The organism is Vogesella amnigena (genome assembly GCF_042648905.1).
GTDB lineage: Bacteria > Pseudomonadota > Gammaproteobacteria > Burkholderiales > Chromobacteriaceae > Vogesella > Vogesella amnigena.
In genome coordinates, this window is record NZ_JBHRYH010000002.1 from 111,958 (window position 1) to 168,788 (window position 56,831).

A 56,831-nucleotide genomic window follows, 5' to 3' on the forward strand; every position below is an offset into this window, starting at 1 on the left:
CAGAACCTGAAGTACGACCGCCATGTGCTGGCCAATCACGGCATCACCCTGCGTGGCGTGGCCGACGACACCCTGCTGGCGTCCTACGTGATCGAGAGCCACCTGCGCCACAATATGGATGACCTGGCCAGCCGCCACCTGGGCGAAACCACGGTCAGCTACGAGGAAATCTGCGGCAAGGGGGCGAAGCAGATCGGCTTCGACGAAGTGGCGGTGGACGTGGCGGCCAACTATGCGGCGGAAGATGCCGACATCACCCTGCGCCTGAACCAGTATTTCGCGCCGCTGCTGACCGGGCGGCTGCTGAGCGTGTACCGCGACATCGAGCTGCCGGTGGCCGAGGTGCTGTTCAAGATGGAGCGCAACGGCGTGCTGATCGACCGCGACATCCTGGCGGCGCAGAGCCACCAGCTGGGCAGCGAGATGCTGCGCCTGGAGCAGGAGACTTACGCACTGGCCGGCCAGCCGTTCAACCTCAATTCGCCCAAGCAGCTGCAGGAAATCCTGTTCGGCAAGCTGGGTATCCCCACCAAGGGGGTAAAGAAGACGCCCAGCGGCGGTTTCTCCACCGATGAAGAGGTGCTGGAAAAACTGGCGCTGGATTACCCGCTGCCCAAGCTGATCCTGCAGTACCGCAGCCTGGCCAAGCTCAAGTCCACCTATACCGACAAGCTGCCGACGCTGATCAACCCGCAAACCGGCCGCGTGCACACCAACTATGCGCAGGCGGTGGCGATTACCGGGCGCCTGGCCAGCAACGATCCCAACCTGCAGAACATCCCGGTGCGCACCGCCGAAGGCCGCCGTGTGCGTGAGGCCTTCGTGGCCACGCCAGGCTATGTAATCGTCAGCGCCGACTATTCGCAGATCGAGCTGCGCATCATGGCGCACCTGTCTGGTGACGAAGGCATGCTGGCGGCGTTTGCCAGTGGCGAGGACATCCACAAGGCTACCGCCGCCGAGGTGTTTGGCGTGCCGCTGGCCGAGGTCAGCGGCGAGCAGCGCCGCGCTGCCAAGGCCATCAACTTCGGCCTGATCTACGGCATGGGCAAGTACGGCCTCGCCTCGCAATTGGGCATCAGCAATGATGCCGCGCAGCAGTATATCGACAGCTACTTCCGCAAGTATCCGGGCGTGGCCGACTACATGCAGCGCACCCGCGTTGCTGCCGCCGAGCAGGGCTACGTGGAAACGGTATTCGGTCGCCGCCTGTACCTGCCGGAGATCCGTGCGGCCAACCAGGCGCGCCGTGCCGGCGCCGAGCGCGCGGCAATCAACGCGCCGATGCAGGGCACCGCCGCCGACCTGATCAAGCTGGCGATGCTGGCGGTGCAGGGCTGGCTGGAAGCAGAGCAGCTGCAGAGCAAGCTGATCATGCAGGTACACGATGAACTGGTGCTGGAAGTGGCCGAGGCCGAGCTGGCGCAGGTACGCGAGCGATTGCCACAGCTGATGGCCGGCGCAGCGGCGCTGAAGGTACCGCTGCTGGCCGAGGTTGGAGTGGGGCCGAGCTGGGAGGCCGCGCATTGAGCGCGGGCTGATTGCATCCGGAAATACCATGCGGCCAACCTTTGCGGGTTGGCCGCATGTTTTTTGGGGCCGCTGCTAGCTGTCGCCGAGAGCCAGGCAGACGCGGTTGCGGCCTTCGTGCTTGGCCTGGTACAGCGCCTTGTCGGCCTGGCGGATCAGGTCGCCCAGCGCCATCTGCTGGCCATCCAGGCTGCACACACCGATGCTGACGGTAATGTCTATCTGCTGCTCCTGATGCAGCACGCTGCTGCCGCTGACCGCCTTGCAGATGCGCTGTGCCGCGGCCACGGCTTCCTCGTGACCGGCGCCCGGCAGCAGGGCGGCAAACTCCTCGCCGCCCATGCGGCAGATCAGGTCGCTACCGCGCAGGCCATCCACCAGCAGGCGGGCAAACAGCTGCAGCACGGTATCGCCGGCTTCGTGGCCGAAACGGTCGTTGATGGATTTGAAATGATCCAGATCCAGCATCAGCAGGCTTAGCGGACGGCCACTCTGGCGCGCTTCCTGGAACGCCTTGCCGGCCAGCTCCATGAAGTGGCGGCGGTTGGTCAGCCCGGTCAGCGCATCCTGGGTGGCCAGCTGGAACAGCTGGCTGGCGCGGCGCTCCTGCTGGATGGCGATGGCCATCAGGTGCGAGGTGCGCCGGATGATGTTCAGCTCGTCGTCCTGCGGGCTGCGCGGTTCGGAAAAATAGGTGGCAAAGGTGCCCAGCACGCGGCCATCGTGCGCCAGGATCGGGTGCGACCAGCAGGCGCGCAGCGGAAATTGCTGTAGCAGCCCGGTATACGCCGCCCACAGCGGGTCATGCAGCACATCGCTGACGATTACCGCCTCGCCACGTGTCGCACAGGTGCCGCAAGAGCCGACGCCCTCGCCGATGGCAATGCCGTCGATGCTGGCCTTGTACTCTTCCGGCAGGCCCGGCCCGGCGGCTACCTGCAGGTGCTCGCCATCCGGCTGCAGCAGCATGATGGAGTTCATCGCGCCCGGCAGGTGGCTGTCCATCATGCGGCAGGTCCAGTCCATCACCTCCGGTAGCGGCCGGTCGTTGGCCAGCATTTCCAGCAGCCGGTTTTCATCGGCCTGCCACAGGCGGTTGGCGTGCTGGTGGGTGATGTCGCGTTCGATGCACAGCAGGCTTTGCAGCATGCCGCTGTCGTCGTATTCCGGCAGCAGCCTGGCTTCGAATACCAGGTGCTGCTCCGGCAGGTTGGCTTCGGTTTCGAAGGTGTAGGGCTGGCCGCTGTGCAGCACTTGCTGCCGGGCATGGCGCATGGCATCCACCATGCTGCCTGGCAGGCCACGGTCATCGATGCCGAGGCCGACGTGATACAGCGGTGGCAGCGAGGAGTAGCGTGCCAGTGCACTGTTGACGAACAGGCAGACCAGGTCGGCATCGTAGCGGCTGATGATGTCCGGCGAGTTTTCCACCAGGGTACGGAATGCCTGCCTGTCCTCACGCACGCTCAGTAGCAGGCCGTCCGACAGCGGAGTCAGCAGCCAGTCCAGCAGCGTGCCATGGTGGAAATGTTGCCAGGCCCATGCCTGCGGCGACGGTTGCTGCAGCTGCTGTAGCACGGCGCCGGGCAGTAATTGCGCTGGCAGTGTCTGACCGCAGGCAAGCGGCGGGCATTGCAGCAGCAGTTCGAAACGCTGGGTCACGAAGCGGACCCGCAATGCTGGGTCCAGCAGCAGGTAGCCGCCAGGCAGGGCACTGAGGATGGTATGCAGGCTGGGATCCGGCACGATCCGCTCCATGGTTGCGGGTAGTCGGGAATGAACTTGCCCGGTGGAAATGATGAACAGTGTGATTGTAGCGGTAATGGCCCCGAAAACAGCAGCGGAATCTGGCTTGGCGGCATGTTTGCCAATCGCCAAGGGGCGCTTGAGCGGGTATGCTCGACGGGATTATCGATAGGAGCGGTCTGTGGAGTATTTCCCCATCTTTCTGCGGCTGCAGGATGAGCCCTGCCTGCTGGTGGGCGGTGGCGAGGTGGCCTTGCGCAAGGCGCGGCTGCTGCGCAGTGCCGGAGCCAGGCTGACTGTGGTGGCACCGCAGCTGGCGCCCGAGCTGGCGGCCATGGCGGCCAGTGGCGAGATCCGGCATCTGCCGCGTGAGGTGGCAGCAGAGGACGTTCGTGGCTACCGGCTGGTGGTGGCTGCCACCGACCAGCGCGAGGTGAACCGCCTGGTGTCGCAGGCGGCGCAGGCACAGGGTATTCCGGCCAATGTGGTGGACGATCCCGAGCTGTCCAGCTACATCACCCCCGCGATTGTCGACCGCTCGCCGCTGGTGATCGCGGTATCCACCGGTGGCGGTGTGCCGGTACTGGCGCGGCTGGTACGCGCCCGGCTGGAAAGCATGATCCCGGCCGGTTTCGGCAACCTGGCACGTTTCGCCAGCCGCTTCCGCGACCGGGTAAAGGCGCGTTTCGGCAATGTGGAGCAGCGGCGCGCGTTCTGGGAGTCGGTGCTGGAAGGCCCGCTGGCCGAGCGGGTGATGAATGGCGACGAAGTCTCTGCCGAGGCCGAGATGCTAGCCAGGTTGGCCGCAAGCGATACGCCGCCTTCCGGCGCGGTCTACCTGGTGGGAGCCGGCCCCGGCAACCCGGATCTGCTGACCTTCCGCGCCTTGCGGTTGATGCAGCAGGCCGACGTGGTGTTGTACGACAATCTGGTGGCCGAGCCGCTGCTGGAGCTGGTGCGCCGCGATGCCGAGCGCATTTTCGTGGGCAAGCAGCGTGCCAATCACACCCTGGCGCAGGAAGACATCAACAGCCTGATGGTGCGCCTGGCGGGCGAGGGCAAGCGCGTGCTGCGGCTGAAAGGCGGCGACCCGTTTACCTTCGGTCGTGGCGGCGAGGAAATCGAGGCGCTGGCGGCGCAGGGTATTCCGTTCGAGGTGGTGCCGGGCATCACCTCGGCCAGCGGCGCGGCGGCCTATGCCGGCATTCCGCTGACCCATCGCGACCACGCGCAGTCGGTGGTGTTTGTCACAGGTCACAAGCAGGACGGCAGCATTGCCCTAGACTGGCCGGCGCTTACCCGCCCGCAGCAGACCGTGGTGGTGTACATGGGACTGACCATGGCAGCGGAACTCTGTACCGAGTTCATCCGTCATGGCAAGGCCGCCGCCACGCCGGCGGCGGTGATCGAACGTGCCACCACCAGCAGCCAGCGTACCGCGATTGGTACACTGGAAACCTTGCCTGGCTTGATCCAGGCGCATAGTATCAGTTCGCCCGCGCTGATTATCGTGGGCGATGTGGTGGCGCTGTCGTCGCGGCTGGGCTGGTACCGCCGTGCCGAACCGGCGCCGGGAGCGGCGGATTGAGCATCCGTCAGGCCGTGATGCGGCCAACACAGCCGGCCAAGCCGGAAGTAGACGAGACATGGTTGGTGTATTGATTATTTCGCACGGCAATCTGGGACACAGCCTGGCCGACTGCGCACGCCACGTACTGGGGCGGGTGCCGGACAATCTGGCGGTGATGGCCGTGGAAAAACACGAAGACCCGGAAGACAAGTTCCGCGAAGCCGGTGCACTGGTCGCCTCCCTGCAGCAGGGAGACGGCGTGCTGCTGCTCACCGATATGGTGGGGGGCACACCGGCGAATATCACCTGGCGGCTGGTAGAGGCCGGCAAGGTGGAAGCGGTGGCCGGCATCAACCTGCCGATGCTGGTGCGCGCGCTGTGCTACAGCAGCCAGGCACTGGAAGTGGTGGTCAGCAAGGCCATCACTGGCGGGCTGGAAGGGGTCTACTACATGCTGCCAGAGGGGAAAGATGCAGAAACTAGAGATTGAGATCATCAACAAGCTGGGCCTGCATGCACGGGCATCCAGCAAATTCACCCAGACCGCCAGCCGCTTTCGTGCCGAGGTGTGGATCGCGCGCAATGGCCGCCGTGTCAATGGCAAAAGCATCATGGGAGTGATGATGCTGGCTGCCGCCAAGGGCGCGCTGGTGGAGCTGGAAACCAATGGCGAGGACGAAGAGGCCGCCATGGCTGCGCTGGTGGAGCTGATCAACAACCGCTTCGACGAGGCGGAGTGAGCCGGCGGGCTGCCAGCGACAGATAACAACAAAGGGCGGGGGAGCGAACAATGAGCATCATCTTGCACGGCGTGCCCATCGGTGGCGGCATCGCCATCGGCCGGGCGCACTTGTTGACCCAGAGCATGGATGACGTGGTGCATCTGGCGCTGGACGACGACGAGATTCCCGCCGAGCAAGCCCGCTTCGACATTGCCGTACGCGACACCCGCAAGCAGCTGGAAATGCTGTGGGGCACCATCCCCGAGAATGCCCCGGCCGAGCTGGGGGCGTTCCTGTCGCTGCACATCATGCTGTTGTCCGACCCCACCATTTCGCGCGAGCCCCGCGAGCTGGTGGAAAGCCAGCGCTGCAACGCCGAATGGGCGCTGAAACTGCAGTGCGACACCCTGGTGGCGCAATTCGACGCCATCGAGGAAGACTATCTGCGCGAACGCAAGCACGATGTGCTGCAGGTGATCGAACGCATCTTCAAGAACCTGGGCGGCCACAGCACCGAGCTGCAGATCGCCGAGGATCTGGACGAAGACACCATCCTGGTGGCGCACGACCTGTCGCCAGCGGACATGGTGTACTTCAAGGAGGCCAATGTGGCCGCCTTCGTTACCGATGTCGGCGGCGCCACCAGCCACACGGCCATCCTGGGCCGCAGCCTGGACTTGCCGTCGGTGATTGCGCTGCACCACGCGCGCGAGCTGGTGCGCGAAGAGGAAATGATCATCGTCGATGGCCAGCAGGGTGTGCTGATCATCGACCCGCCGGTTACCGTGCTGGCCGAGTATCGCCGCCGCCAGCGCAACTGGGTGGAAGCGCGGCGCAAGCTGTCCAGTATCCGCAAGACCGATGCCATCACCCGTGATGGCACCCCCATCGAGCTGCTGGCCAATATCGAGCTGCCGCAGGATGCGGCCAACGTGCTGGACTCCGGCGCGGTGGGTGTGGGCCTGTTCCGTAGTGAATTCCTGTTCCTGGGGCGCGACAGCCTGCCGTCCGAGGACGAGCAGTACAGCGCCTACCGCGCAGTGGCCGAGGCCATGCGCGGTGCGCCGGTAACGGTGCGCACCATGGATCTGGGCGCCGACAAGAACCCGCGCTGGCTGGGGCACGGCAGTGCCGAGAACCCGGCGCTGGGCCTGACCGGCATCCGCCTGTGCCTGGCCGAGCCGCTGATGTTCCGCGGCCAGTTGCGTGCGCTGCTGCGCGCCAGCTGCCACGGCAAGATCCGCATCCTGTTCCCGATGATCAACAGCCTGTCGGAACTCAAGCAGGCGCTGGCGCAGCTGGAATATGCCAAGAGCGAGCTGCGCGAGGAGGGGCTGGCGTTCGAGCAGGAAGTCGAAGTCGGCGCCATGATCGAGATTCCGTCCGCCGCGCTGGTGGTGGGCAGCCTGCTCAAGCACGTGGATTTCCTGTCCATCGGCACCAACGACCTGATCCAGTACACGCTGGCCATCGACCGTAACGACGATTCGGTGAGCCATCTGTATGACCCGGTACATCCGGCGGTGCTCAAGCTGATCTCGCACACCATCAAGACTGCCACCAAGGCCGGCAAGCCGGTATCGGTGTGCGGCGAGATGGCGGGCGACGCGCGCCTCACCCGCCTGCTGCTGGGCATGGGCCTGCGGCGCTTTTCCATGCATCCGGCCAACCTGCTGCAAGTAAAGCAGAATGTGCTGGATGCCCACCTCGATGAAGTCGGACCGCACGCTGCCCGTATCCTGCGCAGTGAAGACCCTGATAAAATCGCCGATCTTCTGCAACAACTTAATGCTGGGCCGGGCGCCTGACCCGGCTTTTTTCTTTCATGCTCAAGGACGCCATCGATTTGTCCGCCGTACGGCGCGTGCTGGTTATCAAGCTGCGTCATCACGGCGATGTACTGCTGAGCTCGCCCGTGCTGTCGGTATTGAAAAATCATGCCCCGCACGCCGAGATCGACGCGCTGGTGTATCACGACACCCGCGAGATGTTGTCCGGCCATCCGCAACTGAGCGAGCTGTTCACCATCGATCGGCAGTGGAAAAAGCTGGGCCCGCTGGGGCAGCTGCGCGCCGAATGGCAGCTGTTGTCGCGGCTGCGTGCCCGCCAGTATGACCTGGTGGTGCACCTGACCAACCACAACCGTGGTGCCTGGCTGGTGCGGCTGCTGCAGCCGCGCTGGGCGGTGGCCGCCATCGGCCACTTCGGCAAGTTCCTGTCGCGCGGCTTCAGCCATCTCTATCCAGAGATCGCCGGCAATCGCCGCCATACCGTGGAAATCCATCTCGATGCCTTGCGGCGGCTGGGAATCCAGCCGAGCGACAAGGAGCGTCGCCTGCAGCTGGCCATTCCTGAGGCCGCGCGTGAAGCGGTGCGAGCCAAGCTGGCCGCCAAGGGCGTGAGCGGGCGCTACGTGCTGGTGCATCCCACCTCGCGCTGGCTGTTCAAGTCCTGGCCGGTGGAACGCATGGCGGCGGTGATCGACGGGCTGACCGCTGCCGGCGATTGCGTGGTGCTGTCGGCGGCGCCGGATGCGGCGGAGCTGGCCATGGTGGCGGATATCCAGGCACGGCTGAAGCGTCCGGTGGTGAGTCTGGCAGGCGAGCTGACCCTGAAGCAGCTGGGCGCGCTGATCGATGATGCCGAGCTGCTGTTCGGTGTCGATTCGGTGCCGATGCACATGGCCGCAGCGCTGCAGACCCCGTGCGTGGCACTGTTCGGCCCCTCCGGCGATATCGAGTGGGGGCCGTGGCAGGTAGCGCACCGGGTGTTGACATCCGATATGCCATGCCGCCCGTGTGGCAAGGATGGCTGCGGTGGTGGCTGGCGCAGCGAGTGCCTGGTACGTATCGAGGAGCCGCAGGTGTTGCAGGCCATTACCGAGCTGCGCCGCGAAGTGGGGCAGCCAGCATCATGAAAACACTCGCCATCGTGCGACAGAAATACAATCCGGCCGGCGGAGCCGAACGCATCGTCAGCGCCATCCTGCGCCAGCTGCGCGGGCGGCCGGACATCGACGCCTACCTGATCAACCGCAAGTGGCAGGCCATCGACGGCATCAAGGGAGTGTCGGTGAACCCGTTCTACCTGGGCAATGTTTGGCGCGACTGGAGCTTTGCCCGTGCCGCGAAGGCACGCTGGCAGCAGGACGGCGCCAGCTTGGTGCAATCGCATGAACGCATCCCTGGCTGCCATGTCTACCGTGCCGACGATGGCGTGCACCGTGCCTGGCTGGCCTCGCGCCGTGGGGTGAAAGGGCCGCTGGGCAGGCTGGGCATGCTGTGCAACCCGTATCACCGCTACATGTTGGCCGCAGAGCGGGCGATGTACCTTTCGCCGGCGCTGAAAGGTGTGATCTGCATCTCGCAGATGGTCAAGAACGACATCGTCGCGCATTACGGTGTGGCGGCAGACAAGTGCCATGTGATTCTCAACGGTATCGATACTGCCTTCTTCAACCCACAGGATGCTCGCGTCAGCCGTGACAGCTTGCGTGCTGAACTGGGCATTCCAGCGCAGGCGCCGGTGCTGGTGTACGTCGGCTCCGGTTTCGAGCGCAAGGGCGTGGCGCAGGCATTACAGGCCGTCAGCCAGCAATCCGAGGTGTGGCTGGTGGTGGTGGGGGGCGACAAGAAGCTGCGCCATTACCAGCGGCTGGCACAGCAGCTGGGCGTGGCGGCGCGGGTGCGCTTCACCGGCGCGCAGTCCGATGTGCGCAGCTATTACGGCATGGCTGATGGCTTCATCCTGCCGGCGCTGTACGAGCCATTCGGCCTGGTGGTGAGCGAGGCAATGGCCTGCGGCCTGCCGGTGCTGGTCAGCAGCCGGGTAGGCGCCGCCGAACTGGTCGAGCCCGGCCAGACTGGCTGGATCAGCGCACCACAGGACGATGCCGGCTGGCGCCAGGCGGTGGCGGCCTGGCTGAACGCGCGTGCGCGTTGGCCGCAGATGGGCGCGACTGCGCGCCAGCAGGTGGCGGCGCTTACCGAACAACAGATGGTGAACAGCATGATTGCGTTGTACGAGCGCTGGCTGGCAGGCGAGGCGGCATGAAGAACAGCCGAGTTCCCGGCCGCCTGCTGATTTTCGCCTTGCTGCTGCCGCGGTTGCTGTTTGGCTGGCTGCGCCGCAAGCCGGAACCGGAGCAGGTGCGGCGCATCCTGGTATTGCACCAGTTCCTGCTGGGTGATGCCTTGCTGGCAACCAGCCTGCTGGCCAAGCTGCGGCAGCAGTATCCGACTGCCGAAATGGTATTGGCCTGCCCACCCTTGCATGCCAGCCTGTATGCGAACCACCCTTACGGCGTCACGGCCATGGCATGGCAGCCGCGCGACTTCGCGTCGATCCGCCGGCTGTTTGCCCTGCCACGCTTTGATCTGGTGCTTCTGGTTGGTGAAAACCGGCTTGGCTACCTTGCCCGTGCGCTTGGTGGTCGCTGGATTGTTGGTTTTGCTGGCGAGCAGCCGGCATACAAGAACTGGCTGGTTGACGAAAAGGTTGCCTATTCCACCGAGCCTACCGCCTGGGCGGATACCGCAGCGGAACTGCTGCCTGGCCCGCCCCCTCGACCTTTTGACATTGCGGACTGGCCAATCTTGGGCGTGGTGCCAGTGTCGTTACCTGCGCGTTACGCTGTCTTGCACGTGGGAGCCAGTTCGGCCAGCAAATGCTGGGCACCAGCCAACTGGCAACAACTGGCCCACTGGTTGCGGCAGCAGCAAATCGGCGTGGTGTGGAGCTGCGGCCCTGGTGAAAGCGCCTTGCTGGATGCAATAGCGATCGATAGTCACGATCAGGTCATGGCAGGCAATCTTGATTTGCCGCAGTTACGCGCCGTATTGGCTGGCGCCTGCGTGGCTGTCTGCCCTGATACGGGAGTGGCGCATCTGGCAAAGACCGCGGGCACGCCGCTGGTGATGCTGTTCGGCCCGGGCAGTGCCGCGATCTTTGGCGCCAGCAGATTCTTCTCGCGCTATCCCTGTATCGCGGTCGGGCCGGAGTGGTTCCCTTGTCGTAATGATCGCTCGGTACATCATAGGCCGGTTGATTGGGCTTTACGCTGTGATCGGCGCATTGGGGCAGAGCCTGGAAAATGCAAGCAGGCATTGTGCATGGCGGTGATTGATGTGCGTGATGTGATTATTGCTGTTGAAAAATTATTAGAAAAAGCGTGAATACCATGGTGGCTGTACGTGATGGATTGCTGTTGCTGGTGGTTGCCTTGTTCTTTGCCGCAAGCATAACGATTTCCGGCGTGGCGAATGCCACAGTGTTTTTGTTGTTCCTGTTATCGCTGCTGTTTTTGAATACGAGAAAAACCAGTGAACAGAAATTATATGTGATCGTTTTTGCCATGCCCCTGCTGCTGGCGGTGCTACAAATGGCCATGGGCTATCCGGTGTCGACCAAGGCCCTGGATGCGCCATCCCGTCTGTTTCTGGCGGCAATGGGTGTATTTTCTCTGGTATGGCTACGCACGGACTACCTGCTGCGGGCGATTGCGTTGCTGGTGTTGGCCGCTGTTGGCGCCGGGGTATGGGGCTATCTGTCTACACATGTGCCTGTCTATTTCTGGGGGGATGGTACTCGGGCCTGGAATGGCTTCAGCAACCCGATACCATATGGCGTGTTAGCCGTCATGTTCGGCTTCCTGTCGCTGTTGCTGCCGAACCGATTGTTGTCAAAAAATGATGCGCTGGCCTGGGGTATCAAGTCGCTGGCCATGACATGTACCGCTTATGCCGGCTATATGGCGCAGACACGCTCGTCCTTATTGATCGTGCCATTTTTATCCTTGCTTGCCCTGCGCTACTACTTCGGTAATAACTGGCGGCGTGGCCTGATGTATTGTCTTCCGGTATTTGCCATGCTGGTGTTGTTCGTGGCCTGCACCGAAAATAAAATCAAGAACAGAATTAATGAAGGGGTGAATGATTTCGTGGTTATTGATCATGATGTCAATACCTCAATGGGCTTGCGGGTTGAGATGTGGCGTACGGCTTGGCTGATTTTTCAGGAGCATCCGGTTCTTGGTGTGGGTAAGGCTGGCTATTATCCAACTATCGGACAGTGGGCCAAGGACGGGAAAGCCAGCCCCTACGTGAGCAGTGCACCACACCCACATAACGAGCTATTGAATATGGGCGTCGAAATGGGGGTGTTCGGCTTGCTGGCTGGACTGTTGCTGTATCTGTTTCCCTTGCGATTGTTCTGGAAAAGTATGCGGGAGCAGGATGCGACACTCCGTTTTGCCGGGGCTGCTGGTTGCGTGGTGGTAACCGCATTTCTGATTGCCGGCACTATGGATGTTTATTTCTGGATTGTGTCGCTGACCGCTATCTATGGCATGGCCGTTACTGTTTTCTATGCATTAATCCTGGCGCGGCGTAGAGAACTGGCGATGGTAGGAGTCTGAGCGGGTGACAATAGCTATCAAGGCCGTGATTTTCACCGAATCCTCCCGCAATGTCGGTGGCCAGGAGCTTCAGTTGATGCAGCAGATGGAGGCGCTGCAGCAGCAGGGCATCGCTTGTACCCTAGTGTGCCTGCCGGGCGGCAAGGTGGATGCCCAGGCGCGCGCGCGCGGGCTGACGGTGGTGAATGCGGCGTTTCGCAACAGTGCGCACCTGCCCACTATCCTGACCTTGCGCGCCCTGCTGCGCCATACCCGGGCGCAGATGATTATTTGCCACAGCGGGCATGATGCCAATAATGCGGCACTGGCGGCCCGCCTGCTGCGACCGAGGCCGTTCGTGCTGCGCTCGCGTACCTACCTGGCCGGGCGGGTTAAGCCACTGCCGTACAATGTGCTGGCGGATGCCACCATGGTGCCCAGCCATTATCTGCGCAATGCGCTGCTGGCGAACCCGGCCATCCGCCCGGAGCGCATTCACGTGGTGTATCCCGGCATCGATTTTGCCGGCATCGACAGCCGCAGCCAGCAGCCGCTGCCGGAGCACGTTGCTCGCTGGCTGGCGGCCGGCACCGGCCCGCTGCTGTTGCATGTGGCGATGTTGCGTGGCGAGAAGGGGCATCTGCTGATGCTGGAGGTGTTGTCTCGCCTGCTGCCACGTTGGCCGCAGTTGCGCTACCTGATTGCTGGCGAGGGCGAGGCTCGTGCCGTAATCGAGGCGCGTATCGCTGCCTTGCAGCTAGAGCGGCAGGTGTTGCTGGCAGGCTCGGTACTGCCGGCCAGCTGTCTGTACCGCCATGCCGATCTGCTGGTGATGCCATCCAGTTACGAGCCGCTGGGCATGTCGCAGATCGAGGCGCTGGCGCAGGGAGTGCCGGTGGTGGCCAGCGATACCGGCGGCATTCCCGAAACCATACATCACGGTGATACCGGGCTGCTGGTGGCTGCGGAAGATGTCGATGCCTGGGTGGCCGCCATCGACCAGGCACTGTCGGCGCCGGAGCGCATGCGTGCCATGGCGGCAGCCGGCGCGCGCGATGTTCGCAGCCGTTTTTCGGTGGCGCATAATCTGCAGCAGATACTGGCGCTGCAGCATGCCTTTGCTACCCGTCAGTCGTGATACCACAGAGAATCAACGTGCATACATCTACTAGAAGCAGCCTGGAAATCTATTTGCGCCTGCTGCAATACCTGAAGCCGTACTGGAAGGTGTTTCTGCTGTCGCTGGTGTCGATGACCATCGCCGCGCTGACCGAACCGTTCTTTGCCCGCCTGATGAAGCCGCTGATCGACGGTGGCTTCGTCAACCGCGACCGCTCCGCCATGGTGTGGGTGCCGCTGGCCATCATCGGCGTGTTTGCGGTGCGTGGCATTACCACCTTCGTCAATGAATACAGCTCCAGCTGGCTGACGGGCCATCTGGTGCAGACATTGCGCGAGCAGATGTTCGCCAAGATGCTGCGTCTGCCGATTCACTACTATGACGACAACCAGTCCGGGCGGCTGGTATCGCGTATTTCCTACGATGTGAACCAGGTCACCGAGGCCGGTTTCAACGTGATTACCGTTACCGTGAAGGACGGCGTCACCGCGCTCAGCCTGCTGGCCTGGCTGCTGTACCTGGACTGGCAACTGACGCTGATCTGCCTGGTGGTGCTGCCGGTGGTGACGGTATCGATGCGCAAGGTGGGCAAGCGTCTGCGTGGCCTGTCGATCCAGAACCAGCAGAACATGGCGCAGCTTACCCAGGTGCTTAGCGAGAGCATCGATGCCCAGCGGGTGGTCAAGGTGTACGACGGCTACGCCCTGGAGCAGGGGCGCTTTCACGAGGCGGCCATCGCCCTGCGCCGCAATCAGGTGAAGCAGAGTGCTGCCAGCTCGGCCAACACCGGTGTCACCCAGCTGGTGATCGCGGTGGCACTGGCCGCGATCCTGTACTTTGCCACCCTGCGGGCGCAGCACGACAGCTTCACCGCCGGCGACTTCATGTCCTTTCTTACCGCCATGATGCTGCTGTTCGCACCGGTCAAGCGCATTACCGGCGTGGCTCAGGCCCTGCAGCGCGGTCTGGCCGCAGCGGACAGTATCTTTACCTTTCTCGATGAGGCGGAAGAGCCGGATAGCGGCAAGCAGCCGTTGCCGCAGACGCGCGGCGGGCTGTCGTTCCGTGATGTGGCGTTCCGCTACCCTGGCGCCGAGCGAGATGCCTTGTCCGGACTGACGTTTGAGGTGCCGCCTGGGCAGACCGTGGCGCTGGTGGGATCATCCGGCAGCGGCAAGACCACGCTGGCCAGCCTGGTGTCGCGTTTCTATCTGCCCAGCGGTGGCCAGGTCCTGCTGGACGGCCTGCCGCTGAGCGAGATCCGTCTGGCTGACCTGCGCCGGAATATCGCGCTGGTAAGCCAGGACGTGGTGCTGTTCAACGATACCGTGGCCGCGAACATTGCCTATGGTGCCCTGCGTGGCACGGACCGGGCCAGTATTGTCGAGGCAGCGCGTGCGGCCAACGCGCTGGAGTTCATCGAGTCGCTGCCGGAAGGCTTCGATACCATGATCGGCGAGAATGGTGCCAAGCTATCTGGCGGCCAGCGCCAGCGGCTCGCAATTGCCCGGGCCTTGCTGAAGAATGCGCCGATCCTGATTCTGGACGAGGCCACCAGTGCCCTGGATACCCAGTCGGAGCGGCTGGTACAAAGCGCGCTGGAAAACCTGATGAAGGATCGCACCACACTGGTGATTGCTCATCGCCTATCCACCATCGAGCATGCCGACTGCATCGTGGTGATGCACCAGGGACGCATCCGCGAAAGCGGCAGCCACCAGCAGTTGCTGGCACAAGACGGCATGTATGCCCGCTTGCACCAACTGCAGTTCAAGGAGAGTTGAGCCACGTCTTGGGCCGTAAATGGCTAAGCCTCGAACGCCGGGACAAGGCTTTGCCTTGCCCGGTGTTTTGCTGTCTGTGGCATGGCAGTTGCACTCAGCTGCGCATTTCCCAAGCAATCGTGATCTAGGCCGCAGGTAGCGCGACGCAGGCGCTGCACACAGTTTCCAATATGCCCGTAATGTCCATGGCATGGTGGCTGATATGCGGCAACTGCACGGTTTCACTCTTATCGAACTGCTGGTGGCACTGAGCCTGTCGCTGATCATGCTGCTGTATGCCGTAGCGGATATCGGGGCGCGCATCCGGCTGATTGGCTATCAGTCGGCATTGCAGCAGCTGTCGGCACAAATGGCACGGGCCAGAAGCGAGGCGCGTTTGCAGCGCCTGCCGGTACATGTCTGTGCGGCCAACCTGAAAATCAATCTGGATCCGCAAGGCTGTAAACCGGTGCGGGCTGGTGGTGGGCCACAGGTATGGGCCCAGGGTGCCATGCTGTATGTGGATCGCCCCGGTGGTCGTAGCGGTGTTTACGATTCCAAGGAGTTACTGCAGCTGGCTGAACTGGCCCCCGGCATGATGCTGTCGCTGGTGTCCGCGCAGCCGCAGCTCAGCTTCCATCGTAACGGGCTACTGGCGGACAGCTGGGCCGAATTCGAACTGAAGGCGGTGCAGGATGGCTGGTGCCAGCGTTTGCGCATTTACAAGGCTGGCATTACTACCCAGCTGGCCTGCCCATGAGAGCCGCTGGGTTTACCCTGCTGGAACTGCTGATGGTGCTGTTGTTGGGCAGCGTGCTGACACTATGGGGCGTACAGAGCTATCGCCAGCAGCTACAGCAGCAGGAAGTGGCGCAGCTAGCGGTACGTCTGAGAGCATGTGCCGTGTTTCTGGAGGAGTACTACGTACGCCATCTCCGCTACAAGGCCACCGCTTATACCTGGCCGGTGCTGCCGTACAGTCGATACCCGGATGCTGGCGAGCTGCGCTATCACATCAGTTTCGGCAGCAGCGCCCGCAATACGGATAATGGCTACTACGTGTTACGAGCGGTGGATGCGGCAGACAGCAGGCGCTATGTCGAGCTGACGCAAACTGGCATGTTGAAGTTCTGCCAGCCCGAGGCTGGCCGCAGCATCTGTGCCCGCTTGTAGTGCTCAGTTCGGCTGGAACAATGGATGACGTGGTGCCAGTTCGCGGCCTTCCGCGGTAATGATCTGCCATACCGGCAGGTGGGCAAGGCGCGGTTGCAGGTACTGTGCCAGGGCAATGTAGGCGTGGCTGTCCAGCAGGTAGGAATAGGTCTGCAGCAGCAGCAGTTGCGCCGGCAGGTTGTCCGGCTCGTGCTTTACCGTGTACAGCAGCACGCGCAGCGCTTCCTTGCGCTTGCCGTAGGACAGAAATATCTCCGCCTCGGCTATCGGATCAATGCCGCGTTGCTGCGGGGGCACGAAGCGGCCAATACGCAGCAGGCTGGTCAGACTATCCAGCGTGCTGGCCTTGCTCAGTCTGGAAATCCATTGCGGATACATGGTTGGCTCTCCCTATTGGTGGAGAAATTGTCCAATTTGTATCGGCAACGGGCAATTCGTAGAAATGCGTATAAACAGCGGCTATGCTTTTTCAATAAAACGACCGGTGAACAGCTCATGCAGTATCTGCTGCGGCAGCGGTGCGACATATGCCTGCCCCAGGCTTTGCAGCAATACGAAGCGGATTTCGCCCCCGCTTACCTTTTTGTCATGACTCATCAGCTCCAGCCAGGTTTCCACTCCCAAGTCTGGGCTGATGGTGGGCAGGCCGGCTAGTTCAAGCAAATGTCGTACGCGCTGGACATCGCTTTCTGTCAGATTACCGATCAGTCGTGATGCTTCCGCTGCCAGCAGCATGCCGGCACCCACCGCTTCGCCATGCAGCCAGGTGCCAAAACCGAGGCCGGCTTCGATGGCATGCCCGAAGGTGTGGCCCAGGTTCAGCAGCGCGCGCACGCCTTGCTCTTTTTCATCCTGCGAGACGATATCGGCCTTCATGGCGCAGGAGGTCTGCACCGCGTGGGCCAGCGCTGTCTTGTCCTTGTTGCGCAGGGCCGCAATATGCTGCTCCAGCCAGCCGATGAACTCGGCATTGCCCAGCAGACCGTACTTGATGACTTCGGCCAGGCCGGCAGACAGCTCGCGCGCCGGCAGCGTATCCAGCAGATCCATGTCGGCAATCACGGCCCTTGGCTGGTAAAACGCCCCGATCATGTTCTTGCCCAGTGGGTGGTTGATGGCGGTTTTGCCACCGACCGAGGAGTCGACCTGGGCCAGCAGGGTAGTGGGAATCTGGATGAATGGCGCACCGCGCTGGTAACAGGCGGCGGCAAAGCCCACCATGTCGCCGATCACGCCGCCACCGAGGGCGATCAGCGTGGTGTTGCGCTCACAGCGATGCTGCAGCAAGGCATCGAAGATCAGGTTCAGGGTTTCCCAGGTCTTGAAGTCCTCGCCATCCGGCAGGATCACCGGAATGACTTCCACGCCGGCACGCTCCAGTGTCTGGCGTAGTGGCGCCAGGTAGAGCGGTGCCACGCTGGTGTTGCTGATCAGCGCGACTTTCCGGTGCCGGATATGCGGCAACAGCAGATCCGCCTTGTCGAGCAGCTGTTGCCCGATGTGAATGGGGTAACGGGTGTCCGGCAGGGCGAGATCGAGTGTAATCATGTCAGGTTTGTTGATTGAGCAGACGTTGTTCCAGGCGCTGGACCAGGCTGTTGACATTCTGGGAGCTGGTGTCGATCACCAGGTCGGCGATTTCCATGTACAGCGGGTCGCGCTGCTGGTAAAGCTGGGCCAGCTTTTCGCGTGGATTTGCGGTTTGTAGCAGGGGGCGGCTCTTGTCGTGCTTGGTGCGCGCCAGGATGTCGTCAATCTGCGCGCGCAGGTAGATGACGGTGCCATTGGCTTTCAGGGCCTGGCGATTCTCCACGGCCAGGATGGCGCCACCACCAGTGGCCAGCACGATATTCTGCAGCTGGCACAGTTCGGCAATGATCTGTTTTTCGCGCTCGCGAAAGCGCGACTCACCTTCGATATCGAAAATCGTGGTGATCTTGACGCCGGTCTTGCGCTCGATCTCGTGATCCGAGTCGTAGAAGGTTTTGCCGGTGTGCCGTGCCAGGGTGCGGCCAACGGTGGTTTTTCCCGCGCCCATCAGCCCGACCAGAAAGAAATTGCCTGCCAGTTCCATGGCAGGCATTGTATCGGAATGCATCAGCAGCTGTCGCCGTATTTAGCGGGTGATCAGCTCGCTTTCGACGATACGCGGGGTGATGAATACCAACAGTTCCCGGCGGTTGTTCACTACCGATTTATTGCGGAACAGGGCTCCCAGCACCGGGATGTCGCCCAGCAGCGGTACCTTGTTTTCGGCATTGCTGGTGTCCTGAGTGTAGATGCCGCCAATCACCACGGTGCCGCCATTCTGCACCCGGACTTCGGTGCTGATGGTCTTGGTGTCTATCGCCGGTTCTCCACCCACGGAGAAAGTACTACTGGGGCTATCCTTCGAAATATTCAGTTTCAGTATGATGTCTTCATCGGGAGTGACCTGCGGGGTGACGGTCAGGTTGAGCTCTGCTTTCTTGAAACTGGTATTGACGGTATTGGCCGTGCCACTGGTGTACGGGATATCGGAGCCTTCCGAAATGGTGGCGGAAGTACGATCCGCTGTCAGAATGCGTGGGCTGGAGACGATCTTGCCCTGACCTTCCGCCTGCATGGCGGACAGCTCCAGACCGATGATGCTGCTGGCGCTGCGGTACACGGCGCCAATGCTGGCACCGCCCAGACCGGCGGGCAGGTTGATGTTGGGGCTGAAGGAAATGGTTCCACCATCATTGAAAGTGCCGACAGATGTGTCGCCGCCAATCTTGTTGATCCCCAGTTTCACGCCGAGATCACGCTGGAAGTTGTCCTTGGCTTCCACGATGCGTGCCTCGATCAGCACCTGGCGCAGCGGCGTATCCAGGGTCTGGATGATCTTGCGCAGCTCTTCCACCACCGAGACCCTGTCCCGCACGATCAGCTTGTTGGAACGCGGGTCGACCACCAGACCGGTGAACTTGGCATTGTCGGCAACGGTAGTGCCATCCTGCACATTGTCCAGCGTGGTGCTGTTGCGGTACACCGCTACTAGCTGGGTAAGCGCATCCTTGAACTCTTCCACCGCCCGGTAGCGGATCTGGAAGGTTTCGGTAATCAGCGGTTCGTTGTTGACCTTTTGCCGCTGTGCCGAGGCAGCATCCTTTTCTGCGGCCAACAGTTCGGCACGCGGGGCGATACGGATCACGTTGCCAACCTGGCGTTTTTCCAGGCCGCGCTGCGCCAGAATCAGGTCCAGCGCCTGGTCCCATGGCACATCTTTCAATCGCAGGGTGAGGGAGCCATTTACCGAGTCACTGATGATGACGTTCAGACCGGTGAATTCAGCGATTACCTGCAGCAGCGAGCGGACTTCCACGTTCTGGAAGTTCAGCGACAGTTTGTCACCCTTGTACGGGTTCTTGCCCTGGGCCAGCAGCTGCGCCTCCTGCTCTTCGGTTGACTGCTTCTGGATTTCCACCACCAGGCGGCGATCGGTCTGGTAGGAAGAGTAGGTCCAGTTGCCTTCGGCCTGAATGGTTACGCGGCTGCCGCTCGGCTGGTTGCTGGCATCGATGCGCGAAGCGGGAGTGGCGAAGTCGGTAACATCCAGGCGGCGCTCCAGCGCACGCGGTATCTTCACTCCCGGCATATCCACCACCACGCTCTTGCCTTCGCGGCGGATATTGACCGGAGTATTGGCACTAGGCAGATCCATCACGATGCGCGAGCCGCCGGCATTGCCGCGACGGAAGTCCAGCCCGGCCAGCAGGCCGTTGGGGGCGATGGCGCCCGGTGAGGCGGCCACCACTGGCGGCAGGATTTCGGTTGGTGGCTCGGTGGCCTGGCTGCTGCCAGTGCTCTGTCCGGCACCGGACAGGGTAACCAGGATGCGGTTGCCGTCCTGCTTGCTGCTGTAGGATGCCGGCTTGGTTAGCGAAAGCACCAGGCGGGCCTTGTCCTGGCCCTCCACCAGTGTGGCGCTGCTGATCAGGCTACTGCTCAGTGCCAGCTGGTTCTTGCCGGTGTTATTGCGGGTGGCCGGGAAGTCGAAGGCGATGCGCGGCGGCGATGACAGGGCAAAGCTGCGTGGAGCGGTGCTGCCATCGGCAAAGGTGATGGCCAGCACCTGCTCATCCTGGGTGCTCTGCACCAACTTGACATCGGTAATGGCGCTGGCGGCCCAGGCCGGCAGGCTCAATCCAGACAGCAGCAGGGCCGAGGAAAGCAGCGTCAGCGAAATTCTTTTCATGGGGTTTTTCCTTGTTCCAGCTGCAGGAGGAGGTGATTGTCCTGCTTGACCCATTCTCCGTTGATGTCTTCTACCGTCTCTTCGAGCCGGACTTCCGTTTCCGAGATGCTGCGCACGATGCCGTAGTTGGGGCCGATAAAGCTGCCGACGCGGATCTGCTGAATACCGATGTCCGGTGTTCTGATCAACCCGATCCGGCCGCGCTTGAGCTGCACGGTGCCTACCAGCTTCAACTTGTCGAGGTCATAGTTTTCCAGCAACTCACGAGGGCGGCTGGCATCCGGCATGTTGCGAGTGGCCTTCTTGGCAATCTGCAGGCGATCGGTATTGAACGGCGGCACCAGGTTCTGGCCGCTGAAGGCGGCGGGAACATATGGCGTCATCGGCGGGATGGGCTCGATGCTGCCCTTGATGTCCTTGCCGGCTTGCTGCATCCATTGCTCGATGTCCTCGTCGGCGCGATAGCTGCAGGCGCTGAGCAGGGTGGCGATAAGCAGGGTAAGTAACAGTTTCATGTCATCGCCCCACTATTTGGCCGGGGCCGCTGCCGCGGTTTCGGTGGGGTCCAGCGCACGGTAGGTGCGCGCCACGGCATCCATGCCCAGGCGCTGTTCGCCTGTTCCTGCGCCCAGCGGGCTCAGCACGATATTGCCGATGGTGACGATGCGCGACAGCTTGGCTACATCGGTAGCAAATATGGCCAGGTCGTTATAGCTGCCAGTGAGGCGAATCTGGATCGGCAATTCCGACAACTGGTCATTGCGGATCTCCGCCGATGGCCGGAACAGGTCGAACTGCAGGCCGCGGCCAACCCCTGCCTGGTTGATTTCGGTTAGCAGCGAGTCCATCTCCGACTTGCTGGGCAGCTGCTTGAGCATGGCGCTGAACGATTCTTCGATGGCGGCCAGCTGCGCCTTCAGCGCTTCCAGGTTGGCTACCTGCTGTTTCTTGTTGAGGAAGGTGTCCTTCAACTGCACCTCCTGCTGTTGCTCCTGCTCCAGCTTGGCGTACATGTCGGCAAACAGCGTGTAGTAGCCAAGGCCGAAGGCCAGAGCCGCCATCAGCACCATGGCACCGATCTGGGCCGGCACCGGCCAGTTGGGCATGTCCTTGAAATCAAGCTGACGAATCTCGTCCAGGGTCATTTTTTCTCTCCCTGCGGCGGGGTGTTGTTGCGCAGGCTCACGTTCAGGCTGAAACGGCTGGCACGAATGCTGTTTTCCGTCGTGGCCGCCACTTCCACCAGTACCGGGTCGGCGAATACCTTGGAGCTGCTCAGGTTGCGCATCAGCAGCGACACCCGCGCGCTGGACAGCGCCGAGCCGGCCAGGCTGATGGATTGGCCGTTCTGGCTGAAGCTGCGCAGGTACACGCCTTCCGGAATCACCCGGATCAGATCATCGAAGATATGTACGGCCTGGCCGCGTTCGGTCTGCAGTTTCTCGATCAGCTGCTGGCGCGTCAGCAGGGCGGCGCGCTTCTGCCGCAGCATGTCGATATCTTTCAGCTGGGCATTGAGATGGTCGATTTCCTGTTGCAACCGGCTGTTGCGAGCCTGCTGCGAGGTAGTCCAGCTGTCCAGGGTCAGATAGGTGCCGCCCAGTACGGCCAGCACGGCAATTACGCTACCCGCCAGAATGCGCTGGAAGCGTTTGCGGTGTGCGGCGCGTTTCTGTTCGCGGTGCGGTAACAGGTTGATGCGGATCATGTCAGTCGAATCTCCGCAGGGCGAGTCCACAGGCCACCAGCAACGATGGTGCATCCAGCAGCAATTCCTTCAGCGGAATGCGCGCAGCCTGGGTCATGGTAGTAAACGGGTTGGCGATCATGGTGCTGATCTGGGTGCGGGACAATACCGCCTCATCCAGCCCCGGCAGCATGCTGCAGCCGCCAGCCAGCAGGATGTAATCCACGCGCAGGTACTGCGACACGCTCACCGTGGTGTAGAAGAATTGCAGCGCGCGCTGGATTTCCTGCGCCAGCGAATCCACGAACGGGTGTAGCAGCTCGCTTTCGAAGCTGTCCGGCAGCGTCATCGAGCGCTTGGCGGTTTCAGCATCCTCGAAGCTGTAGCCGAAGCGGCGCTGGATATCGCGGGTCAGCTGGCTGCCGCCAAACGGCTGTTCGCGGTAGTACAGCTGCTGACCATTGCGGATGATGGAGCAGTGGGTCTTGCTGGCACCGACATCGAACAGCGCGAAGGTCTGGTTCATGCCCTGATCCGGCAGCTGCTGCTGGATCTGTTCGAAGGCGGTCATCATGGCGAAGGCGTCGATATCGACCACCTCCACCTTCAGGCCGGCCATCTCCGCCACCGCCACGCGCTCTTCCACTTTTTCCTTGCGGGCGGCACAGATCATCACATCCAGGTCGCCGGAGCTGTTAAGCGATGGCCCCAGTACCTGGTAATCCAGGTTGACTTCGGCCAGCGGGAACGGAATGTACTGGTTGGCCTCGGTTTCCACCTGGCGCTCCAGATCGTCTTCCTCGGCGGCGGCCGGTACCAGGATCTTCTTGTAGATGGCCATCGAGGTGGGCAGGCTGATGGCCGCCCGGCGGGTGGAGCTGCCAAGGCGCTTGAGTGCGCGTTCAATGGCGGCGGCGACATCTTCCATATTGCTGATGTTGCCGTCGATGATCACGTCCTTGGGCAGCGGCTCAATGACGTAGTGTTCAAGCTGGGGTGTGTGGCCAACGGCACTGCATTCCACGATTTTGACTGCGGAACTGCTGATATCCACCCCCAGCAAGGAATGCTGGGGCGGCTTCAGCCAGCTGCCCAGTGCGTTCTGCATGCTGGAGAAGTCAAAGCGTCGTTTTTCTTCTGCCATGTATTGTGTATGGCCCGCCGTCATGCCGGCGGCCAACCTCCCTGGTTGCGGCGCGGGTTTGCTGCGCTTTGTTGCAAATCGTCGTGCGGCTCGACCATCCGGGTATAATGTCCCATCCCATTTATAGGCTAGAACATCATGCTCAAGCGTGTTGCGATTCTGATTGCTGGTCTAGTGGCCGGCGGCGCCGTGTTGCTGGCCGGCCTGCTCGCTATTGCGATCATCGTGACCTATCCACGGCTGCCGGATCTGGACATCCTTACCGACTACCGTCCCAAGATGCCGCTGCGCGTGTACACCGCCGACAATGTGTTGATTGGTGAATTCGGAGAAGAACGTCGTTCATTTACGCGAATCCAGGATGTGCCGCAAAACATGAAGCAGGCATTGCTGGCCGCCGAGGATGAACGCTTCTACCAGCACGGTGGCGTCGACTATCTGGGGGTGCTGCGTGCAGCACTAGGAAATATAGTATCCGGACGCACGCATTCCGGTGCAAGCACCATCACCATGCAGGTGGCTAAAAACTTTTTTTTATCGAGTGAAAAAACCTTCACTCGTAAATTCAATGAAGCGCTACTGGCTTTCAAAATTGAGCATACTTTATCGAAAGACCAGATTCTGGAGCTGTATATCAACCAGATATATCTGGGGCAGCGTGCCTATGGTTTTGCCGCGGCCGCCCAGGCCTATTATGGCAAGCCTTTGAATTCCTTGAGTATTGCCGAAATGGCCATGCTGGCTGGCTTGCCCAAGGCGCCATCCAGCTATAACCCGGTGGTAAATCCGGAGCGCGCGCGCCTGCGGCAACTGTATGTTTTACGGCGCATGTACGAGCTGCACTTCATTACCAACGAACAGTATGAAGCGGCCAAGACCGAAAAATTGGTGCTAGTGCGTCAAGCCAGTGATACCAGCCTGCCGGCGCAGTACGTGGCGGAAATGGTGCGCCAGGCCATGTACGGCCGTTACAAGGAAGCGGCGTATACCGAAGGTTACCGCGTATACACCACGCTGGACAGCCGGCACCAGCAGTGGGCGTTCGATTCGCTGCGTGCCGGGCTGATGGACTACGACCGTCGCCAGTCCTATCGCGGACCGGAGGCTTTCATCGATTTGTCGGCCATTCCCGAGGAAGAACTGGAAGAGTCACTGGACGAGGCACTGTCCAGTGTGCATGACAGCGGCAACTTGCAGCCGGCCATCGTGCTGGCGGCCAACCCGTCGCGGGTGCGCTTGTACATGCGTGGTGGGAAGCGGCTGGAAGTCAGCGGCAGCGGTCTGAGTTTTGCCCGTTTTGCGCTGTCCGAACGGGCGTCGCCGGCGCAGCGGCTGCGACCGGGCGCCCAGGTGCGGGTGGTGCAGGATGCGAAGGGCCACTGGCAGATCACCCAGATGCCGGAGGTCGAGGGCGCGTTCGTGGCGCTGGACCCGCGTACCGGTGCCATCAAGTCGCTGGTGGGCGGTTTTGACTTCAACCGCCGCAGCTTCAACCACGTTACCCAGGCCATGCGTCAGCCGGGCTCCACCTTCAAGCCCTTCATCTATTCGGCGGCGCTGGACCGTGGTTTTACCCCGTCCACGCTGATCAATGACGCACCGATCACCATCGATCCGCAGACCATCGGTGGCCAGAGCTGGGACCCGAAAAACGATGACGGCAAATATGCCGGCATGATCAGCATGCGCCGTGCGCTGGCACTGTCGAAAAACCTGGTGTCGATCCGCATCATGATGGCCATCGGCCCGGACTTTGCCCAGCAGTACGCGCAGCGCTTCGGCTTTGACCCCAAGAACATCCCGGCCTATCTGACCATGGCGCTGGGCGCCGGCCAGGCATCGCCGCTGCAGATGGCGGAGGCGTACTCGGTGCTGGCCAATGGTGGTTACCGTACCCGCGCCTACTTTATCGACCGCATCGAGAATGCCAGCGGTCAGCTGTTGGCGCGCACCCAGCCGGCGGTGGCCGGGCAGAACGCTCCGCAGGCCATCGACCCGCGCAATGCCTTCATCGTCAGCAATATGCTGCGTGACGTGCTGCGTTACGGCACTGCCAACCGTGCCATGGCGCTGGGACGCGGCGATATCGCCGGCAAGACCGGTACCACCAACGATTTCCGCGATGCCTGGTTTGCCGGCTTCAACCCGTCGCTGGTGGCAGTGACCTGGGTGGGCTTCGACCAGCCGCGCAGCCTGGGGCGCTATGGTTATGGCGGTACCGCGGCGCTGCCGATCTGGATGAACTACATGGGCAATGCGCTGAAAGGCGTGCCGGATATCGAGCTGCCGCCACCGCCTGGCGTAGTGGTGCGTGCCGGGGCCGGCCTGCGGGGCAACGACGAGTACTACCTGGAGGAATTCCAGAGCACCAATCCGGAGCTGCGCATCAATAACCGCGGCAGTGTGCCGGGTGGCGGTGCACCGGCGGTGGAATCTTCCGATGCCGCGGCCCAGGAGCCGGAGACACCAACGCAGGACGCAGTGGAAAACGTGAAGGAACAGCTGTTCTGAGCGGATGCCTGAAACAGCAACGGCCCGGGGGCGTGTTTCCCCGGGCCGTTTTCGTTCCCGGCGCTTGCTTATAGCAGCTTGAGCAGGTTTTCCGGCGGCCGACCGATGGCGGCTGCCGTGTCGCTGACGGCAATCGGGCGCTCGATCAGGCGCGGGTGCGCCAGCATGGCGGCGATCAGCGCATCGTCATCAAGGCTGGTGTCTGCCAGGCCCAGGGCTTGATATTCCTCCTCCTTGCTGCGCAGCAGCTCGCGGGCCGGGATGCCCAGCAGGACGAGGATGTGGCGCAGCTCTTCGGCGCTGGGCGGGGTTTTCAGGTACTCGATTACCTGCAATTCGGCACCGCGATCCTGCAGCAGTTGCAAGCCTTCGCGCGATTTGGAGCAGCGGGGGTTATGGTAGTAGCGCAGCATGGTGAGAACCTTTCCGGTGTTGTCTTCGTCATCAAGGACAGTCGACAAGCACGGCGACAAGCGCCTAATGTGCAAAGCGACAAATGCGAAACCGCACAGTGTAGTGTGCGGCCAACCCTTTTAGAAAGTTGTCCCCGACATGGCTGATTCCGCCAACAAGCAGCAGGGCGCTCTGGCCCTGCTGCTGGCCGCCCTGGCAACGCTTGGGCCGTTTTCCATCGATACCTTCCTGCCGGCGATGAGCGATATCGGCCGCGCGCTGGATGCCTCGCCGATCCAGATGCAGCAGGCGCTGTCGGTATACCTGTTCTGCTACGGGCTGATGATGTTGTGGCATGGCGCCATTTCCGATGCGGTTGGCCGCAGGCCGGTGGTGCTGGTGACGTCCTTGCTGTTCGCGCTGGCCTCCATCGGCTGCATGCTGGCGCCCAATCTCGGCACCCTGTTGCTGTTCCGCGCGCTGCAGGGGCTGTGTGGCGGCGCCGGGCTGGTGGTGGGGCGGGCGATCATTCGCGACCGTTTCACCGGCCATGACGCGCAGCGCATGATGTCGCAGGTCACCATGCTGTTCTCGCTGGCGCCGGCGGTGGCGCCGGTGATCGGCGGCTGGCTGTTCGGTGCCTTTGGCTGGCGCTCGATCTTCCTGTTCATGGCGCTGGTGGGGCTGGGCCTGTTCGTGGCCAGCTGGCGCAGCCTGCCGGAAACCCATGGCCCGGCACAGCGCTCACCCCTGCACCTGGGGCAACTGGCGGCCAATTACCTGGAAGTGGCGAAGAAGCATGATTTTCAGCTGCTGGCGCTGGCGGTTACCTTCAATTTTGCCGGCTTCTTTGTCTACATCCCGGCGGCGCCGGTATTCCTGATGCAGCACCTTGGTCTGGGCCACAATGATTTCCTGTGGCTGTTCGGGCCGGCGGTGGGCGGCATCATGCTGGGGGCGTTTGTTTCCGGCAGACTGGCTGGCCGCTTCTCGGCCCGGCAGCAGGTGAACCTGGGCTATGTGCTGATGTTTGCCGCTGCTGCGGCCAACCTGCTGCAGGCCTGGCTGCTCACCCCGGCGGTGCCGTGGGCGGTGCTGCCGCTGGGGCTGTACACCGTGGGCATGTCGATTGCCGCACCGTCCATCACCATCGTGCTGATGGACCAGTTTCCGCACCTGCGCGGCACGGTGTCCTCGGTGCAGGGTTTTGTGCAGACCATGATGTCCACACTGCTGGCCGGTGTGATCGCCCCGCTGGTGTGGGGCAGCGTGCTGGAGATGGCATTGTGGATGGCGCTGTCGGTCACGCTGGGCTTTGTGCTGCGCATGCGCTACCGCCGGCGCATGGATCGCCATTACCAGGCCATCGAGCTGGAGCAGTAGGGTGGCCGCTAATCAGGCCTGCACCTGCACCAGTGTTGGCCGCAGCACGCGCTGCACCTCGGCCGGGCTGATGCCCACCAGGAAGCCGCGCTTGCCGCCGTTGATGTAGATGCGCGGCAGTTCGGCGATGCTGGCTTCCATGTACACCGGCATCACCGCCTTGGTACCGAACGGGCTGGTGCCGCCCACCTGGTAGCCGCTGTGCTTGTCGGCGGTTTTCGGGTCGCAGGGGCTGATTTTCTTGGCGCCGATCTGCTTGGCCAGCATGCCGGTACCCACCTCGCGGTCGCCGTGCATCAGCACGATCAGCGGCTTGTGCTGTTCGTCTTCCATGATCAGCGTTTTCACCACGCAGTGTTCATCCACCCCCAGTTCGCGGGCGGATACCGTGGTGCCGCCACGTTCCTCGTACTTGTACAGGTGCTCGCTGTAATCCACCTTGTGCTCGCGCAGGACACGAACTGCCTGCGTGACCGGTGCTTTTTCCTTGGCCATAGTGTTGTCAGTCGAAAATCAAACCGGCGCTTATTGTACGCGGCGCGGCCAGCGTTGCCACAGCCGCCAGGCCAGCAGCACGGCCAGGATGGCGGCGTAGATTGCCGGCTGGCTGATGTCGCGCTTCACCAGCCACCAGTAGTGCAGCACGCCGCAAATGGCCAGCGGGTAGACCAGCTGGTGCAACCGGCCCCAGTTGCGCTTCAGCCGCCGCATCCAGTTGTCGGTGGAGGTGAATGCAAGCGGCAGCATCAGCAGCATGGCGGCCATGCCGACCGTGATGAACGGGCGCTTCAGGATGTCGTGCCAGATCGCCGGCCAGTCAAAAAACTGGTCCAGCCACAGGTAGCTCAGCAGGTGCAGCACGCCGTAGAAAAACGCGTACAGCCCCAGCATGCGGCGCAGGCGCAGCAGCCAGCCGGGGGCGCCCAGCCAGCGCAGCGGCGAGATGGCCAGCGTGATGAGCAGCAGGCGCAGCGTCCACACGCCCAGCGCGCGGGTGAGGTATTCCACCGGATTCACTGCCGTGCCGCTGAGCACCACGTAGGCAATCTGCGCCAGAGGCAGTAGGCACAGCACGAATACCACGCCCTTGAGCCAGGACAGCTGGCGCGGTGACGGGCGGGCGAAGTTGGCCGCAAGAGTTGTCGCTACGTTCATGTCAGAAATTCTTCACCAGATCCATGCCTCGATACAGCTGGGCGACTTGTGCGCCATAGCCGTTGAACGGCAGCGTCTTGCGCTTCAGGAACTCGCCGATACGGCGCTCGCTGGCCTGGCTCCAGCGCGGGTGATCCACCGCCGGGTTCACGTTGGAGTAGAAACCGTACTCGTTGGGTGCCGCCATGTTCCAGCTGGTGGCCGGCTGTTTTTCCAGCAGGCGGATGCGGCTGATGGCCTTGATGCTCTTGAAGCCGTACTTCCACGGCACCACCAGCCGGATAGGCGCGCCGTTCTGCTTGGGCAGCACGTCACCGTACAGCCCCAGCGCCAGGATGGTGAGCGGGTGCATTGCCTCGTCGATGCGCAGACCCTCGCGGTATGGCCAATCCAGCACCCGCCGCGCCACGCCCGGCATCTCGCCGGGGCGCAGCGCGGTTTCGAATGCCACGTATTTCGCCTTCGAGGTTGGTCGCACCTGCGACAGCAGGCTGGCCAGCGGAAAGCCTATCCACGGAATCACCATGCTCCAGCCTTCCACGCAGCGCAGCCGGTAGATGCGCTCTTCCTGCGGGTATTTCAGCAGCTCCTCGATGCCGAAGCTGCGCGGCTTTTCCACCTCGCCATCCACCACGATGTTCCATGGCCGGGTCTTGAGCCTGCCGGCATACAGCGCCGGCTCGTCCTTGCCGGTACCGAACTCGTAGTAGTTGTTGTAACTGCTGATCTCTTCCCGGCTATTGGCCGTTTCGGTGGTGGAAAACGGGCTCTTGCGTGCCGGTAGCGCCGCCAGGGCGGTGGCAGGCAACAGCAGGCCGGCACTGCCGAGCATGAACTGGCGGCGGTTGAGATAAATGCTCCGGGGGGTGATGTCCGACGGCAGGATGTCGGCAGAGTGGCGTATCAGCATGGTGCATCTCCAGTCTGGTGATGCCGGTGAGTCGGCTGGCGAGGCAGAATCTGACAGCGGGGCAGCAAAAAAATTCGCTACAACCGAATGCCGGCCAGGCTCAGGCCCAGCATCAGCAGCGAGCTGAGCAGCAGGGCAATGGCCAGCGTGCGCACGAATTCGCGCACCGTCTGGCGTTGCTGGCGGTTCAGTAGCCAGCGCAGGATCAGCGCCAGCACGGCCAGCAACAGGAACAGGCGAAACAGGCGGCCAATCATCATGGAACCCGGCAGGAAGGGATGCCGATTATCGATAGCGGGTAGCCAGGTGCGCAAGTCCAGGTTCCCGATATAATCGGGGCTTGCCATGGAGAAGCCTTGCAATGGACGCGCCAGAGTCGCAAAGACCGCGCCGTGCGTCCACCGCCGACTATCAAAGAGACACGCATGCCCAACAACGCATCTTCCGTCGGTATCGTCAGCGCGCAGCGCGCGCTGTTCGAAACACCGCTGGAGCTGGCCAGCGGCGCTACGCTGAGCAGCTACGAGCTGGTGTTTGAAACCTATGGCGCGCTGAACGCCGAGCGCAGCAACGCCATCCTGATCTGCCACGCGCTGTCCGGCCACCACCACGTGGCCGGTCGCTACAGTGCCGACGACAAGGCCGCCGGCTGGTGGGACAACATGGTCGGCCCCGGCAAGCCCATCGATACCAACCGCTTCTTCGTGGTGGGGGTCAACAATCTGGGCGGCTGCCACGGCAGCACCGGCCCTTCCAGCATCGACCCGGCCACAGGCCAGCCATGGGGCTCGCGCTTCCCGGTGATGACAGTGCCGGACTGGGTGACTGCGCAGGCGCGCCTGGCCGACCGGCTGGGTATAGGCCGCTGGGCGGCGGTGATCGGCGGCAGCCTGGGCGGCATGCAGGCGCTGCACTGGAGCATCGCCTACCCGGAGCGCATCGCCCACGCGCTGGTGATCGCCTCGGCGCCCAAGCTGTCGGCGCAGAACATCGCCTTCAACGACGTGGCGCGGCAGGCCATTCTCACCGACCCGGATTTCTGCGGCGGCGACTTCTACGCCGCCGGCACCATCCCGCGCCGCGGCCTGCGCCTGGCGCGCATGCTGGGCCATATCACCTACTTGTCGGATGACGGTATGGGCGAGAAATTCGGCCGCATGCTGCGCTCCGGCGAGTACAAGTTCGGCTACGACGTGGAATTCGAGATCGAGAGCTACCTGCGCTACCAGGGCGACAAGTTCTCCGACTACTTCGACGCCAATACCTATTTGCTGATGACCAAGGCGCTGGATTATTTCGACCCGGCCAAGGACTACGACGGCGACCTGGTGGCGGCGTTGAAAAAGGCCAGCGCCAGCTTCCTGGTGGCCAGCTTTACCAGCGACTGGCGCTTCTCGCCGGAGCGCTCGCGCGAAACGGTGAAGGCGCTGATCGCCGCCGGCAAGCGCGTCAGCTATGGCGAGATCGAGTCGGTGCACGGCCACGATGCCTTCCTGATGACCGACCAACCCTATGTGGACCTGATGTGCGCCTATCTGAACCGCGTGGCCGAGGAGGTGAACGCATGAGCCAACTCACTACCCTGCGCCCCGACCTGCAACTGATTGCCGACTGGATTCCGTCAAACAGCCGCGTGCTGGATCTGGGCTGCGGCGAGGGCGAACTGCTGGCCTGGCTGCAACAGCACAAGCAGGCCAGCTGCTACGGCGTGGATTTCGACGTGAACAACGTGGTGCGTTGCGTGCACGCCGGCGTCAATGCCATCCAGGGCGACCTGGAAGCCGGTCTTGCCGAGTTCGAGGACCAGCGCTTCGACCACGTGGTGCTGTCGCAGACCATCCAGGCCATGCGCCATACCGAGGAAATCCTGCTGGAGATGCTGCGGGTTGGTCGCGAGGCCATCGTCACCTTCCCCAACTTCGGCTACTGGCAGAACCGCTGGCAGATCATGCTCGGCCGCATGCCGGTATCCGACGACATGCCCTACCAGTGGTACAACACCCCCAACATTCACTGGTGTATGCTCGGCGACTTCGACGAACTGTGCGCCAAGAACCGCATTCGCGTGCTGGAACGGGTGGTGATGACCAACGGGCGGCAGGTGAACTTCCTGCCCAATCTGCGCGGCAGCCTGGCGTTCTATCGCGTCAGCCGTGGCTGAGCGTTAGCAGGCAATAACCAGGCGGGCGCTGCGGCGCCCGCTGTATTTTTTGACTTCAAGGGGGCGCGTTATGCGCGATATCCGACAGCTTGGCAGCTGGCGCATGCTGATGATCTGGGTGCTGGGCTTTGCCAGCGGCCTGCCGCTGGCGCTGTCCGGCACCGCCATGCAGGCATGGCTGACGGTGGATGGCATCGATGTGGCCACCATCGGCTTCCTGAGCCTGGTAGGGCTGCCATACACCTTCAAGTTCCTGTGGGCACCGCTGATGGACCGCTTCGAGCCGCCGCTATTGGGGCGGCGCCGTGGCTGGCTGGTGCTTACCCAGCTGGGGCTGGCGGCCACGCTGCTGGCCATGTCGGCGCTGTCGCCGGCGCGCGATGTGCAGGGCTTTGCGCTGCTGGCGGTGCTGCTGTCTTTTCTTTCTGCCTCGCAGGACGTGGTGATCGATGCCTACCGTACCGACGTGGTGACGCCGGAGCAGCGCGGCCTGGCATCGTCGCTGGGGGTGTTCGGCTACCGGCTGGCCATGGTGCTGTCCGGTGGTATCGCCATGGTGTGGGCCGACCCGCTCAGCGGCAGTGGCTGGGACTGGAACGGCATCTACCGCGTCATGGCGTTGATCATGCTGGCGGTCGCCGGCATGTCGCTGCTGTTGCTGCCTTCGGTGCCGAAAGACAATGTGGCGCCGCAGAGCGATGCCCGCAACGATCTGAAGGGCTTCGCCGCGCTGCTGCTGGCGGTGGTGATCGGCTACCAGTTCACCGCCCATATTGCCGCACCGCTGGCGGAGCGCGCGCTGACACCGCTGTTCCCGCCGTTGGCCGCAGCCCCGGCGACGACGGCAGCCAGCCAGCCTGCGGCCAAGCCGGTGCTCCAGCCGGCCAAGCCAGCTGCCGCACCGCTTGTCAGCGCGCAGGCAGCGGCAGGCGTGGCCGACAACCCGAACAAGAAAAAATGGGTGGATCTGCTGTCGCTGCTGCTGGGCATGGCCTTTACCGTGCCGCTGGCGTGGTGGGCGGCGCAGCGGGCCAAATTCGAAACCCTCAATCGCTCGCTGGGTAACTACTTCAGCATGGAGTCCGCCGGGGCCTTCCTGGCGCTGATCATCCTCTACAAGCTGGGCGACGCCTTCGCCGGCGCGCTGACTACCACCTTCCTGCTCAAGGGTATGGGCTTTGCCCAGGCCGAGATCGGCGTGGTCAACAAGGTGATCGGCATCTGGCTGACCATCGTCGGCGCTCTGGCCGGTGGCGCGCTGATGCTGCGGCTGGGCTTGTATCGCGCCCTGCTGGGGTTTGGCGTGCTGCAGTTGCTGTCCAACCTCGGTTTCTGGCTGGTGGCGGTATCCGGCAAGGGCGCCTGGGGCGGCATCGAGCTGCCGGCCTTCGATTGGGTGGTGGTGGCGCTGAAGGAAGCGTCGCAGGTGGACTACCTGCTGCTGTTCGCGGTGGCGGTGGAGAACCTGTCCAGCGGCATGGGCACCGCTGCTTTTGTGGCCTTCCTGATGGCGCTGTGCAACCAGAAATTCACTGCCACCCAGTTCGCCTTGCTATCCGCCTTCGCCGCAGTTGGCCGCGTGTGGGTGGGACCGCTGTCCGGGGTGCTGACCGAGAGCATAGGCTGGCCGGCATTCTTCCTGTTCTCCACCGTGGCGGCACTGCCTGGGCTGGTGATGCTGACGCGGCTGAAGGCGCGGGTGCAGTCGCTGGACGTGCCCAAGGGCGCGGTGGCGCTGGACGACTGAGTGCGGGAACGATAGTTTGGCTTGCTGTCATGACATGGCACCGCATTGAAATGGCATAATCACGGCTCCTCCCTGACTGGGCATGTCCACTGACATGCGTGCCGCGCCATGAAAACGACTGCCTTTCTGCTGACCCTTGCCAGCCTGCTGCTGGCGCCGCTTGCGCAAGCTGCCGGCGTCACCCTGTTCAGTCCGCAAGGCGAGGTCCGTGAGCCGACTCAGGTCAGGCTGAGTTTTGACAGCGCCATGATCCGGCTTGGGGATAGTCAGGCGGCGGCACCGGTGGTGTGGGACTGCCCGCTGCAGGCGCAGGGGCATTGGGTGGATGACAAGAGCTGGGTGCTGGACATCAGTAGGCCACCGCCAGCCAACACCCGCTGTCAGTTCCGTTTGCGCAGCGGGCTGAAAGATCTGCAGGGAGCCGGTTTGCCGGCGGCGAGTTACCGCTTTCACACCGGCCCTGCCAGCATTGTGCGTAGCTGGCCGGATAGCGGCAGCCTGATCGATGAAGATCAGATCTTCGTGCTCAAGCTCAATGCTCGCATCGCCAGCCTGCCCGGACTGTTTTGCCAGTCCTCGGCACTGGCCGAGCGCCTGCCCATGCCGGCGGCCTCGGCGGCGGATCGTGCCGTGGTGCTGAAACATCTGCAGCTGGAAAAAGAGGCTGCCAGTGTGCTGACCGTGCGCTGCGGCCAACGTCTGGCAGCCGATAGCAAGGTGACAGTGACCAACCCGCGCCCGGGCAGCGATGCCGAGCAACTGCAGTTCCGGGTGCGTGAGCCGTTCCGTGCCACGCTCAGTTGCAGCCGGCAGAATGCCCGTGGTGCCTGCATTCCCTTCAAACCCATCACGCTGAGCTTTAGCGCGCCGGTGCCGGCCAAGCTGGCCGCCGCTATCCGGCTGTCTGGCGCGGATGGTGACTACAAGCCGTCGCTGGCTGGCAATCGTGGCGAAGCGGTGGACAGCATCAGCTTCACGCCGCCATTTGCCGCGCAGCAGACCTTGCAACTGAAGCTGCCGGACAATCTGGTGGACGAGGTTGGCCGCACACTGGCCAATGCCGACAAATTCCCGTTGCCGCTACGTACCGCGGATTTTCCGCCGTTGGCCAAGTTCGCCGCGGCGCCGTTCGGCATTATCGAGGCCGCCCCGGATGCCAGCCTGCCTGTGACTCTGCGCAGCGTGGAAGCCGCCTTGCCAGTAAACGCGCTGCAGCTGGGTGGACAGGGTGTCCTGCTGCGTAGCGATGGCGACATCATGCGCTGGCTGGGGAAGGTGCTGCGCTATCACGAAAGCAGCATCAATGTCGGCCAGGGTCGCGAGGTGGAAAGCCGCCGGCTGTCATTGCTGCATGGCGTGCCGCAGGCGAAGCGCCTGGCATTGCCCGCGTCCCCGGACAGCAAGGGGCGCTGGCCGTTCGAGGTGGTGGGCATACCGCTGGCGCAGCGCGGCCTGCACGTGGTGGAAATTGAATCCCGCTTATTGGGCAAGGCCTTGCTGGGCGGCAACAAGCCAATGTATGTGCGTACCGCCGCGCTGGTCACCAACCTGGCAGTGCATTTCAAGCGTTCCCCGGAAAATGCCGCGGTGTGGGTCACCACGCTGGACCGGGCGCAGCCGGTGGCAGGGGCACAAGTGCGCATCTATGACTGTCGTCAGCAGCTGTTGTGGCAGGGGCGCACCGATAAGCAGGGGGTGGCGCGGGTAGCGCAGGAATTGCAGGAGGCCAGCTGTGCGGATGCAGAAAGCCTGGATGGATTGTTTGTCACCGCACGCGTTAATGACGGCAATGGCGTGGAGGATGTCTCCTTCGTGCGCAGCGGCTGGAATCGTGGCATCGAGAGCTGGCGTTTCCCGTTTCCAAACCGTAGCTGGTATGAGCCCGCCATTACCGCGCATAGCGTGTTGGACCGGACCTTGCTGCGTGCCGGTGAAACGGTATCGATGAAGCACCTGCTGCGTCTGCGGAACAGTCAGGGGCTGGCCTTGCTCAAGGCTGGCGAGCTGCCGCAAGTGGCACGGATCAAACACGATGGCAGCGATGACGAGTTCGTGTTGCCGCTGCACTGGCGCAAGGGGCGTTACGCAGAAAGCAGCTTTGCCCTGCCCAAGGAGGCCAAGCTGGGGGAGTACAGCGTTTATCTGGAGCGCAAGGGCACGCGAGAGCGCCGCGACTACAGCCAGCCGGCCTCGCCAGTGCTGGACGGTTACTCGCTGTACAGCGGGAATTTCCGGGTAGAGGAATTCCGTCTGCCGGTGATGAGCGGCCGCATTGGCTACCCGGCTGGCGCCGGCATGCCAGGCAAGCCGCTGCCCCTGAGCGTGACCCTGGCGTGGGGCAATGGCGGTGCGGCGCGGAATTGGCCATTACAGGTCAGCGCCATGTTGCAGGCGCGCTATGAAACGCCACGCGATTATCCTGGCTTCAGTTTCTACCCGGCATGGCGTGGGGAGGAGGGTGACAGCAGCAATCGTCTGGACGGCAAGGTGTTACTGGACAAGGCCGCCCTGCGGCTGGATGAGAATGGCAACGGCAAGCTGCTGGTGGACAAGCTGCCGCGGCTGGATCGCCCTTACTGGCTGCAGACCGAGGCCAGCCTGCAGGACCCGTCCGGCGAAATCCAGACCATCTCGCGCATGATCCCATTGTGGCCGTCGGCGCTGCAGGTGGGGGTGCAGGTGGAAGACTGGGTGTCGGTTGGCCGCAAGCTGGAGGTCAAAAGCGTGGTACTGGATATCCAGGGCCGACCGCAGGCCGGCAAGTTGGTGACTTTGCGCCAGCAGCGCCAGCAGTATTTGTCCAGCCGCAAGCGCCTGGTGGGCGGCTTCTATGCCTGGGAGCACGAACTGCAACGGCAGGAAGCACGCCCGCTGTGTCAGGGGCGTACCGATAGCCAGGGGCTGCTGAGCTGCGAGCTGGAGGCAGACGAAGAAGGCAGCCTGGAAGTGGTTGCCGAAGTGGCCGACGAGCAGGGTAACCGCGTGACGGCCAGCCAGTATGTCTGGATCAGCGGGCAGGACGAAGTCTGGTTCGAGGTTGAGGATAACGACCGTATCGACATCTTGCCGGAGCATCCTAGCTACAACCCCGGGGAAATCGCCCGTTTCCAGGTACGCATGCCGTTCCGCAAGGCTACCGCCTGGGTGGCAATCGAGCGCGAAGGCATTGTGGAGACCCGCGTGCTGGAGCTCAGCGGCAAGCAGCCGGTAATCGAACTGGAGGTCAAGCCGGAGTGGGGGCCGAACGTCTACGTCTCGGTGCTGGCCGTGCGTGGTCGCATCCGCGAGGTGCCGTGGTACTCCTTCTTTACCTGGGGTTGGAAGACCCCACAGGAGTGGTGGGGAGCCTTCTGGAACGATGGTGGCGATTACACGCCGCCGTCCAGCATGGTTGACCTGTCGCGCCCGGCGTTCAAATACGGTGTGGCCGAAATCCGGGTAGGAGATCGCGCGCGCCGGCTACAGGTCACGCTGACGCCGCAGCGCAAGCAATACCACATCCGTGAGCAGGCGCTGGTGCATGTCCAGGTACGCATGCCGGATGGCAAGCCGGCACCGGCTGGCACCGAGCTGGCGTTTGCTGCCGTGGACGATGCCCTGCTGCGGCTCCAGCCCAATGACAGCTGGAAACTGATGGAAGCCATGTACCAGCGCCACAGCTACGATGTGGAAACAGCGACCGCGCAGCTGGAGGTGGTCGGCAAGCGGCATTATGGCCGCAAGGCCCTACCGCCAGGCGGCGGTGGCGGCAAGGCGCCCACCCGCGAGCTGCTGGATACCTTGTTGCTGTGGCAGCCTGCCGTGGTGCTGGATGCCAACGGCGCGGCCAACATCCGCGTGCCGCTGAACGATGCCCTGAGCCGCTTCCGGATGGTGGCGGTGGCGGATGTCGGCAGGGATTACTTTGGCACCGGCGAAGCCGAAATCAACGTGGTGCAGGATGTACAGATCAGCAATGGCCTGCCGCCGCTGGTACGCGAGGGAGACGAATTGGCCGCCACGGTAACCGTACGCAATGGCAGTGAACGTGCCATGACCCTGGATGTCGGTGCCGTCTGGGGGGCAGGCAAGCTGCCGCCGCAGCGCATCAGCCTGCCGGCCGGCGAGGCACGGGAAGTCAGCTGGCCATTCACCGTACCGCAGAATGTCAGCAGCCTTGATTGGCGCATCCAGGCGCAGGAAGTCAACGGCAAGGCCGGGGATGCGCTGCAGTTCCAGCAGCAGGTGGCGCCAGCGGTGGCAAGCACCGTGATGCAGGCCACGCTACTGCGGCTGGATGGCGCGCGCAGCGTGCCGGTAGCCATGCCGCCAGGCAGCCTGCCGGGCAAGGGCGGGGTGCGTGTCAGCGTGCAGAGCCGCTTGGGTAACAGCCTGCCGGCAGTGCAGCGCTGGTTCGAGGATTACCCGTTTGCCTGCCTGGAGCAGCGGACTTCCAAATCTATCGGCATGGATAGTGATGCCCTGTGGAGCCGGACCATGGCAGAGCTGCCGATGTATCTGGATAGCGATGGTCTGGCGGACTACTTCCCCTTGCGCGAGGGGAGTGCTTACAAGGGTAGCGATGTACTGACCAGCTATTTGCTGCAAGTCAGCCACGATGCCGGGCGGAGTATTCCGGAGGGGCCGCGCCAGCGCATGCTGGATGGTCTGGCGGCCTTCGTCGAGGGGCGCATCAAGCGCGAATCCTGGTACTCCCGAGAGGATAAGGATGCACGTCGGCTGTCCGCCATGCTGGCGCTGGCGCGCCATGGCCGCTTTCAGCCGGCGATGCTGGATGTGCTGGTGCTACAGCCGCAGCGCTGGAGCACTGCCATGCAGATCGACTGGCTGGACCTGCTGCAGCGTGAGCCGGCGATTCCGGCGCAAGCGCAGCGCCTGGCGCAGGTTAGCCAGATACTGCGCAGCAAGCTGAGTTACCAGGGTACAAGGCTGGTGTTCAGCAGCGAGGCGGAAGACGGGGCCTGGTGGCTGATGGGCAGCGCCAACCTCAATGCCGCCCGCCTGCTGCTGGTGGCCAGCAGGCTGCCGGACTGGCAGCCAGATGTGCCGCGCTTGTTGACCGGCTTGCTGGCTCGGCAAGAGTACGGCCACTGGGGGACGACGACGGCCAACCTGTGGGGGCTGCTGGCGGTAGGGCAGTTCTCGCGCCAGTTTGAAAACGTCGCGGTAACAGGCAGTAGCCGTGCGGAGCTGGCTGGCAGGCAGCAGCTAGCCTCGCCACAGGACAGCGCCGTGAGCATGCCGCTACTGCCATGGCCAGCAGGGGGGAAAGGTGTGCTGCAGCTGGCGCATCAGGGCAGTGGCGCGCCGTGGGCCACGGTGTCGGTGGAGGCGGCGGTGAAGTTCAGCGGGCAGCGTTATGCCGGCTACCGGGTAAAAAAAACGCTGACCCCGGTGCGGCAGCAGCAGGCCGGCGAGTACCGTGTCGGCGATGTTCTGAAAGTCACGCTGGACATCGATGCCCAGTCCGATATGGGCTGGGTGGTGGTGGACGATCCGATTCCGGGGGGCGCCACCATTCTGGGCAGCGGCCTGGGTAATGACTCCGCCATCGCCGTGGCGCAGGCCGGCGAGCGCGACGACAGCTGGCCGGCATTTGTCGAGCGCCGCCATGCCGGCTACCGTGCCTACTATCGCTACTTGTGGCGTGGCAGCTCGCGGGTGGAGTACACCGTGCGCCTGAATACGGCTGGCTTGTTCCAGCTGCCAGCCACCCGGGTGGAGGCGATGTATGCTCCGGGGGTGTTCGGGTTGCTGGCCAATGCGCCGTTCCGGGTGCAGCGTGCGCAGTAAGGGCTATGCGCTAGCGTGGCTGCTGGCGTGGAGCGTGCTGCCGGCATGGGCTGCGCCACGCTTTGCCGAGGTGAAGGCGGCGTGGCGGCCATCGGCTGTCTTGCTGCTGGACCGCCACGGGGCGCCACTGCAGCAGTTGCGGGTAGACAAGCGGGCGTTGCGTCTTGACTGGGTGCGCCTGGAAGACACCTCGCCGGCACTGCGTTATGCCCTGCTGCTGTCGGAAGACCGCCGCTTTTATGAGCACAGCGGCGTGGATTGGTCTGGCGTTGCCGCCGCAGCCTGGGGCAATTTGTGGCACAGCCGCACTCGCGGCGCTTCCACCCTGACCATGCAGCTGGCTGGCCTGTTGGACCAGGATTTGCGCGCCAGCGCCAGTGGCCGCAGCCTGTGGCAGAAGCTGGGGCAGGGCTGGTCGGCCCGGGCGCTGGAGCAGGAGTGGCGCAAGGACGAGATACTGGAGGCCTATCTCAACCTGGTGAGCTTCCGTGGGGAACAGGTTGGCTTGGCCGCGGTGTCGCAGAGTCTGTTCGGCAAATTGCCCGCCGGGCTGAACCGGGTGGAGTCGGCCATTATCGTGGCGCTCTTGCGCGGGCCGAATGCCAGTGCCGAGCGCGTGGCAGCCCGTGCCTGCGGCATCCTGCAAACCATGGATAGCGAGGCGGCGCGCAAGCATTTGCCGCGATCGTCAGAAGCCGAGCGGCAACGGCAATGCGCGCGCGCCGCCATCCTGACACAGCAGGCGCTGCACGCGCGGGCGCCTGCCTCCCTATGGCAGTGGCAACTGGCGCCGCATTTTGGCTACAAGCTGCAGCAGCAGCTGCACCTGCCGGCAGGTATCCGCATCGCCACCACGCTGGATGCTGGCCTACAGCGCTACGCCGCAGCAGTATTGCAGCGGCACTTGCGTGCGCTGGCGCAGCGCAATGTCCAGGATGGCGCAGTGGTGGTGCTGGACAATGTCAGCGGCGATATCCTGGCCTGGGTAGGTTCCAGCGGCGGCCTGTCCGCTGCGGCCAACGTGGATGGCGTGACGGCGTTGCGCCAGGCCGGTTCCACGCTCAAGCCGTTTCTCTATCAGCTGGCGCTGGAACGGCGCTATCTCACTGCCGCTTCGCTGCTGGACGACAGCCCGCTGGACCTGCAGACCGCAGCCGGCCTGTATGCCCCGCGCAATTACGCGCGGGACTTCAAGGGGCCGGTTTCGGTGCGCACAGCCCTGGCCTCTTCCCTGAATGTGCCGGCGGTACGGACCATTACCATGGTCGGGCCGGATGCATTGCGCGACCGCTTGTTTGCGCTAGGCCTGCGCTCGCTAGTAAATGATGGTGATTACTACGGCTACAGCCTGGCGCTGGGGGCGGCGGATATCCGCCTCATTGACCTGGCCAATGCCTACCGCACGCTGGCGCGCGGCGGCATGTTCAGCCCCCCGCGCTGGACACTGACCGCAGCAAAGCCCACCGGCCGGCAACTGTTGGCCGCAGATAGCAGTTTCATCATTGCCGACATCCTGTCCGACCGCACCGCGCGTGCGCGTACATTCGGTCTGGAAAGCGTGCTGTCCACCCGCTACTGGAGTGCGGTGAAAACCGGCACCAGCAAGGATATGCGCGACAACTGGACCGTCGGCTTCTCCCGCCAGTACACCGTGGCTGTGTGGGTGGGCAATGCCAATGGGGAACCGATGTGGGATGTGTCCGGCATGCATGGCGCGGCGCCGGTGTGGCAAAGTGTGCTGGATTATCTGCAGCGCGGACAGCCATCACGGCCGCCATTGGCCCCGGCTGGCGTGCGCCGGCAGCTGGTGCGTTACCAGGGTGATATCGAAGCCACGCGGCAGGAGTATTTCCTGGCCGGTACTGAACGCGCGTTGATCATGCCGCAACTGCCTGGCGGGCAGGAGACGCCCGGCATCGTATCGCCGTTGACCGGCAGCATCTACGCGGTGGATCCGGATATCCCGCCAGCCAACCAGCGTTTGCTGCTGCGTGCGCGCGGCGTTAGCGGGGCGCAGTGGTGGCTGGATGGCCGTCGCATTGCCCGTGGTAACAGTGCCCCATGGTTCCCGTGGCCGGGGCGGCACCAGCTGGAGCTGCGTGACGGCGGTGGCAAGTTGGTGGAGCGGGTCAGTTTCGAGGTGCGGGGCGCGGTGGCGAAACCGGGCTCGCCGCGTCCGGCCAGCCCGCGCTAGCCGGAACAACCATGGAAGCGGACATGCCTCGCTCCGGCCTCTCGTATTAGCTGCCTGCGGCCAACTTTTTCGCCGCCTCGGCCAGGCGTTTGCCCTGGGCGATGGCCAGTTTCTTTTCGTCTTCGCTGATCGGTGCATGCTGGCTGCCGGCCACGTGGCTGGGGCCATAGGGTGTGCCACCTGTCGTGGTGTGGCTGACTGCCGGCTCGGTGAACGGCAGGCCCATGAGCAGCATGCCGTGGTGCAGCAGCGGAATCATCATCGACAGCAGGGTGGACTCCTGGCCGCCGTGCTGGGTGCTGCTGCTGGTGAACACGCAGGCCGGCTTGCCGGCCAGGGTGCCCTGCATCCATTCCGGCGCGGTGCCGTCCAGAAAGTATTTCATGGCGGCGGCCATATTGCCGAAGCGGGTAGGGCTGCCCAGTGCCAGGCCGATGCATTCGGCCAGATCCTGCTTTTCCACGTAGGGCGCGCCGCTGTCCGGCACCGCCGGCGCGGTGGCCTCGCATACGGTGGATACCTTGGGCACGGTGCGCAGGCGGGCGCGGCAGCCTGCCACACTGTCGATGCCACGGGCGATCAGCCTCGCCAGTTCGCGGGTGGCGCCGTGCTGGCTGTAATAGAGCACCAGAATATCCTGCATGACCAGTCCTATCGGTTAACATTGGCAACCCGCATTTTACCGGCTTGCCATTACCGTGTCCTTTTCCCTCTCCGCCTTGTTCGGCTTTGCCGATTTCATCCGCCAGCGCCTGGCGCAGCAACGCGTGTTGCAGGTGGCGGGCAGCCTGACTTTCACCACCCTGCTGGCGCTGGTGCCGTTGTTTACCATCGCGCTGACGGTGATGTCGGCGTTTCCGGTGTTTTCGGACTACAGCACCCGCTTCAAGGTAATGCTGCTGTCCACGCTGGTGCCGGAGTTCGCCGGCAAGGTGATTACCGTCTACATGCGCCAGTTTGCCGACAATGCCGAGCGCCTCACCGCTGCCGGCATCGTGATGCTGGGGGTAACCTCGCTGATGCTGATGGCCACCATCGAGCGCACTTTCAACAGCATCTGGGGCGTGCGCCGCGCCCGGCCGTGGCTGCAGCAGAGCATGGTGTACTGGACGGTGCTGACGCTGGGGCCGCTGGTGCTGGGCGGGGGGCTGCTGGGCTGGCGGCTGCTGTTCAAGCTCACCCATATCGAGCGGGTGTCGCCGTTGCTGGACGAAGCCCTGCAGGCCTCCGGCAGCATCGCGCTGACCATGCTGGTGCTGGCGCTGCTGTTCCGTATCGTGCCCAACCGTTATGTGCCGCTGAAACACGCCATGCTCGGCGGGCTGGTGACGGCCATGCTGCTGGAAGGCACCAAGCTGGTGTTCGGTTTCTATATCGGCGAGGTGGCCAACTACCAGCTGGTGTATGGCGCCTTCGCCAGCTTGCCCATCCTGCTGCTGTGGCTGTTCTGCCTGTGGCTGGTGGTGCTGATGGGCGCGGTGCTCACCGCCTCGTTCTCCTACTGGGAGGGCCTGGCCTGGCGCCGCCGCCACGAGCCGCGTCGCCGCTTTCTGGATGCGGTGGAAGCACTGGTGATGCTGGACCGCGCGCAGGATGACGGCCGCGCATTGCGGCCGGAGGAACTGCGCCGCGAAGTGAAGGTGGGCTACGACGAGCTGGGCAGCGTGCTCGACAAGCTGGCGCTGGCCGGCTACGTGCAGAAAGGCGGCAACGATGGCTGGGTGCTGCTCAAGCGCGCCGACAATATCCCGCTGGCCGACGTGTTCCGGCTGTTTGTCTACCGTCCGGAAAGCAGCGTTGGCGACGATGATATCGCCGCCGGGGTGGAGCAGCTGCTGCGGCCAACCATGGCCGAGCTGGCTCAGGTCAGCGTGGCGGAGTTCGCCCGCCGGGTGGGGCGGAAGTAGTCGGCATTGGCGTAGAAGGCGGCATCCTGCTGCGGCCACCAGCCGGGGATGCCCAGCAACGGTAGCGGCAGCAGCTCGCGCGGGCGGGCGAGCCAGCCGTCATCGGCCAGCAGCACCGCCAGGCGGGCATCCACTGCCTGCTGGCGCTGCCAGTAATCCAGAGCAAAGAAATGCTCGTCCACCGGCAGCAGCAGCGCCTTGCCGCACCAGCCGATGTGCATTGCCAGCCCCTGCTCGAACAGCGCATGCCCCAGCACATGGCTGTCGATGCGTTGCCCCCAGTCCGCGGCGCGGCTGACAAACAATGCCTGCCAGTCCATGGCGCGCAGCGTGTCGGCCAGCGCGTTATCACTCACCGGGATAATCACCCCGCACTCATCCAGCAGCGTGGCGGCATCGCGGAACGGCCCGCGGCCAACCTCGCCGCGCTCGATGGCGCGCACATGGCGCGCGTTCAGCGCCAGCTTGCTCTGTGGCCACGACAACCAGCTCAGCGCGCCAAACCAGTCATGCCAGTTCTGCGTGCGGGTGGGGACTTCGCCGCTGCTGCCGATGTGCATCTCGTAGTACAGCTCGGGCTCCAGGTCGCAGGCAAAGCGCAGCCCGGGCGGCAAGGGTTGGCCGCATGCGCGGGCATGCGCCAGCAGCGCATCGAACTCGGCCTGCCCCGGCCAGCCGGCAAACTGCACGGCCTCGCGCCACGGCGCCAGGCTGCGATACAGCGGGTGCGATGGCCAGCTGGCAAATACGGAGGGCAGGCAGCCCTGGGCAACCATGCGCATTATTGGGCCTGGCTGCTGGCCTGCTGCTGCGCTGGTGCGCCAGCCTGCGGCTTGGCGGTGAAGTGGTTGATCGCGGTGGCCAGCACCACGCCCAGCACGGCGAGGATGGCGAGGCGTTGCAGCAGGTTCAGTTTCATGGGGCTTCCGACAGTAAAAACGCCGCCGGATGAGCCGGGCGGCGTGAGCGTTGGGTTGGCGTCCCCAGCAGGAATCGAACCTGCAACTAGCCCTTAGGAGGGGCTTGTTATATCCATTTAACTATGGAGACGAAACCAGAAAATCAGGCGTTGCGCGCTACCGACAGGGTGGCGATTTCCACTAGCGCCTGCTTGTATTCGCCTTCCGGCAGCGGTGCCAGTGCGGCTACCGCGGCGGCGGCGGCCTTTTCGGCCTCGCTGCGGGCGTAGTCCAGCGCGCCGCAGGATTGTACCGCAGACAGCACTTCGTCGAAACGGTCGCGGCTGGCGGCTTCCAGCGATTCGCGCACCACGGCGGCAGCGTCTGTCGGGCCCTGGCGCATGGTGTAGATCAGTGGCAGCGTCGGCTTGCCCTCGGCCAGGTCGTCGCCCAGGCTCTTGCCGATGGTTGCGGCATCACCGCTGTAGTCCAGCACGTCGTCAATGATCTGGAACGCGGTGCCCAGGTGCATGCCGTAGTCGGAAAGCGCCTGTTCCTGCTCCGGCGTGGCGCCGGCGATGATGGCGCCCACGCGGGTGGCGGCCTCGAACAGCTTGGCGGTCTTGTACTGGATCACCTGCAGGTACTGCTCTTCGGTCACGTCCACGTTACCGATGTTCAGCAGCTGCAGCACCTCGCCTTCGGCGATGATGTTGGTGGCGGTGGCCATCACTTCCAGGATGCGCATGCTGCCGCTCTCCACCATCATCTGGAAGGCGCGGGTGTACAGGAAGTCGCCCACCAGTACGCTGGCGGCATTGCCGAACATGGCATTGGCAGTCTGGCGGCCGCGGCGCATGTCGGATTCATCCACCACGTCGTCGTGCAGCAGGGTGGCGGTATGGATGAACTCGATCATTGCGGCCAGGCTATGCAGATGCGGGCCCTGGTAGTGCAGCGCGCGGCCGGCCATCAGGGTCAGCACCGGGCGCAACCGCTTGCCGCCGGCAGAAATGATGTATTCGGCCACCTGGCGAATCAGCACCACATCGGAATAGAGGCGGGTACGAATGGCCTGATCGACAGCTTGCATGTCGTCGGCAATCAGGGTTCTGAACAGCGGAGTGTTGGACATCGCGGCCGGTTTCTTCGCAAAGGGTTGGGCTGGAAAATCGCGCGATGTTAGCAGAGATGGGGCCTTTCCCGCCACGGTTGGCCGCAATCCGGTGCCTGTGGCAAGCAAAAAGTTGACGACATTCAGAGACTTGCGTATAGTCGCGTGTTCCTTGCGCACATGGCGTACAGGAACGAACATTTAGGAGCTATACGAATGTATGCGGTCGTAAAAACTGGCGGCAAACAGTACAAAGTTGCCGTTGGCGAAAAACTCAAAGTAGAACAGATACCTGCAGACGTCGACAGCCAAATCGTACTGGAAGAAGTGCTGATGGTGGTTGAAGGTGATCAGGTTACCGTTGGTACCCCGGTTGTGGCCGGTGCCAAGATCCAGGCTACCGTTGTGTCGCACGGTCGTGGCGAGAAGGTACGCATCTTCAAGATGCGTCGCCGTAAGCACTACCAGAAGCGTCAAGGTCACCGTCAGAACTACACCGAAATCCGCATCGACGCGATTTCCAAGTAAGGATAAACAGACATGGCACACAAGAAAGCAGGCGGTAGCTCCCGCAACGGCCGTGACTCCGAAGCCAAACGCCTGGGCGTAAAAGCCTACGGTGGCGAGCTGATTCCGGCAGGTTCCATCATCGTTCGTCAGCGCGGCACCAAGTTCCACGCTGGTGAAAATGTTGGCATGGGCAAAGACCACACCCTGTTCGCCAAGGTGGACGGCTACGTTGAATTCGTTGTTAAAGGCGCATTCAACCGCAAGACCGTTACCGTGGTACCGTACACCGGTGTAGACGCTGAGTAATCTCGCGTTCCCGTCAAAAAGCCCTATCCTGCGATAGGGCTTTTTTGTTTCCCCGCACAAGAGGCGTGAGGCGCAAGCGGCTGCGGCCAAGGTGGCAGCCGGGCTGGGCGGCTGTTTGCGCCTGACTCCTCGAACTGGAGGTAGTAACACATGAAATTCATCGACGAAGCCCGCATCGAAGTGCGCGGCGGCAAGGGCGGCAATGGCTGCGCCAGCTTCCGCCGCGAAAAATTCGTGCCGCGTGGCGGCCCGGACGGTGGTGACGGCGGTCGTGGCGGCAGCGTGATCGCCATTGCCGACGAAAACATCAACACTCTGGTGGAATACCGCTTCGTGAAGAAGTACCTGGGTGGCAACGGCGAGAACGGCCGTGGTGCCGATTGCTACGGCAAGGGCTCGGAGGACATCTACCTGCGCATGCCGGTAGGCACCCAGATCATCGACATCGACAGCGACGAAGTGCTGGCCGACCTCACCTTCAACGGTCAGGAAGTGATCCTGGCCAAGGGTGGCCGTGGCGGCATGGGCAACATCCACTTCAAGAGCTCGGTGAACCGCGCGCCGCGCCAGTTCACCCGTGGCGAGGAAGGCGAGATCCGCAACCTGCGCCTGGAGCTGAAAGTGCTGGCTGACGTGGGTCTCTTGGGCATGCCGAACGCCGGCAAGTCCACCTTCATCCGCGCGGTATCCGCCGCCAAGCCGAAAGTGGCCGATTACCCGTTCACCACCCTGCATCCCAACCTGGGTGTGGTGCGCATGGATGACACCTCCAGCTTCGTGATCGCCGATATTCCCGGCCTGATCGAAGGCGCGGCGGAAGGCGCCGGCCTCGGCCACCGCTTCCTCAAGCACCTGCAGCGTACCGGTATCCTGCTGCACCTGGTGGACCTGGCGCCGTTCGACCCGGATACCGACCCGGTGCAGGAAGCACGCGCCATCGTCGAAGAGCTGAAGAAGTACGACGAAGAGCTGCACAACAAGCCGCGCTGGCTGGTGCTGAACAAGGTGGACATGCTGGACGAGTCCGAGCGCGAAGAGAAGGTGAAAGCGTTCCTGGACGCCTACGAATGGCCGCAAGCCAAGCCGGACGACCGCTTCGGCTTCGACATGAACGCCCCGCGCTACTTCGTGATCTCCGGCCTGACCGGCGAAGGCACCCGCGACCTGGTATTCGCCATGAACGAATACATCAAGGTGCTGCGCGAAGCCGCCCGCAAGGCGCGCCAGGAGGCGGAAGAAGCCGAGCGCGCGCTCAAGCTGGCCAAGGCCGCCGCCGCGGTGATCCAGCCGGTTGCTGCCGGCGACGATGCCGCTCCGGCCGCCGAGTAAGCTACCTTTGGGGTTGTCGGCTACGCCCCAAACGCCTACACTTGGGGCCTAAGTCGGGATGCGCTGACCTGTTTGCAGTGCGTTGAAGATTGATCTTCACCTGGCTTACCCATTCGAACGGGCTGCAGATTGCAGCCCGTTTTCACGTCTGGAGGCTAGGTATGCACCTCTTCTACATTGATGAATCGGGTTCGGTTGCCGATCCGAATCAACAGTATTTTGTGCTTGCCGGTGTCGCCGTGTTTGAACGGAAAACACACTGGGTTGAGCAGCCGCTGAACAGCATTGCCGCTCGCTTCAATCCGCAAGATCCCTGGTCCATCGAGCTGCACGGCTCGCCGATGCGTTCCGGCCGTGAAGGCTGGAAGGCCTTTGCCCTGGCAGATCGACTGGCTGCCATGGATGATGTGCTCAAGGATGGTGTGCTGGCGCATTACCCCAAGGGGCTCACCTTGTTTGGTGCGGTGATCAAGAAGAGTAGTGTCGCAGGGCAGGACCCGGTCGAACTGGCATTCGAGCAACTTTCCAATCGCTTCGATCTGTTTCTGAAACGCTTGCATCACAAGCATAACGATACCCAGCGCGGCATCATGCTGTTGGATAAGTCTTCGACTGAGCAGCGCATCCAGCAACTGGCTCGCGAGTTCAAATATGTTGGCGGCCAGTGGGGGCAGACCAAGAACTATGCAGAAGTGCCGGTATTTCTGGACTCCAAGGCCACGCGCCTGATACAGCTGGCGGACATGGTGGCGTTTGCCCTGTTCCGGCATTTTGAACATAACGATTCACGCTGGTTTTCATTGATTCAGCAGTGTTTTGATAGCGAGGGCGGTGTGCAACATGGTTTGTATATCAAGCAATAGCCTGCGGCCAACCCTGCCGCGTGTGGCCTGTCATTGACTAGCCAGCGCTGCAAACCAGACAATCCGGTCTTTGCAGACCGGATTGTTTGCTTTTGAACTCCCTAGCCGAATTCTTTCGCCCCGACATCGCGCCGGACACGCTGCCGCAGCTGAATAAGCTGACGGCAGCCTGGCCGTACCTGGCGGTGTTCGTCACCCTGTTTCGCGGTGGCGAGGAAGAGGTGCTGATGCGCCTCCTGGTGCTGCGCGAGCTGGGCGGCCGCGCCGACGCGCCGTACTGGACGCCGCAGGAAATCGCGCAGCGTTTCGCCTACCTCAACGACACCAAGCTGAATACCATTCTCGGCCGCCTGCGCGAAGGCGATCTGCTGGTCTACGACAGCGACAGCGGCCGCTACGCGCTGAGCGAAGGCGCCCGCGTGGCGCTGTCGGCACTGGCCACGCTGCTGGATTTCGCCGGTGACGACGTGGAGCTGGGCTACCTTACCAGCCAGGTGGCCGCCGGCCAGGCGGTGGGGCAGGTGTCGGAAGAGGCGATGCAGCACCTGCTGGCACGCCTTACCGAGCTGCACGACGAATTCGCCGACGCGCTGGAATCGCAGTCGGAGTTCCGCATCCGCGCTGCCCAGCACCGGCTGGAGTCGGTGTGGCGCTGGGTGCAGAAATCCACCGACGTGGTACGCAGCCTCACCCAGGATGAGCGCCTGACGCTGACCACGCTCACCCAGGCGCAGGCTATTGCGCTGGCGCAGAGCCGCATGCTGGCGCTGGCCGGTACCTTCGAACGCCGGCTGGCACAGTTGGCCGCACAGCGCGTGCACCTGGGCAACTCCGGGCTTACCTCCACCGACATTGCCGACTTCCTGCGCCGCCAGGGCAGCGCCTGGCTGTCCAGCCTCGCCAATGGCCCGCTGGCGCTGGGGGTGGAGCCGGCCTTCCTGTCCACGCCGGAGCTGGGCGACGTGGCCGAGTTCGAGCTGCTGGGCCGCGAGCGCGCCCGTGCCGAGGACAGCACGCTGCCCGAGGCCGCCAGCGCCGAAGCCGCCGATGCGCCGGAAGTGGAGCGCCTGCTGGAAGCGGAAACGCTGTACGACAGCCTGCTGGAGATGGGGCTGCAGCTGGGGCCGGACAACGACGGCTTCCCTATCGCCAATGCCGTATTGGCCGACAGCTACAACGAAACCGCCTACCGCCTGTCGCTGCTGTCGCTGCTGGGCGACCCGGAAACCAGCAACGACGCCAGCGTGGTTGCCGCGCTGGCACGGCTGCCCTACCAGCTGGCGGGCGGCGACGACATTCTTCATCTCGATCACCCGGAAGTCGCCACCCTGTCGGATGCGCGGCTTCTGGCCAACAAGGCCGGATAATGGACCAAGCCGTAGCCACACTTACCGCGCGCCTGCTGGCGCACCGCGTGCTGCCGCGCACCGACCCGCTGGCGCGCCGCGCGCTGCTGGATGAAAACTTCCGCCACGATCTGGACCAGCAACTGGCCGCCGTCGGCCTGCAGCTGCTGGAGAACCCCTACGCCGAACACATCGCCGTGGCCCTGCTGCCGGCAATGACCGAGCCGGTATTCGGCAGCGGCGAAGCCTGGCTCAACAACAACCTCGGCCTGCCGCGCGACGGCGTGGCGCTGCTGGTGATCGTATGGGCGCTGATCATCCTGCCCAAGCGCGAGCGGCAGCTGGCGCGGGTGGAAGCCGGGCGCGAGAACCAGAGCGACATGTTTGGCGAGCAGAAACCGCTGCCCACCGGCGACAGCGTGTCGGTGGGCATCTCCGAGGATGCGCTGTACGCCGACTTCGGCAAGCAGCTGGGCGGGCGTACCCGCTTCAACGCCAACCTGGGCCGGCTGGTGAACCTGGGCTTCCTGCAGCGGCGCAACCGCTGGCTGGTGGAAGGCCCGATGCTGGACCTGATGATCGACTACAGCCAACTGGCGCCGCGCATCATCGAAGGCGCGCTGGCCGAGGTACTGGGCCGCCGCAGCCAGCTGTCGCAGGTGCTGGACGCGGCAACGTTGGCCGCAGCCGAAGCCGGCGAGCAAGTAGAAGCACAAACCGAGCAACACACCGGAGAGGACGCCTGATGTTCCAGATGCAATCTATCGAAATGGTGCACTGGGATTTCTGGCAGCGCCTGTCCGTGCCGCTGGATGCGCAGATCGTCACCATCATCGGCCCCAACGGCTCCGGCAAGACCACGCTCTTGGATGCGCTGCGCACCCTGCTGGCCATCAAGTGTTCCGGCAAGCGCGACTACAAGCGCTACGTGCGCAACAACCGCGAGCCATTCGCCTACCTGCGCGGCGTGGTGGACAACCCGCGCCGCCTGTCCGGGCTGTACCCCACGCCGTTCTTCCCGCTCACCAGCGAGCAGGTCACCCTGCTGTGCCGCATCAAGAAGCAGGGCGGCGACTGGGTACGCCACTACGCCATCGCCGAAGGCGACGTGGCGCTGGACGTGGCGCTGGCGGACGAGGCGCTGCAGTGGCTGGGGGTGAACGAATACAAGCGCCGGCTGGAAGCCGCCGGCCTTACCGCCGCAGTGGGCGAGGTGCTGGCGCTGGAGCAGGGCGATACCGACAAGCTCACCGAATACAGCCCGCGCCAGCTGCTGGACCTGGTGTTCCAGGTGTTTGGCGACAAGGATGTGCTGGCCAACTACCAGCGCGCCCGCGATGAACAGAAGGCCGCCGAGGCCGAACTGTCGGCGCTGGTGCGCCAGCAGGAGGCGCTGGACACCCGCGTCGAGGCAATGCGCACGCGCGCCGGCCGCTACCTGGAATGGCAGGGCATCCAGAAACGCGCCGCGCGGCTGCGCGACGAGGTGCTGCCGGTACTGGGGCTGCTGGATGGCCGTGTGAGCGTGGGCAAGGGTTGGCAGGACTACCGCCGCGCCCAGCACGGCTTCCACGACATGCTGCGCCAGCGCCGCGACACGCTGGCGCTGGTGAGCACGCTGCGCGACGCCGAGAGCGCAGCACAGGCGGCACGCGATGCTGCCGAGACGGTGCGCGTTGAGGCGCAGACCGCCTTCATGCAGGCGCGCGACGCCGAGCGCGACGTGGCCAGCCAGCTCAAGGAGCGCGACCGCCTGCAGGCGCTGTCCAGCCGCGAATACGGCGAGGACGCCATGGCGCTGTCGCACAAGCTGGCCGGCCTGCGCGACAACATCGACAAGCTCAAGGATGAACTCAAGGCGCACAAGCTGCAGCGCGACGGGCTGATGGGCGAGTTGGCCGCGCTGGAGGGCGGCAAGCAGCGCGCGCCGGAAGACGTGCGTGCCTTCCGTGCCGAGCTGGACGATGCAGGCATCGGCCACACCATGCTGGCCGACATCGTGGAAGTCACCGACAGCCGCTGGCAGGGCGCGGTGGAAGCGTTGCTCAAGCCCTACCGCCAGGTGGTGCTGCTGAGCGACCCGTCCGACCGCCGTGCTGCCTGGCAGCTGGGCGAGAAAATGCGCTACCGCCACTTCGTGGTGCCGGACACCGCCGCCGCGCCGCGTGCGCGCAGCGGCAGCCTGCTGGAAGTGGTGCGCTTTGCGGCCAACGCGCCGGAGTGGCTGCACTCGCAGCTCAATCGCGTCAGCCGCGTGGCGGACGTGAAGGAAGGCGCGCAGCAGGATGGCGACTGGATCACGCCGGAAGGCTACTTCCGCGAACGCCGCGGCGCGCGCCACATCGGCGTGCCAGCCTACGACTACGCCTTTGGCGAAGCGGCGCGCCAGGCGCGGCTGCAGGGGCTGCGCGACGAGCTGAAGGCGTTGAACGTGCGCGTGCTGCGCGATGAGGAACAACTGGTGGCCGCCAGCCGCGAGGCGGCACAACTGGCCGACTACCTGTCGGGCATGGATGCCATCCGCCTGCTGGACAGCCGCGCCGAGGAATTCGCTGCGCTGGCCGCACAGGCCGAATCGCTGAAACAGGCGGTGGCCGAGGCTGGCGAGCGGTTGGCCGCAAGCCAGGCCGAGCGCGACGCCGCCGAGCAGCGCTACAGCGATGCCCGCCTGGCGCACGACCGCGTGTGCCAGCGCGAGCAGGACAGCCTGAACAAGCTGGCCGCCGCCCGCAGCGAAGTAGAGCAGGCGCGCCGCAGTTTGCGCCGTGGTCTCGCCGAGCTGCGCGACTGCCGCGCCCACCTGCCGGCTGCCGCGCAGGACGAGGCCTACGTGGCGCAACTGGCCGACGAGTTTGAATCCGCCGCCGATGTGCGCCACGAGATTCACTACCTGGAAGAAAAACTGGCCAGCGGCGACTGGGAAACCGACGACGCGGTGCTGCAGCTGAAGGACAAGCTGCAGGAAGACCTGGCCAGCCTGACGCGCGATTGCCAGCGCCGCCAGGCCGAGGTGGAACGCGCCGCCGCGCTTACCCATGACGCGCGTGACGCCTACATCGGCAAGCTGCGCGCCACCGTGCGCGCTTATGCGGCCAACGTCAAACGCCTGGGCGAGCTGGCCGGCATCGGCGTGGAAGTGGAGCTGCCGCAGCTGTCCAACGACGATACCGTGCTGGCGCAGGCCGGGCTGGTGCTGAAGTTCAACTTCGACCAGAAGGGCATGATGGGCATGAACGACGGCGAGGCTTCCGGCGGCCAGCAGGTGATGAAGTCGCTGATCCTGCTGATCGGCCTGATGATGGACGAGGCCAACCCGTCCGGCTTCGTGTTCATCGACGAGCCGTTCGCGCACCTGGACATCTTCAACATCGACCGCGTGGCCGGCTTCCTCAAGGCCACCGAGGCGCAGTACCTGATCACCACGCCCAACACCCACAACATCAATATCTTCGCGCCCTCCGGCCTGACCTTGGCCACGCGCAAGAAGCGGCCGGGCGAGGTATGGGCACCGCCGATCCTGCAGACCCGCCGCCGGGTGGAAGCGGCATCGTAAGCCAGGCTGCAGGCGAAGTGCGCTGTTCGGGGGCTAGCGGACCCGGCGCAGCCGGGCCGCTCCGGACAAGTCTTTGCGTCGGCAGCCTTCCCGTTTACAAAGCAAGGCCCTTTCGCGCGGCGCAAGGGCCTTGCCAACACGCTCACGCCCCGGCCAGCCGGGGCGTTGTCGATTGCTGAGGATGGATAGGGGGTTTCTGAAGTGCTCTGGCATGGACTAGCTATGCATTTTTCATTACCATGCAGCGGTTTTGAAACCACTGATGACAAAATCATGAAAAAACTCGCTCTTGCAGTCGCCCTCTCTGCCGCACTCACTGGCCCGGTACATGCTTTTGGTCTGGATACCCTGCTGGGTGCCGGTGCCGACCTGGTAAAGTCCGCCACCCTGACCGATAGCGAAGTGCAGGCCATGGCTGCCGATTCCAGCAAGACGCTGGACAAGCAGAACAAGGTAGCGCCGGCTGGCAGTGCCTACGGCAAGCGCCTGGCCAAGATCGTGAAGGGCCTGAATAGCGAAGACGGTCTGAAGCTGAACTTCAAGGTGTACCAGAACCCGGAGGTGAACGCCTTCGCCATGGCCGATGGTACCGTGCGTGTGTACAGCGGCCTGCTGGACAAGATGACCGACGACGAAGTGCGCTACGTGATTGGTCATGAAATCGGCCACGTGAAGCTGGGCCACACCAAGAAAGCCATTCAGGTGGCCTACGCCGCATCCGCCGCGCGCAAGGCCGCAGCCGGTAGCGGCAATGCCGTAGCCGCCTCGCTGTCCGAATCCGAGCTGGGCGACCTGGCGGAGCAGATCGTGCACGCGCAGTTCTCGCAGTCGCAGGAAAGCGATGCCGATGGTTACTCGGTGGATTTCCTCAAGCGCCACAGCTACAGCCTGCAGGCGGCACCGTCGGCACTGCGCAAGCTGGCCGCTCTGTATGGCAACGAGCGCAGCATCATGTCCAGCCACCCGGCCCCGGGCGACCGCGCCGACAAGGTGGAAAAGCTGATCAACCAGTAATGCCCTACTTGCCCGTTGCCGGGCGATGTCAACGAAACCCCCTGCCTGGTGTGCAGGGGTTTTTTTCATTTGTTGGCAATAGTGCTTTTGTGCTGTCGCAACTTTCATGGTCATGCATGGTGCAGAACCGGCTTGCTGTCATTACACTTGGTGAAATTCCTAAAATGGATAAATCAGGGAGATCGCCATGAAACAACACCTACTGGCCGCCTTGGCCGGCTTTGCACTGCTGGCTCCGCTGGCACAAGCGGCAGACACGCTGGTGGATGCCGGCAACCCCAAGGCCTTGTATGAGCTGGCACGCGGTTTCGGCTCCGCCGAGCTTGGCACTTCGGAAAAGGGCAACCCGAAGATCAAGGGTCGCATGGAGGGCATGGGTTACACCATTTTCTTCCTGCAATGCGAGAACGGTAAAAAATGCCGCGATGTGCAATTCAGCGCCGGTTGGGAGGGGTATGACATCAATCAGGCCCAGATCAACGACTGGAACCGTCGCAAGAACTACAGCAAGGCCTATCTGGACGAGGTGAACGACCCGATCCTGGAAATGGACGTGGTGATGAACCCGGGCATCAGCACCGCGGCCTTTGAGCGGGCTTTCAATCTGTGGAAGCTGGCGCTGAAGGATTTCCGCAAGCAGGTACTGAAGGTAGAGGATTAAGCGAGCCGCGCAAACACAGGCCACCTTCGGGTGGCCTTGTCGTTTCTGCCGACAGGCTGGTGACATGGTGACAAAAGCAAGCAACTGCTCGACAATCCAGCATCCTGATCCGGAGTATGCAATATGCGCAAACTGACTTCACTGCTGGGCAATTCGCAGAAACTGGATGGCGGTGCCATGTTCGGCAATGCGCCGCGGGCGCTGTGGGAAGGCTGGCTGCCGCCGGACGAACAGCACCGTGTTGACCTGGCCTGCCGCTGCCTGCTGGTAGAGGAGGCCGATGGCCGCCGCATCCTGCTGGAAACCGGCATCGGCGCCTTTTTCGCCCCGAAGCTGCGCAGCCGCTACGGCGTGGTGGAAGAGCGTCATGTACTGCTGGAAGCGCTGGCGGAGCAGGGGCTGAGCGATGCCGATATCGACGTGGTGTTGCTGTCGCACCTGCATTTCGATCACGCCGGCGGCCTGCTGGCGCCGTGGGATGGCGGCCCGGCGCGGCTGCTGTTCCCCAATGCGCAATACGTGGTTGGCCGCGAGGCCTGGCAGCGGGCGCTGAACCCGCACCCGCGCGACAAGGCATCGTTCATTGCGGAGCTGATCGAACTGCTGGAGCACAGCGGCCGGCTGGTGCTGGTGGATGGCGAGCTGCCGCCGCCCTGCCTGCCGCAGGACTGGCGCTTCCATGTCTCCAATGGCCATACCCCGGGCATGCTGCTGGCGGAGATTCCTACCCTGCAGGGGCCGCTGGTGTTTGCCGCCGACCTGATCCCCGGTGTGCCATGGGTGCACGTGCCGATTACCATGGGTTACGACCGCTTTCCGGAGCTGCTGATTGACGAAAAGCAGCGACTGCTGCAGCAGTTGGCCGCACGTCATGGCCGGCTGTTCTTTACCCATGACCCGGCGGTGGCCTGTGCCGATGTGCTGTGGGATAGCGAGCGGCGGCGCTTTCATATTGCCGCGCCGCAAGCACAGCTGGTCGCCAGTGCCGGCTAGAGTGTGGTAAATGTTTAACATAATCGACGTTTAAAAAGCGTCGATTTCAGGCAGAATATTGTTATCACCGCCCGGTGGCGCAGTGCGCTCCCGGGCGGTTTTTCATTGTCGGTTTTGATATCCGAAAGCCTTGTCAGGCAAGGATGTATGACGTGGGGGCGCTTGTGCGCCCTGGCTGGCCCGCATGGCCGGCTGTCTATACAGCTTGTGGTTTTTCGCCTTTTCGTGTTTAAAAAAATGCTCGGCAAAATGAGGGCGCTGGCTATAATGGCCCCCAACAAAAAAGCCGGTGCTGGCCGGGCTTGCCGCGCTACGCCGAAAACATGATCGACACTACTCGGGATTCAAGGAGACGGAAGTAATGCTTGTCTGGTTTGTTGTGCTTTATCTGGCGGTAACCGTAGGCATTGGCCTGTATGCATCAACGCGTGTGCATAGCGCCAAGGATTTTGCGTCCGCAGGCGGCAGCATGCCGCTGCCGGTAGTGACCGCCATGGTGTTTGCTACCTGGTTCGGCTCCGAAGCCGTGCTGGGGATTCCGTCCACCTTCCTAGAAGAAGGCTTTGCCGGCATCGTCGAGGATCCGTTCGGCTCCTTCGGCTGTCTGATGCTGGTGGGCCTGCTGTTTGCCAAGCGCCTGTACCGCATGAACCTGCTCACCATCGGTGACTTCTTCCGCAACCGCTATGGCAATACCGTGGAAGCCATCACCAGCGTGGTGATCATCCTGTCCTACCTGGGCTGGATCGCGGCACAGATGACCGCGCTGGGCGTGGTATTCAACGTATTGTCCGAAGGCGCCATCACCACCACCCAGGGCACGCTGCTGGGCGCGGTGATCGTGCTGTTCTACACCCTGTGCGGCGGTATGTTGTCGGTGGCATTTACCGATTTCCTGCAGATGTCGGTAATTGTCGGCGGCCTGATCTACCTGGTGTATCTGGTGTCCGGCATGGCCGGCGGTTTTGACGTGGTGGTGGCCAAGGCCGCCAGCGAGAACAAGCTGTCGTTCATTCACGAT

50 protein-coding genes and 1 tRNA gene (2 of these 51 only partly in view) are annotated in these 56,831 nt (G+C 63.3%); 32 read left to right on the top strand and 19 right to left on the bottom strand.

The window, feature by feature from the left end; translation table 11 throughout:
* Nucleotides 1-1,530: the 3' portion of a DNA polymerase I gene (polA, locus tag ACFOKJ_RS00945; RefSeq protein WP_390276256.1), read on the top strand. 1,296 nt of this gene lie to the left of the window's left edge; only the last 1,530 of its 2,826 coding nucleotides appear in the window; the start codon falls outside the window, past its left edge; it ends in the stop codon at nucleotides 1,528-1,530.
* 75 nt (nucleotides 1,531-1,605) lie between these two features.
* Here the strand turns inward: polA and ACFOKJ_RS00950 are convergent, their stop codons facing one another.
* A complete protein-coding gene (locus ACFOKJ_RS00950) occupies nucleotides 1,606-3,276 on the bottom strand; it encodes a sensor domain-containing diguanylate cyclase (RefSeq protein WP_390276107.1) in 1,671 nt (556 codons plus the stop codon).
* 181 nt (nucleotides 3,277-3,457) lie between these two features.
* On the opposite strand from ACFOKJ_RS00950, the gene cysG reads away from it, so the two are divergent.
* The 12 genes from cysG (at nucleotide 3,458) to ACFOKJ_RS01010 (ending at nucleotide 16,018) form a co-directional block, all read left to right on the top strand.
* Nucleotides 3,458-4,864, top strand: a complete 1,407-nt coding sequence (cysG, locus tag ACFOKJ_RS00955) for a siroheme synthase CysG (protein WP_390276108.1) — start codon at nucleotides 3,458-3,460, stop codon at nucleotides 4,862-4,864.
* A 58-nt stretch (nucleotides 4,865-4,922) separates the two neighbouring features.
* Complete coding sequence (locus ACFOKJ_RS00960) at nucleotides 4,923-5,336, top strand: PTS sugar transporter subunit IIA (RefSeq protein WP_390276109.1); 414 nt, start codon at nucleotides 4,923-4,925, stop codon at nucleotides 5,334-5,336.
* A complete protein-coding gene (locus ACFOKJ_RS00965; protein WP_390276110.1) occupies nucleotides 5,317-5,586 on the top strand; it encodes an HPr family phosphocarrier protein in 270 nt (89 codons plus the stop codon). Before ACFOKJ_RS00960 ends, ACFOKJ_RS00965 begins: the two co-directional genes overlap by 20 nt.
* Nucleotides 5,587-5,636: 50 nt before the next feature.
* On the top strand, nucleotides 5,637-7,376 hold the full coding sequence (gene ptsP / locus ACFOKJ_RS00970) for a phosphoenolpyruvate--protein phosphotransferase (protein WP_390276111.1): 1,740 nt from the start codon (nucleotides 5,637-5,639) through the stop codon (nucleotides 7,374-7,376).
* Between the two features lie 17 nt (nucleotides 7,377-7,393).
* Nucleotides 7,394-8,485 (top strand): putative lipopolysaccharide heptosyltransferase III, encoded by a 1,092-nt coding sequence (rfaQ, locus tag ACFOKJ_RS00975; RefSeq protein WP_390276112.1) that lies wholly within the window; start codon nucleotides 7,394-7,396, stop codon nucleotides 8,483-8,485.
* Entirely contained in the window at nucleotides 8,482-9,621 is a 1,140-nt protein-coding gene (locus tag ACFOKJ_RS00980; RefSeq protein ID WP_390276113.1) for a glycosyltransferase family 4 protein, read from the top strand. The genes rfaQ and ACFOKJ_RS00980 overlap by 4 nt, the downstream gene beginning before the upstream one ends.
* Nucleotides 9,618-10,742: a glycosyltransferase family 9 protein gene (locus ACFOKJ_RS00985; RefSeq protein ID WP_390276114.1), complete on the top strand. Its 1,125-nt coding sequence runs from the start codon at nucleotides 9,618-9,620 to the stop codon at nucleotides 10,740-10,742. Before ACFOKJ_RS00980 ends, ACFOKJ_RS00985 begins: the two co-directional genes overlap by 4 nt.
* 5 nt (nucleotides 10,743-10,747) lie before the next feature.
* On the top strand, nucleotides 10,748-11,983 hold the full coding sequence (locus tag ACFOKJ_RS00990; RefSeq protein ID WP_390276257.1) for an O-antigen ligase family protein: 1,236 nt from the start codon (nucleotides 10,748-10,750) through the stop codon (nucleotides 11,981-11,983).
* Between the two features lie 4 nt (nucleotides 11,984-11,987).
* Entirely contained in the window at nucleotides 11,988-13,100 is a 1,113-nt protein-coding gene (locus ACFOKJ_RS00995; protein WP_390276115.1) for a glycosyltransferase family 4 protein, read from the top strand.
* Between the two features lie 17 nt (nucleotides 13,101-13,117).
* A complete protein-coding gene (gene msbA, locus ACFOKJ_RS01000; RefSeq protein ID WP_390276116.1) occupies nucleotides 13,118-14,866 on the top strand; it encodes a lipid A export permease/ATP-binding protein MsbA in 1,749 nt (582 codons plus the stop codon).
* A gap of 202 nt (nucleotides 14,867-15,068) precedes the next feature.
* Entirely contained in the window at nucleotides 15,069-15,605 is a 537-nt protein-coding gene (locus tag ACFOKJ_RS01005; protein ID WP_390276117.1) for a GspH/FimT family pseudopilin, read from the top strand.
* Complete coding sequence (locus ACFOKJ_RS01010) at nucleotides 15,602-16,018, top strand: prepilin-type N-terminal cleavage/methylation domain-containing protein (protein WP_390276118.1); 417 nt, start codon at nucleotides 15,602-15,604, stop codon at nucleotides 16,016-16,018. The genes ACFOKJ_RS01005 and ACFOKJ_RS01010 overlap by 4 nt, the downstream gene beginning before the upstream one ends.
* Nucleotides 16,019-16,021: 3 nt before the next feature.
* On the opposite strand, the gene ACFOKJ_RS01015 is transcribed toward ACFOKJ_RS01010, so the two are convergent.
* The 8 genes from ACFOKJ_RS01015 to ACFOKJ_RS01050 all read right to left on the bottom strand — a co-directional run bounded on the left by ACFOKJ_RS01015 (nucleotide 16,022) and on the right by ACFOKJ_RS01050 (nucleotide 23,068).
* Nucleotides 16,022-16,396: a type IV pilus assembly protein FimV gene (locus tag ACFOKJ_RS01015; protein WP_390276119.1), complete on the bottom strand. Its 375-nt coding sequence runs from the start codon at nucleotides 16,394-16,396 to the stop codon at nucleotides 16,022-16,024.
* Between the two features lie 81 nt (nucleotides 16,397-16,477).
* Nucleotides 16,478-17,566, bottom strand: a complete 1,089-nt coding sequence (gene aroB, locus ACFOKJ_RS01020) for a 3-dehydroquinate synthase (RefSeq protein WP_390276120.1) — start codon at nucleotides 17,564-17,566, stop codon at nucleotides 16,478-16,480.
* A 1-nt stretch (nucleotide 17,567) separates the two neighbouring features.
* On the bottom strand, nucleotides 17,568-18,101 hold the full coding sequence (gene aroK / locus ACFOKJ_RS01025) for a shikimate kinase AroK (protein WP_390276258.1): 534 nt from the start codon (nucleotides 18,099-18,101) through the stop codon (nucleotides 17,568-17,570).
* Nucleotides 18,102-18,134: 33 nt separating this feature from the next.
* On the bottom strand, nucleotides 18,135-20,237 hold the full coding sequence (locus ACFOKJ_RS01030) for a type IV pilus secretin PilQ (RefSeq protein ID WP_390276121.1): 2,103 nt from the start codon (nucleotides 20,235-20,237) through the stop codon (nucleotides 18,135-18,137).
* Nucleotides 20,234-20,752: a pilus assembly protein PilP gene (locus ACFOKJ_RS01035; protein ID WP_390276122.1), complete on the bottom strand. Its 519-nt coding sequence runs from the start codon at nucleotides 20,750-20,752 to the stop codon at nucleotides 20,234-20,236. The genes ACFOKJ_RS01030 and ACFOKJ_RS01035 overlap by 4 nt, the downstream gene beginning before the upstream one ends.
* A gap of 12 nt (nucleotides 20,753-20,764) precedes the next feature.
* Nucleotides 20,765-21,382 carry a type IV pilus inner membrane component PilO gene (pilO, locus tag ACFOKJ_RS01040; protein WP_390276123.1) on the bottom strand — a complete coding sequence of 206 codons (618 nt, stop codon included), beginning with the start codon at nucleotides 21,380-21,382 and terminating at the stop codon, nucleotides 20,765-20,767.
* Nucleotides 21,379-21,945: a PilN domain-containing protein gene (locus ACFOKJ_RS01045; RefSeq protein WP_390276124.1), complete on the bottom strand. Its 567-nt coding sequence runs from the start codon at nucleotides 21,943-21,945 to the stop codon at nucleotides 21,379-21,381. Before ACFOKJ_RS01045 ends, pilO begins: the two co-directional genes overlap by 4 nt.
* A 1-nt stretch (nucleotide 21,946) precedes the next feature.
* Nucleotides 21,947-23,068 (bottom strand): pilus assembly protein PilM, encoded by a 1,122-nt coding sequence (locus ACFOKJ_RS01050; protein WP_390276125.1) that lies wholly within the window; start codon nucleotides 23,066-23,068, stop codon nucleotides 21,947-21,949.
* 138 nt (nucleotides 23,069-23,206) lie between these two features.
* Between ACFOKJ_RS01050 and ACFOKJ_RS01055 the strand changes: the two genes are divergently transcribed.
* Nucleotides 23,207-25,579, top strand: coding sequence for a penicillin-binding protein 1A (locus tag ACFOKJ_RS01055; protein WP_390276126.1), 2,373 nt, complete (start codon nucleotides 23,207-23,209; stop codon nucleotides 25,577-25,579).
* Nucleotides 25,580-25,647: 68 nt separating this feature from the next.
* On the opposite strand, the gene arsC is transcribed toward ACFOKJ_RS01055, so the two are convergent.
* Entirely contained in the window at nucleotides 25,648-25,992 is a 345-nt protein-coding gene (gene arsC, locus ACFOKJ_RS01060; protein WP_390276127.1) for an arsenate reductase (glutaredoxin), read from the bottom strand.
* 139 nt (nucleotides 25,993-26,131) lie between these two features.
* Here arsC and ACFOKJ_RS01065 point away from each other — a divergent pair, with 139 nt between their 5' ends.
* Complete coding sequence (locus ACFOKJ_RS01065) at nucleotides 26,132-27,355, top strand: multidrug effflux MFS transporter (protein ID WP_390276128.1); 1,224 nt, start codon at nucleotides 26,132-26,134, stop codon at nucleotides 27,353-27,355.
* Nucleotides 27,356-27,367: 12 nt separating this feature from the next.
* Here ACFOKJ_RS01065 and ybaK read toward each other — a convergent pair whose 3' ends face one another.
* From ybaK to ACFOKJ_RS01085, 4 genes are all read right to left on the bottom strand, one after another.
* On the bottom strand, nucleotides 27,368-27,850 hold the full coding sequence (gene ybaK / locus ACFOKJ_RS01070) for a Cys-tRNA(Pro) deacylase (protein WP_390276129.1): 483 nt from the start codon (nucleotides 27,848-27,850) through the stop codon (nucleotides 27,368-27,370).
* Between the two features lie 30 nt (nucleotides 27,851-27,880).
* Complete coding sequence (locus tag ACFOKJ_RS01075) at nucleotides 27,881-28,510, bottom strand: protein-methionine-sulfoxide reductase heme-binding subunit MsrQ (protein ID WP_390276130.1); 630 nt, start codon at nucleotides 28,508-28,510, stop codon at nucleotides 27,881-27,883.
* Nucleotide 28,511: 1 nt separating this feature from the next.
* Entirely contained in the window at nucleotides 28,512-29,420 is a 909-nt protein-coding gene (gene msrP, locus ACFOKJ_RS01080; protein WP_390276131.1) for a protein-methionine-sulfoxide reductase catalytic subunit MsrP, read from the bottom strand.
* Nucleotides 29,421-29,497: 77 nt separating this feature from the next.
* Entirely contained in the window at nucleotides 29,498-29,767 is a 270-nt protein-coding gene (locus ACFOKJ_RS01085) for a protein MIGRI (protein WP_390276132.1), read from the bottom strand.
* A gap of 78 nt (nucleotides 29,768-29,845) precedes the next feature.
* Between ACFOKJ_RS01085 and metX the strand changes: the two genes are divergently transcribed.
* The 5 genes from metX to pbpC all read left to right on the top strand — a co-directional run bounded on the left by metX (nucleotide 29,846) and on the right by pbpC (nucleotide 41,315).
* Complete coding sequence (gene metX / locus ACFOKJ_RS01090) at nucleotides 29,846-30,988, top strand: homoserine O-succinyltransferase MetX (RefSeq protein ID WP_390276133.1); 1,143 nt, start codon at nucleotides 29,846-29,848, stop codon at nucleotides 30,986-30,988.
* The gene (gene metW / locus ACFOKJ_RS01095; protein ID WP_390276134.1) at nucleotides 30,985-31,581 is read left to right on the top strand and encodes a methionine biosynthesis protein MetW; all 597 of its coding nucleotides are present in this window, start codon (nucleotides 30,985-30,987) and stop codon (nucleotides 31,579-31,581) included. The genes metX and metW overlap by 4 nt, the downstream gene beginning before the upstream one ends.
* A 70-nt stretch (nucleotides 31,582-31,651) precedes the next feature.
* The gene (locus tag ACFOKJ_RS01100) at nucleotides 31,652-33,328 is read left to right on the top strand and encodes an AmpG family muropeptide MFS transporter (protein WP_390276135.1); all 1,677 of its coding nucleotides are present in this window, start codon (nucleotides 31,652-31,654) and stop codon (nucleotides 33,326-33,328) included.
* 108 nt (nucleotides 33,329-33,436) lie between these two features.
* On the top strand, nucleotides 33,437-39,121 hold the full coding sequence (locus ACFOKJ_RS01105; RefSeq protein ID WP_390276136.1) for an alpha-2-macroglobulin family protein: 5,685 nt from the start codon (nucleotides 33,437-33,439) through the stop codon (nucleotides 39,119-39,121).
* Nucleotides 39,090-41,315, top strand: coding sequence for a penicillin-binding protein 1C (gene pbpC / locus ACFOKJ_RS01110; protein WP_390276137.1), 2,226 nt, complete (start codon nucleotides 39,090-39,092; stop codon nucleotides 41,313-41,315). Before ACFOKJ_RS01105 ends, pbpC begins: the two co-directional genes overlap by 32 nt.
* A gap of 46 nt (nucleotides 41,316-41,361) precedes the next feature.
* Here pbpC and wrbA read toward each other — a convergent pair whose 3' ends face one another.
* Nucleotides 41,362-41,958 carry an NAD(P)H:quinone oxidoreductase gene (wrbA, locus tag ACFOKJ_RS01115; RefSeq protein WP_390276138.1) on the bottom strand — a complete coding sequence of 199 codons (597 nt, stop codon included), beginning with the start codon at nucleotides 41,956-41,958 and terminating at the stop codon, nucleotides 41,362-41,364.
* Between the two features lie 55 nt (nucleotides 41,959-42,013).
* On the opposite strand from wrbA, the gene ACFOKJ_RS01120 reads away from it, so the two are divergent.
* Nucleotides 42,014-43,222, top strand: coding sequence for a YihY family inner membrane protein (locus ACFOKJ_RS01120; protein WP_390276139.1), 1,209 nt, complete (start codon nucleotides 42,014-42,016; stop codon nucleotides 43,220-43,222).
* Here ACFOKJ_RS01120 and ACFOKJ_RS01125 read toward each other — a convergent pair.
* The 4 genes from ACFOKJ_RS01125 to ispB form a co-directional block, all read right to left on the bottom strand.
* On the bottom strand, nucleotides 43,177-44,004 hold the full coding sequence (locus tag ACFOKJ_RS01125) for a DUF3025 domain-containing protein (protein WP_390276140.1): 828 nt from the start codon (nucleotides 44,002-44,004) through the stop codon (nucleotides 43,177-43,179). The two genes, ACFOKJ_RS01120 and ACFOKJ_RS01125, sit on opposite strands and share 46 nt — an antisense overlap.
* The gene (locus ACFOKJ_RS01130; RefSeq protein ID WP_390276141.1) at nucleotides 44,004-44,141 is read right to left on the bottom strand and encodes a hypothetical protein; all 138 of its coding nucleotides are present in this window, start codon (nucleotides 44,139-44,141) and stop codon (nucleotides 44,004-44,006) included. The genes ACFOKJ_RS01125 and ACFOKJ_RS01130 overlap by 1 nt, the downstream gene beginning before the upstream one ends.
* Nucleotides 44,142-44,197: 56 nt before the next feature.
* A tRNA-Arg gene (locus tag ACFOKJ_RS01135) sits at nucleotides 44,198-44,272 on the bottom strand.
* A gap of 12 nt (nucleotides 44,273-44,284) precedes the next feature.
* Entirely contained in the window at nucleotides 44,285-45,256 is a 972-nt protein-coding gene (ispB, locus tag ACFOKJ_RS01140; RefSeq protein ID WP_390276142.1) for an octaprenyl diphosphate synthase, read from the bottom strand.
* Between the two features lie 195 nt (nucleotides 45,257-45,451).
* Here ispB and rplU point away from each other — a divergent pair, with 195 nt between their 5' ends.
* The 11 genes from rplU to ACFOKJ_RS01195 all read left to right on the top strand — a co-directional run.
* Nucleotides 45,452-45,763, top strand: a complete 312-nt coding sequence (gene rplU, locus ACFOKJ_RS01145; RefSeq protein ID WP_390276143.1) for a 50S ribosomal protein L21 — start codon at nucleotides 45,452-45,454, stop codon at nucleotides 45,761-45,763.
* 12 nt (nucleotides 45,764-45,775) lie between these two features.
* Complete coding sequence (rpmA, locus tag ACFOKJ_RS01150) at nucleotides 45,776-46,051, top strand: 50S ribosomal protein L27 (protein WP_390276144.1); 276 nt, start codon at nucleotides 45,776-45,778, stop codon at nucleotides 46,049-46,051.
* A 150-nt stretch (nucleotides 46,052-46,201) separates the two neighbouring features.
* Complete coding sequence (gene obgE, locus ACFOKJ_RS01155; protein WP_390276145.1) at nucleotides 46,202-47,380, top strand: GTPase ObgE; 1,179 nt, start codon at nucleotides 46,202-46,204, stop codon at nucleotides 47,378-47,380.
* 161 nt (nucleotides 47,381-47,541) lie between these two features.
* A complete protein-coding gene (locus ACFOKJ_RS01160) occupies nucleotides 47,542-48,243 on the top strand; it encodes a DUF3800 domain-containing protein (protein WP_390276146.1) in 702 nt (233 codons plus the stop codon).
* Nucleotides 48,244-48,335: 92 nt separating this feature from the next.
* Nucleotides 48,336-49,610, top strand: a complete 1,275-nt coding sequence (locus tag ACFOKJ_RS01165; RefSeq protein WP_390276147.1) for a hypothetical protein — start codon at nucleotides 48,336-48,338, stop codon at nucleotides 49,608-49,610.
* Nucleotides 49,610-50,335 carry a hypothetical protein gene (locus tag ACFOKJ_RS01170; protein ID WP_390276148.1) on the top strand — a complete coding sequence of 242 codons (726 nt, stop codon included), beginning with the start codon at nucleotides 49,610-49,612 and terminating at the stop codon, nucleotides 50,333-50,335. Before ACFOKJ_RS01165 ends, ACFOKJ_RS01170 begins: the two co-directional genes overlap by 1 nt.
* Nucleotides 50,335-53,142, top strand: a complete 2,808-nt coding sequence (locus ACFOKJ_RS01175; protein WP_390276149.1) for an AAA family ATPase — start codon at nucleotides 50,335-50,337, stop codon at nucleotides 53,140-53,142. Before ACFOKJ_RS01170 ends, ACFOKJ_RS01175 begins: the two co-directional genes overlap by 1 nt.
* A 273-nt stretch (nucleotides 53,143-53,415) precedes the next feature.
* On the top strand, nucleotides 53,416-54,156 hold the full coding sequence (locus ACFOKJ_RS01180) for a M48 family metallopeptidase (RefSeq protein WP_390276150.1): 741 nt from the start codon (nucleotides 53,416-53,418) through the stop codon (nucleotides 54,154-54,156).
* Nucleotides 54,157-54,343: 187 nt separating this feature from the next.
* Nucleotides 54,344-54,817, top strand: coding sequence for a YbjN domain-containing protein (locus tag ACFOKJ_RS01185; RefSeq protein ID WP_390276151.1), 474 nt, complete (start codon nucleotides 54,344-54,346; stop codon nucleotides 54,815-54,817).
* Between the two features lie 123 nt (nucleotides 54,818-54,940).
* On the top strand, nucleotides 54,941-55,810 hold the full coding sequence (locus tag ACFOKJ_RS01190) for an MBL fold metallo-hydrolase (protein ID WP_390276152.1): 870 nt from the start codon (nucleotides 54,941-54,943) through the stop codon (nucleotides 55,808-55,810).
* A gap of 361 nt (nucleotides 55,811-56,171) precedes the next feature.
* A protein-coding gene (locus tag ACFOKJ_RS01195) for a sodium:solute symporter family protein (RefSeq protein ID WP_390276153.1) crosses the window boundary here: on the top strand, nucleotides 56,172-56,831 show its start. It continues 789 nt past the right edge of the window; 660 of the gene's 1,449 nt are visible here — the first part of the coding sequence; it begins with the start codon at nucleotides 56,172-56,174; its stop codon lies off the right edge, out of view.

Excerpts from the sequence above, each read along its gene's own strand:
- ACFOKJ_RS00960 (WP_390276109.1), top strand. The coding sequence starts at position 4,923 with ATGGTTGGTGTATTGATTATTTCGCACGGCAATCTGGGACACAGCCTG.
- ACFOKJ_RS00965 (WP_390276110.1), top strand. The coding sequence starts at position 5,317 with ATGCAGAAACTAGAGATTGAGATCATCAACAAGCTGGGCCTGCATGCA.
- ptsP (WP_390276111.1), top strand. The coding sequence starts at position 5,637 with ATGAGCATCATCTTGCACGGCGTGCCCATCGGTGGCGGCATCGCCATC.
- rfaQ (WP_390276112.1), top strand. The coding sequence starts at position 7,394 with ATGCTCAAGGACGCCATCGATTTGTCCGCCGTACGGCGCGTGCTGGTT.
- ACFOKJ_RS00980 (WP_390276113.1), top strand. The coding sequence starts at position 8,482 with ATGAAAACACTCGCCATCGTGCGACAGAAATACAATCCGGCCGGCGGA.
- ACFOKJ_RS00985 (WP_390276114.1), top strand. The coding sequence starts at position 9,618 with ATGAAGAACAGCCGAGTTCCCGGCCGCCTGCTGATTTTCGCCTTGCTG.
- ACFOKJ_RS00990 (WP_390276257.1), top strand. The coding sequence starts at position 10,748 with ATGGTGGCTGTACGTGATGGATTGCTGTTGCTGGTGGTTGCCTTGTTC.
- ACFOKJ_RS01005 (WP_390276117.1), top strand. The coding sequence starts at position 15,069 with ATGCGGCAACTGCACGGTTTCACTCTTATCGAACTGCTGGTGGCACTG.
- ACFOKJ_RS01010 (WP_390276118.1), top strand. The coding sequence starts at position 15,602 with ATGAGAGCCGCTGGGTTTACCCTGCTGGAACTGCTGATGGTGCTGTTG.
- ACFOKJ_RS01015 (WP_390276119.1), bottom strand. The coding sequence starts at position 16,396 with ATGTATCCGCAATGGATTTCCAGACTGAGCAAGGCCAGCACGCTGGAT.
- aroB (WP_390276120.1), bottom strand. The coding sequence starts at position 17,566 with ATGATTACACTCGATCTCGCCCTGCCGGACACCCGTTACCCCATTCAC.
- aroK (WP_390276258.1), bottom strand. The coding sequence starts at position 18,101 with ATGCCTGCCATGGAACTGGCAGGCAATTTCTTTCTGGTCGGGCTGATG.
- ACFOKJ_RS01030 (WP_390276121.1), bottom strand. The coding sequence starts at position 20,237 with ATGAAAAGAATTTCGCTGACGCTGCTTTCCTCGGCCCTGCTGCTGTCT.
- ACFOKJ_RS01035 (WP_390276122.1), bottom strand. The coding sequence starts at position 20,752 with ATGAAACTGTTACTTACCCTGCTTATCGCCACCCTGCTCAGCGCCTGC.
- pilO (WP_390276123.1), bottom strand. The coding sequence starts at position 21,382 with ATGACCCTGGACGAGATTCGTCAGCTTGATTTCAAGGACATGCCCAAC.
- ACFOKJ_RS01045 (WP_390276124.1), bottom strand. The coding sequence starts at position 21,945 with ATGATCCGCATCAACCTGTTACCGCACCGCGAACAGAAACGCGCCGCA.
- ACFOKJ_RS01050 (WP_390276125.1), bottom strand. The coding sequence starts at position 23,068 with ATGGCAGAAGAAAAACGACGCTTTGACTTCTCCAGCATGCAGAACGCA.
- ACFOKJ_RS01055 (WP_390276126.1), top strand. The coding sequence starts at position 23,207 with ATGCTCAAGCGTGTTGCGATTCTGATTGCTGGTCTAGTGGCCGGCGGC.
- arsC (WP_390276127.1), bottom strand. The coding sequence starts at position 25,992 with ATGCTGCGCTACTACCATAACCCCCGCTGCTCCAAATCGCGCGAAGGC.
- ACFOKJ_RS01065 (WP_390276128.1), top strand. The coding sequence starts at position 26,132 with ATGGCTGATTCCGCCAACAAGCAGCAGGGCGCTCTGGCCCTGCTGCTG.
- ybaK (WP_390276129.1), bottom strand. The coding sequence starts at position 27,850 with ATGGCCAAGGAAAAAGCACCGGTCACGCAGGCAGTTCGTGTCCTGCGC.
- ACFOKJ_RS01075 (WP_390276130.1), bottom strand. The coding sequence starts at position 28,510 with ATGAACGTAGCGACAACTCTTGCGGCCAACTTCGCCCGCCCGTCACCG.
- msrP (WP_390276131.1), bottom strand. The coding sequence starts at position 29,420 with ATGCTGATACGCCACTCTGCCGACATCCTGCCGTCGGACATCACCCCC.
- ACFOKJ_RS01085 (WP_390276132.1), bottom strand. The coding sequence starts at position 29,767 with ATGGCAAGCCCCGATTATATCGGGAACCTGGACTTGCGCACCTGGCTA.
- metX (WP_390276133.1), top strand. The coding sequence starts at position 29,846 with ATGCCCAACAACGCATCTTCCGTCGGTATCGTCAGCGCGCAGCGCGCG.
- metW (WP_390276134.1), top strand. The coding sequence starts at position 30,985 with ATGAGCCAACTCACTACCCTGCGCCCCGACCTGCAACTGATTGCCGAC.
- ACFOKJ_RS01100 (WP_390276135.1), top strand. The coding sequence starts at position 31,652 with ATGCGCGATATCCGACAGCTTGGCAGCTGGCGCATGCTGATGATCTGG.
- ACFOKJ_RS01105 (WP_390276136.1), top strand. The coding sequence starts at position 33,437 with ATGAAAACGACTGCCTTTCTGCTGACCCTTGCCAGCCTGCTGCTGGCG.
- pbpC (WP_390276137.1), top strand. The coding sequence starts at position 39,090 with ATGCGCCGTTCCGGGTGCAGCGTGCGCAGTAAGGGCTATGCGCTAGCG.
- wrbA (WP_390276138.1), bottom strand. The coding sequence starts at position 41,958 with ATGCAGGATATTCTGGTGCTCTATTACAGCCAGCACGGCGCCACCCGC.
- ACFOKJ_RS01125 (WP_390276140.1), bottom strand. The coding sequence starts at position 44,004 with ATGCGCATGGTTGCCCAGGGCTGCCTGCCCTCCGTATTTGCCAGCTGG.
- ACFOKJ_RS01130 (WP_390276141.1), bottom strand. The coding sequence starts at position 44,141 with ATGAAACTGAACCTGCTGCAACGCCTCGCCATCCTCGCCGTGCTGGGC.
- ispB (WP_390276142.1), bottom strand. The coding sequence starts at position 45,256 with ATGTCCAACACTCCGCTGTTCAGAACCCTGATTGCCGACGACATGCAA.
- rplU (WP_390276143.1), top strand. The coding sequence starts at position 45,452 with ATGTATGCGGTCGTAAAAACTGGCGGCAAACAGTACAAAGTTGCCGTT.
- rpmA (WP_390276144.1), top strand. The coding sequence starts at position 45,776 with ATGGCACACAAGAAAGCAGGCGGTAGCTCCCGCAACGGCCGTGACTCC.
- obgE (WP_390276145.1), top strand. The coding sequence starts at position 46,202 with ATGAAATTCATCGACGAAGCCCGCATCGAAGTGCGCGGCGGCAAGGGC.
- ACFOKJ_RS01160 (WP_390276146.1), top strand. The coding sequence starts at position 47,542 with ATGCACCTCTTCTACATTGATGAATCGGGTTCGGTTGCCGATCCGAAT.
- ACFOKJ_RS01170 (WP_390276148.1), top strand. The coding sequence starts at position 49,610 with ATGGACCAAGCCGTAGCCACACTTACCGCGCGCCTGCTGGCGCACCGC.
- ACFOKJ_RS01175 (WP_390276149.1), top strand. The coding sequence starts at position 50,335 with ATGTTCCAGATGCAATCTATCGAAATGGTGCACTGGGATTTCTGGCAG.
- ACFOKJ_RS01180 (WP_390276150.1), top strand. The coding sequence starts at position 53,416 with ATGAAAAAACTCGCTCTTGCAGTCGCCCTCTCTGCCGCACTCACTGGC.
- ACFOKJ_RS01185 (WP_390276151.1), top strand. The coding sequence starts at position 54,344 with ATGAAACAACACCTACTGGCCGCCTTGGCCGGCTTTGCACTGCTGGCT.
- ACFOKJ_RS01190 (WP_390276152.1), top strand. The coding sequence starts at position 54,941 with ATGCGCAAACTGACTTCACTGCTGGGCAATTCGCAGAAACTGGATGGC.